The sequence below is a fragment of the Microbacterium yannicii PS01 genome (genome assembly GCF_000304335.1).
Taxonomy (GTDB): domain Bacteria; phylum Actinomycetota; class Actinomycetes; order Actinomycetales; family Microbacteriaceae; genus Microbacterium; species Microbacterium yannicii_A.
Genome location: NZ_CAJF01000020.1, coordinates 1 through 57,671, shown reverse-complemented (window position 1 = coordinate 57,671; position 57,671 = coordinate 1). Strand labels below are relative to the sequence as shown.

At 67.7% G+C, this 57,671-nt stretch carries 48 protein-coding genes and 1 pseudogene; 15 read left to right on the top strand and 34 right to left on the bottom strand.

All coding sequences use genetic code 11. The features are described from left to right. Window positions 1–122: 122 nt before the first annotated feature. The 5 genes from WYM_RS12225 to WYM_RS12205 are packed head-to-tail and all read left to right on the top strand — an operon-like array spanning window position 123 to window position 5,530. The gene (locus WYM_RS12225; RefSeq protein ID WP_019181131.1) at window positions 123–1,088 is read left to right on the top strand and encodes a phosphodiester glycosidase family protein; all 966 of its coding nucleotides are present in this window, start codon (window positions 123–125) and stop codon (window positions 1,086–1,088) included. Continuing rightward, on the top strand, window positions 1,088–2,245 hold the full coding sequence (locus WYM_RS12220; RefSeq protein ID WP_019181130.1) for a glycosyltransferase: 1,158 nt from the start codon (window positions 1,088–1,090) through the stop codon (window positions 2,243–2,245). Before WYM_RS12225 ends, WYM_RS12220 begins: the two co-directional genes overlap by 1 nt. Further along, window positions 2,242–2,931: a DUF4956 domain-containing protein gene (locus WYM_RS20145; protein ID WP_019181129.1), complete on the top strand. Its 690-nt coding sequence runs from the start codon at window positions 2,242–2,244 to the stop codon at window positions 2,929–2,931. Before WYM_RS12220 ends, WYM_RS20145 begins: the two co-directional genes overlap by 4 nt. After that, complete coding sequence (locus WYM_RS12210) at window positions 2,928–3,809, top strand: polyphosphate polymerase domain-containing protein (RefSeq protein WP_019181128.1); 882 nt, start codon at window positions 2,928–2,930, stop codon at window positions 3,807–3,809. Before WYM_RS20145 ends, WYM_RS12210 begins: the two co-directional genes overlap by 4 nt. Beyond that, complete coding sequence (locus WYM_RS12205; protein WP_019181127.1) at window positions 3,791–5,530, top strand: carbohydrate-binding domain-containing protein; 1,740 nt, start codon at window positions 3,791–3,793, stop codon at window positions 5,528–5,530. Before WYM_RS12210 ends, WYM_RS12205 begins: the two co-directional genes overlap by 19 nt. A 423-nt stretch (window positions 5,531–5,953) precedes the next feature. Here WYM_RS12205 and WYM_RS12200 read toward each other — a convergent pair whose 3' ends face one another. From WYM_RS12200 to WYM_RS21135, 18 genes are all read right to left on the bottom strand, one after another. Next, entirely contained in the window at window positions 5,954–10,012 is a 4,059-nt protein-coding gene (locus tag WYM_RS12200; RefSeq protein WP_237739408.1) for a carbohydrate-binding protein, read from the bottom strand. A gap of 108 nt (window positions 10,013–10,120) precedes the next feature. Then, window positions 10,121–11,713: a family 43 glycosylhydrolase gene (locus tag WYM_RS12195; protein ID WP_019181125.1), complete on the bottom strand. Its 1,593-nt coding sequence runs from the start codon at window positions 11,711–11,713 to the stop codon at window positions 10,121–10,123. 25 nt (window positions 11,714–11,738) lie between these two features. Beyond that, entirely contained in the window at window positions 11,739–12,707 is a 969-nt protein-coding gene (locus WYM_RS12190; RefSeq protein WP_019181124.1) for a hydroxyacid dehydrogenase, read from the bottom strand. Next, a complete protein-coding gene (locus tag WYM_RS12185) occupies window positions 12,704–13,600 on the bottom strand; it encodes a family 43 glycosylhydrolase (protein ID WP_019181123.1) in 897 nt (298 codons plus the stop codon). The genes WYM_RS12190 and WYM_RS12185 overlap by 4 nt, the downstream gene beginning before the upstream one ends. Beyond that, entirely contained in the window at window positions 13,593–15,713 is a 2,121-nt protein-coding gene (locus WYM_RS12180; protein WP_019181122.1) for an alpha-galactosidase, read from the bottom strand. The genes WYM_RS12185 and WYM_RS12180 overlap by 8 nt, the downstream gene beginning before the upstream one ends. Then, entirely contained in the window at window positions 15,710–16,447 is a 738-nt protein-coding gene (locus WYM_RS12175; protein WP_019181121.1) for a hypothetical protein, read from the bottom strand. Before WYM_RS12175 ends, WYM_RS12180 begins: the two co-directional genes overlap by 4 nt. Next, the gene (locus WYM_RS12170) at window positions 16,444–17,337 is read right to left on the bottom strand and encodes a carbohydrate ABC transporter permease (protein WP_019181120.1); all 894 of its coding nucleotides are present in this window, start codon (window positions 17,335–17,337) and stop codon (window positions 16,444–16,446) included. The genes WYM_RS12175 and WYM_RS12170 overlap by 4 nt, the downstream gene beginning before the upstream one ends. Further along, entirely contained in the window at window positions 17,334–18,368 is a 1,035-nt protein-coding gene (locus WYM_RS12165; protein ID WP_026059773.1) for a carbohydrate ABC transporter permease, read from the bottom strand. Before WYM_RS12165 ends, WYM_RS12170 begins: the two co-directional genes overlap by 4 nt. Before the next feature lie 62 nt (window positions 18,369–18,430). Continuing rightward, window positions 18,431–19,798, bottom strand: coding sequence for an ABC transporter substrate-binding protein (locus WYM_RS12160; protein ID WP_019181118.1), 1,368 nt, complete (start codon window positions 19,796–19,798; stop codon window positions 18,431–18,433). Window positions 19,799–19,915: 117 nt separating this feature from the next. Further along, entirely contained in the window at window positions 19,916–20,956 is a 1,041-nt protein-coding gene (locus WYM_RS12155) for a LacI family DNA-binding transcriptional regulator (RefSeq protein WP_019181117.1), read from the bottom strand. A 169-nt stretch (window positions 20,957–21,125) separates the two neighbouring features. After that, complete coding sequence (locus WYM_RS12150) at window positions 21,126–21,416, bottom strand: hypothetical protein (RefSeq protein WP_019181116.1); 291 nt, start codon at window positions 21,414–21,416, stop codon at window positions 21,126–21,128. Beyond that, the gene (locus tag WYM_RS22075; protein ID WP_019181115.1) at window positions 21,413–22,147 is read right to left on the bottom strand and encodes an ABC transporter ATP-binding protein; all 735 of its coding nucleotides are present in this window, start codon (window positions 22,145–22,147) and stop codon (window positions 21,413–21,415) included. The genes WYM_RS12150 and WYM_RS22075 overlap by 4 nt, the downstream gene beginning before the upstream one ends. Beyond that, complete coding sequence (locus WYM_RS22070; protein ID WP_019181114.1) at window positions 22,144–22,902, bottom strand: ABC transporter ATP-binding protein; 759 nt, start codon at window positions 22,900–22,902, stop codon at window positions 22,144–22,146. The genes WYM_RS22075 and WYM_RS22070 overlap by 4 nt, the downstream gene beginning before the upstream one ends. Then, the gene (locus tag WYM_RS12135; protein ID WP_019181113.1) at window positions 22,899–24,896 is read right to left on the bottom strand and encodes an ABC transporter permease; all 1,998 of its coding nucleotides are present in this window, start codon (window positions 24,894–24,896) and stop codon (window positions 22,899–22,901) included. The genes WYM_RS22070 and WYM_RS12135 overlap by 4 nt, the downstream gene beginning before the upstream one ends. A 52-nt stretch (window positions 24,897–24,948) precedes the next feature. Continuing rightward, complete coding sequence (locus WYM_RS12130) at window positions 24,949–26,232, bottom strand: ABC transporter substrate-binding protein (protein ID WP_019181112.1); 1,284 nt, start codon at window positions 26,230–26,232, stop codon at window positions 24,949–24,951. A 216-nt stretch (window positions 26,233–26,448) separates the two neighbouring features. Beyond that, the gene (locus WYM_RS12125; protein ID WP_019181111.1) at window positions 26,449–27,456 is read right to left on the bottom strand and encodes an amidohydrolase family protein; all 1,008 of its coding nucleotides are present in this window, start codon (window positions 27,454–27,456) and stop codon (window positions 26,449–26,451) included. Window positions 27,457–27,544: 88 nt separating this feature from the next. Next, window positions 27,545–28,852: an MFS transporter gene (locus WYM_RS20135; protein ID WP_019181110.1), complete on the bottom strand. Its 1,308-nt coding sequence runs from the start codon at window positions 28,850–28,852 to the stop codon at window positions 27,545–27,547. A 144-nt stretch (window positions 28,853–28,996) separates the two neighbouring features. After that, window positions 28,997–29,578: a TetR/AcrR family transcriptional regulator gene (locus WYM_RS21135; protein WP_019181109.1), complete on the bottom strand. Its 582-nt coding sequence runs from the start codon at window positions 29,576–29,578 to the stop codon at window positions 28,997–28,999. 137 nt (window positions 29,579–29,715) lie between these two features. Between WYM_RS21135 and WYM_RS12110 the strand changes: the two genes are divergently transcribed. The 4 genes from WYM_RS12110 to WYM_RS12095 are packed head-to-tail and all read left to right on the top strand — an operon-like array spanning window position 29,716 to window position 33,546. Beyond that, entirely contained in the window at window positions 29,716–30,876 is a 1,161-nt protein-coding gene (locus WYM_RS12110; protein ID WP_192813748.1) for an LLM class flavin-dependent oxidoreductase, read from the top strand. An 8-nt stretch (window positions 30,877–30,884) separates the two neighbouring features. Beyond that, complete coding sequence (locus WYM_RS12105) at window positions 30,885–32,057, top strand: LLM class flavin-dependent oxidoreductase (protein WP_019181107.1); 1,173 nt, start codon at window positions 30,885–30,887, stop codon at window positions 32,055–32,057. Continuing rightward, window positions 32,054–32,629, top strand: coding sequence for a flavin reductase family protein (locus tag WYM_RS20125; protein WP_019181106.1), 576 nt, complete (start codon window positions 32,054–32,056; stop codon window positions 32,627–32,629). Before WYM_RS12105 ends, WYM_RS20125 begins: the two co-directional genes overlap by 4 nt. Further along, on the top strand, window positions 32,626–33,546 hold the full coding sequence (locus WYM_RS12095; RefSeq protein ID WP_019181105.1) for an amidohydrolase family protein: 921 nt from the start codon (window positions 32,626–32,628) through the stop codon (window positions 33,544–33,546). Before WYM_RS20125 ends, WYM_RS12095 begins: the two co-directional genes overlap by 4 nt. A 169-nt stretch (window positions 33,547–33,715) precedes the next feature. Here the strand turns inward: WYM_RS12095 and WYM_RS20120 are convergent, their stop codons facing one another. Next, window positions 33,716–34,303: a TetR/AcrR family transcriptional regulator gene (locus WYM_RS20120; protein WP_019181104.1), complete on the bottom strand. Its 588-nt coding sequence runs from the start codon at window positions 34,301–34,303 to the stop codon at window positions 33,716–33,718. 105 nt (window positions 34,304–34,408) lie between these two features. Here WYM_RS20120 and WYM_RS12085 point away from each other — a divergent pair, with 105 nt between their 5' ends. Continuing rightward, complete coding sequence (locus WYM_RS12085; RefSeq protein WP_019181103.1) at window positions 34,409–35,341, top strand: NADP-dependent oxidoreductase; 933 nt, start codon at window positions 34,409–34,411, stop codon at window positions 35,339–35,341. Window positions 35,342–35,834: 493 nt separating this feature from the next. On the opposite strand, the gene WYM_RS12080 is transcribed toward WYM_RS12085, so the two are convergent. From WYM_RS12080 to WYM_RS12070, 3 genes are all read right to left on the bottom strand, one after another. Further along, complete coding sequence (locus WYM_RS12080; RefSeq protein ID WP_019181102.1) at window positions 35,835–37,112, bottom strand: ATP-binding protein; 1,278 nt, start codon at window positions 37,110–37,112, stop codon at window positions 35,835–35,837. A 95-nt stretch (window positions 37,113–37,207) separates the two neighbouring features. Continuing rightward, entirely contained in the window at window positions 37,208–38,290 is a 1,083-nt protein-coding gene (locus WYM_RS12075; RefSeq protein WP_019181101.1) for a transaldolase family protein, read from the bottom strand. 11 nt (window positions 38,291–38,301) lie between these two features. After that, on the bottom strand, window positions 38,302–38,718 hold the full coding sequence (locus tag WYM_RS12070; RefSeq protein WP_019181100.1) for a tautomerase family protein: 417 nt from the start codon (window positions 38,716–38,718) through the stop codon (window positions 38,302–38,304). 165 nt (window positions 38,719–38,883) lie between these two features. Between WYM_RS12070 and WYM_RS12065 the strand changes: the two genes are divergently transcribed. Further along, complete coding sequence (locus WYM_RS12065) at window positions 38,884–40,323, top strand: sugar porter family MFS transporter (RefSeq protein WP_026059771.1); 1,440 nt, start codon at window positions 38,884–38,886, stop codon at window positions 40,321–40,323. 156 nt (window positions 40,324–40,479) lie between these two features. On the opposite strand, the gene WYM_RS20115 is transcribed toward WYM_RS12065, so the two are convergent. From WYM_RS20115 to WYM_RS21130, 5 genes are all read right to left on the bottom strand, one after another. Next, window positions 40,480–41,505, bottom strand: a complete 1,026-nt coding sequence (locus WYM_RS20115) for a sugar phosphate isomerase/epimerase family protein (protein WP_019181098.1) — start codon at window positions 41,503–41,505, stop codon at window positions 40,480–40,482. A 142-nt stretch (window positions 41,506–41,647) separates the two neighbouring features. Beyond that, window positions 41,648–42,388 carry a creatininase family protein gene (locus WYM_RS12055; protein ID WP_019181097.1) on the bottom strand — a complete coding sequence of 247 codons (741 nt, stop codon included), beginning with the start codon at window positions 42,386–42,388 and terminating at the stop codon, window positions 41,648–41,650. After that, entirely contained in the window at window positions 42,385–43,359 is a 975-nt protein-coding gene (locus tag WYM_RS12050; RefSeq protein WP_019181096.1) for an aldo/keto reductase, read from the bottom strand. The genes WYM_RS12055 and WYM_RS12050 overlap by 4 nt, the downstream gene beginning before the upstream one ends. A 24-nt stretch (window positions 43,360–43,383) precedes the next feature. Beyond that, complete coding sequence (locus tag WYM_RS12045; RefSeq protein WP_019181095.1) at window positions 43,384–43,824, bottom strand: HtaA domain-containing protein; 441 nt, start codon at window positions 43,822–43,824, stop codon at window positions 43,384–43,386. Beyond that, the gene (locus WYM_RS21130; RefSeq protein ID WP_192813747.1) at window positions 43,821–46,775 is read right to left on the bottom strand and encodes a cytochrome P450; all 2,955 of its coding nucleotides are present in this window, start codon (window positions 46,773–46,775) and stop codon (window positions 43,821–43,823) included. Before WYM_RS21130 ends, WYM_RS12045 begins: the two co-directional genes overlap by 4 nt. Window positions 46,776–46,984: 209 nt before the next feature. Here WYM_RS21130 and WYM_RS21125 point away from each other — a divergent pair, with 209 nt between their 5' ends. Beyond that, window positions 46,985–47,728: a GntR family transcriptional regulator gene (locus WYM_RS21125; RefSeq protein ID WP_019181093.1), complete on the top strand. Its 744-nt coding sequence runs from the start codon at window positions 46,985–46,987 to the stop codon at window positions 47,726–47,728. 28 nt (window positions 47,729–47,756) lie between these two features. On the opposite strand, the pseudogene WYM_RS21970 reads toward WYM_RS21125, so the two are convergent. The 5 genes and pseudogenes from WYM_RS21970 to WYM_RS12015 form a co-directional block, all read right to left on the bottom strand. Then, a pseudogene (locus WYM_RS21970) lies at window positions 47,757–47,954 on the bottom strand (SDR family oxidoreductase); the annotation flags it as partial. Between the two features lie 184 nt (window positions 47,955–48,138). Continuing rightward, complete coding sequence (locus tag WYM_RS12030) at window positions 48,139–49,005, bottom strand: sugar phosphate isomerase/epimerase family protein (protein WP_019181092.1); 867 nt, start codon at window positions 49,003–49,005, stop codon at window positions 48,139–48,141. A gap of 26 nt (window positions 49,006–49,031) precedes the next feature. Beyond that, window positions 49,032–50,048 (bottom strand): Gfo/Idh/MocA family protein, encoded by a 1,017-nt coding sequence (locus tag WYM_RS12025; protein WP_019181091.1) that lies wholly within the window; start codon window positions 50,046–50,048, stop codon window positions 49,032–49,034. Between the two features lie 38 nt (window positions 50,049–50,086). Next, entirely contained in the window at window positions 50,087–51,037 is a 951-nt protein-coding gene (locus WYM_RS12020; protein WP_019181090.1) for a sugar phosphate isomerase/epimerase family protein, read from the bottom strand. A gap of 360 nt (window positions 51,038–51,397) precedes the next feature. After that, on the bottom strand, window positions 51,398–51,889 hold the full coding sequence (locus WYM_RS12015; protein ID WP_083866220.1) for a heme-degrading domain-containing protein: 492 nt from the start codon (window positions 51,887–51,889) through the stop codon (window positions 51,398–51,400). Between the two features lie 94 nt (window positions 51,890–51,983). On the opposite strand from WYM_RS12015, the gene WYM_RS12010 reads away from it, so the two are divergent. After that, window positions 51,984–53,012: a Gfo/Idh/MocA family protein gene (locus WYM_RS12010; protein ID WP_019181088.1), complete on the top strand. Its 1,029-nt coding sequence runs from the start codon at window positions 51,984–51,986 to the stop codon at window positions 53,010–53,012. Here the strand turns inward: WYM_RS12010 and WYM_RS12005 are convergent. After that, window positions 53,009–54,019: a LacI family DNA-binding transcriptional regulator gene (locus WYM_RS12005; protein WP_019181087.1), complete on the bottom strand. Its 1,011-nt coding sequence runs from the start codon at window positions 54,017–54,019 to the stop codon at window positions 53,009–53,011. The genes WYM_RS12010 and WYM_RS12005 overlap by 4 nt on opposite strands. A 136-nt stretch (window positions 54,020–54,155) precedes the next feature. On the opposite strand from WYM_RS12005, the gene WYM_RS12000 reads away from it, so the two are divergent. Further along, window positions 54,156–55,346, top strand: a complete 1,191-nt coding sequence (locus WYM_RS12000; protein ID WP_272943144.1) for a Gfo/Idh/MocA family protein — start codon at window positions 54,156–54,158, stop codon at window positions 55,344–55,346. A 12-nt stretch (window positions 55,347–55,358) separates the two neighbouring features. Next, window positions 55,359–56,372 carry a sugar phosphate isomerase/epimerase family protein gene (locus WYM_RS11995; protein ID WP_019181085.1) on the top strand — a complete coding sequence of 338 codons (1,014 nt, stop codon included), beginning with the start codon at window positions 55,359–55,361 and terminating at the stop codon, window positions 56,370–56,372. Window positions 56,373–56,443: 71 nt separating this feature from the next. Here the strand turns inward: WYM_RS11995 and WYM_RS20100 are convergent, their stop codons facing one another. Next, window positions 56,444–57,493 (bottom strand): ABC transporter permease, encoded by a 1,050-nt coding sequence (locus tag WYM_RS20100; RefSeq protein ID WP_019181084.1) that lies wholly within the window; start codon window positions 57,491–57,493, stop codon window positions 56,444–56,446. Window positions 57,494–57,671: the final 178 nt, after the last annotated feature.

Here is a 57,671-nt window from a genome sequence, read left to right as displayed (position 1 = left end):
GTCAGCGCGCCCAACCCGACCATCCGACTCTGCATTCGTGCAAATGCCGGTGTTCCCGGGCTCAATGCCGGTTCATAGGTCTGGGCAATGGCCGCTTTAGGTCCGACCCGTATCCATAACGCATGGACATGAAGACACGAACCCGGAACACCTTGATTACGTCCGGTCTCGTCGTCGCCCTGACGGGCGGTGGCGCGGCCGCGTGGGCTGCCGACCGCTTCCTCGTCGAGCACGTCGAGATCGCCGATGTGTCGGAGTACGAAGCGCAGAACTCCACGACGGATGAGACGTCGAGCGCCACCACCGAGGCGACCGAGACGACGGAAACGACGGAGGCCACCGTCACCGACACCTCCTATACAGACGGCGAGACGTCGGTCACGGTCAGCACGGTCACCGAGGGTTCCGGGGATGACACCGTCACCTACTACGTCGCCGACGTGGTGCTGTCGGATGCCACGACGCTGCGGAGCGCCTTCGCGAAGGACCAGTTCGGTGAGAACATCACCGAGCTCACCAGTCAGATCGCTCACGACAACGGGGCGATCTTCGCGGTCAACGGCGACTACTACGGGTTCCGGGACACCGGGATCGTTATCCGCAACGGCGTCGTGTACCGCGACGAACCGGCGCGCGCGGGGCTCGTGTTCTACACGGACGGCACGGTCGAGGTGTACGACGAGACCGCGACGAGCGCCGAGGAGCTGCTCGCCGCCGGTGCGTGGAACACTCTGAGCTTCGGACCGGCCATCGTCGAGGACGGCGCCGTCGTGGACGGCATCGAGACGCAGGAGATCGACACCAACTTCGGGAACCACTCGATCCAGGGCGACCAGCCGCGCACCGCGGTCGGCGTGATTGACGAGAACCACCTCGTGTTCGTTGTCGTCGATGGCCGTCAAGAGGGGTACAGCGCCGGGGTCACCCTGACTGAGCTCGCGGACATCATGACCGGCCTCGGCGCGACCACCGCCTACAACCTCGACGGCGGCGGCTCCTCGACCATGTACTTCAACGGCAAGGTCGTGAACCAGCCTTCCAACGGTGGCGAACGCGGCACCAGCGACATCCTCTACGTCGCGGGGTGATGACCATGATTGTGCTGATCCCCGCCTACGAGCCCAGCGCGCGACTCGAGCCGGTCGTCGCGGGACTTCTCGACGCGGATTCAGATCTCGAAGTCGTCGTGGTCGATGACGGCAGCGGACCCGGTTTCGCAGAGACGTTCACCCGAGTCGAGGCACTCGGAGCGAGGGTGCTGCGCCACAACAGAAACCGGGGCAAGGGGGCCGCGTTGAAGACCGGCCTGGACTACGTGACGGCGATGCATGCCGGGGACGACGTCGTGACGGCGGACGCCGATGGTCAGCACACCGTGCACGACATCCTGCGCGTCGCCGACGCGCTCCGCGAGGACGCCGCCGTCGGCACTCCGACGCTGGTGCTGGGTTGTCGCTCGTTCACTGGCCGCGTCCCGGTGCGCAGTCGAGCGGGGAACGCGCTCGCGCGCGCCGTGTTCCGGCTTGCGGCCGGGTGGAGCCTGACTGACACGCAGACCGGGTTGCGCGGCATCCCGTCCGATCTTCTCGGGTGGGTGCGTGATCAGCCGGGCGAACGGTTCGAGTTCGAGCAGAACGTGCTGCTGCGCTGCCGCCGCGACGGCGTGACGACCCGTGAGATCCCGATCGAGACGGTGTATCTCGAAGGCAACGCGTCCAGTCACTTCCGCCCCGTCGTCGATTCGGCGCGCGTCGCTCTGCCGCTCGTGCTGTTCGCCGGCTCGTCGCTGCTGGCGTTCGCGGTCGACACGGTGGCCCTGCTCATCCTCAACGCGCTCACCGGCCTCCTCATCCCGTCGATCGTCGCGGCCCGCATGTTGAGCGCATCGGTCAATTTCGTCGTCAACCGTCGCATGGTCTTCCGCGGCTCGATGGCCTCACCAGCCGGACGGGGCGGGATGCCAGGTCAGGCACTGCGGTACGCGTTGTTGGCAGTCGCACTGCTGGCGTCCAACGTCGTGTGGCTGGAGGCGCTGACCGGATTCGGCATCCCCCTGATCGCCGCGAAAATCGCAACCGAAGCCGTGCTGTTCGTCACCAGCTACGGCGTGCAACGCAGCTTCGTGTTCCGTGGCGCGGAGGACCGCCGTCAGTTCAGACCCGCCCCAGATACCCGTCCAAGCAACCACCAAGGTGCCGCAACTGGGATGGAATCCGAACACTTCGCCATCAGGAGGAACCCATGACCACCAGCGCGCTGATCCTGTTCGGTGTCGACCTCGCCGCCGCAACCATCCTGAGCCTCGGGCTCTACTACCGCCGGCACCGCCGCCGCGACCTCGTCGTCGCATTCATGGGCGTGAACGTCGGCGTCATGGCCGTCGCCGCCGTGCTCGGCACCGCGGAGGTGGCGATGGGACTCGGACTAGGGCTCTTCGGGGTGCTGTCGATCATCCGACTGCGCTCGTCCGAGATCTCGCAGCGCGAGGTCTCGTACTACTTCGCAGCGCTCGCGATCGGACTCCTGTCCGGCCTACCGCAGACCGATCCCTGGCCCGTGGTCGGACTCATCGCGCTCATGCTCGCCGTGCTGTGGGCCGCGGACCACCCCGCGCTGCTGGCCCGGAGCCGACACCAGATCGTGCGGCTGGACCGTGCGGTCAGCGACGAAACTGTCCTGCGCGCGGAACTCGGGCAGCGTCTCGGCGGCACCGTCACGTCCGTCACCGTGCAAGAACTCGATCTGGTCAACGACACCACCCTCGTAGACGTCCGCTACCGAATCGACCGGGCCCGGACGCGCCGGATGTCGCGCACCGTGACCACGACGACGGACGCGGCCGCCACGCGCACACGTGCCGTCCCACCTGCCACCGCCGCGTCCGGCGCGGCCGTGGTCTCAGACTCGAACCTCGCGGAGGCACGGCGATGATCGCGCTCGACCGTTTCGACCCGGTGTCGCTCACGGAGATCGTGGCGGAGGCGTCCCTTCTCACGCGGGTGGACCGCAAGTACGTTGTCCCCCGCGAGGATCTCTCGGCCGTGCTCGCCGGACTCGATGAGGGCACCCGCGTGCTCGAGATGGACGGTGCGCGGGACTTCGCATACGAGTCGGTGTACTTCGACACTCCCGACTTGCTGAGCTTCCGGATGGCCGCGCAGCCCCGGCGACGCCGCTTCAAGCTCCGCACGCGCAGCTACCTCGACACCGGATCGTCCTACCTCGAGATCAAGACACGCGGGGCCCGAGGCACCACCGTGAAGGAGCGCGACGAATATGATCCGCGGCGACGCGGCGAACTCACTCCCGACGCCCGCGACGATGTCGCCGATGCACTCGCCACGATCGGAGTGGCATCACAAAGGGCCCAGGAGCTCGACGCGACGCTTATGACCCGCTACCGCCGCGCAACGCTCCTCGCCCCCTACGGTGCGGGGCGTGCGACCATCGACACCGCGCTGGAGTGGATCGAGGCGGACGGCCACGGCTTCACGCTCCCGCGACTCGCGATCGTCGAGACCAAGTCCGGGTCGAGCGCGTCCGCCGTTGATCGGCTGCTGTGGCGATCTGGGCACCGCCCCGCCACGGTCAGCAAGTACGCGACCGGACTCGCCGCAATGCACCCCGAACTGCCCCGCAACCGCTGGGCGCGCCTACTGCGCGGGCCGTTCGCCGACTTCCAAGACTCACATCGCCCCGTCCACGCCCGACTGACCACGCTCACTGCACCGACCGGCCCAATGGCCGCCGCACGAACCATTCCGATCCCGACCCGAATCGAGGACGCATCATGCTCCGACGCCGCCTGACACTAACCGCCATTCCCCTCTCCGTCGCCGCACTCGTGCTGGCCGGCTGCGCCACGCAGACCGCCGCGTCGTCGTCCACCTCAACCACGACCGAGGACACCACCACCGTCGAAACGACGGCCGTCGTAGACTCCGATCTGACCGCCGACGCCGTGCTCGCCGCAAACGCCGACGTCACCGTGGTGAGTGACGACGAATGGTCCGAATCCGACGCCATCGACATCACCCTCAGCGGCTCGTCCGCATCGTCCGACTCCGACGCCGTGACCGTCGACGGCACCACCGTCACGATCACCCAAGCCGGCGTGTTCCGCCTCTCCGGCTCGCTTGACGGCCAGGTCGTCGTCGCCGCACCCGAGGACGCGCAGGTCGTGCTGATCCTCGACGACGCCGACATCTCCGCATCCGACTCCCCCGCCATCACCGTCACCACGGCTGACGACGTCGTGATCGCCCTCGCCGACGGGACGACGAACACCGTCTCCGACACGTCGTCGTACGCCGACGACGCCGGGGCGAACGCGGCGATCTACAGCGACGCCGACCTCACCATCACCGGCTGGGGCACGCTCGAGGTATCGGGCAACGGCAACGACGGCATCGCAAGCACCGACGACCTCGTCATCCTGTCCGGCCAGATCACCGTCGACGCGGTCGATGACGCGCTGCGTGGCACGGACTCGCTCACCGTCGCCGGCGGGACGCTCGCACTCGATGCCGGCGGCGACGCCCTCAAGAGCGACCAGGACGAGGACGCCACGCAGGGCTTCATCGTCGTCTCGGGCGGCGACCTGACCTCGACCAGCGGCGACGACGGCCTGGCCGCGACGACGGATGTCGTCATCACGGGCGGCACCGTCGATCTGGTGGCGGGGTCGGACGCCTCCGCGGCCGATGCCGCTCCGAAGGGCGTGTCGGCGGGCGTGGTCGCGGTGATCGAGGGCGGCGACGTCACGATCGACTCGGCCGACGACGGCGTGCACTCCGATGGCTCGATCGGAATCGGCGGCGGCACCGTGACGGTCAGCGCCGGCGACGACGGCATCCACGCCGAGCAGTCGCTCGAGCTCCGCGACGGCGACGTCACCGTCACCGACTCCGTCGAGGGACTCGAAGCCGCAGCCGTCGCCGTCTCGGGTGGCACCGTGGATGTCACGGCGAGCGACGACGGTGTAAACGCCGCGAGCGGCACCACGACGACCAGTCAGGGCGGCATGGGCGGTGGCGGCGAGGCCGACACCGGCGAGACTCTCACCGTCTCGGGTGGGACCCTGCGGGTGGTCGCCGGTGGCGACGGCCTTGACTCCAATGGCTCGATCTCGTTCACCGGCGCTACCACCACCGTGGCCGGGCCGAGCTCAGCCGGCGGCGAGGGCGCAGTCGACGCCAACGGCGACATCGTCCTCGACGGCGGTGAAGTCTTCATCGCCGGCAGCGTGCTGGTCGCACCGACCGGCGCGCAGCAATGGGTCGCCGCAGCGGCCAGCGGGTCGGCGGGCGACACGGTCGAGGTGGCGGATGCTTCAGGCACCACCATCGCCTCGTTCCAAGCCGACCAGTCCTTCGCCGCCGTCTTCTACAGCGGCCCCGGCATCACGGACGGCGGCAGCTACACCGTCACCCTGAACGGCTCGGCGGCGGCCACCGTCACGGAAGGCACGAACGTGACCTCCGCGATGGGCGGGCCCGGAGGCGGTGGCGGTGGTGGCCGGCGACCCTGAACGCCCTTGAGCAAGCCTTCACGTTCCATGTCCCCTGCGGCGGAGAGACCCCACCCCATCAGGGCCTAGGGGGCGTGAACATCGCCTGGGGTGAGTGCGCCGGAAGCTCTCACCCCGGCGTCCACCCGGCGCTCGTCTCCGCCAAGGTGGATACCGAGGAAGCCGACTCACAGGCGCGCGGTCAGCCCGGAGCAGCTTTCACGCCGCATCGCGTTCGACACGGCGGGCAAGCCCGAGAGCCTGGGCAACAGCGGGCACGCGTCCCTTCTGAAGGGCCACCGACAGCGCACCTGGCGCGATGACGATGGAGCCGCGGCAGTTGTGACGACCGTGATCGCCTGCGAGTCACCGAACAACCATCGTGTGCTCCGGTAGTCAGCGGTCATACAAGGGGCCGGCCCTTGTCGTACCGGCCCCTGCTGCTCAGTACTCTCCGAGGTCCTGCCAAGGTCCTGACGGGTCACCGGGCTCCTGGTTGCGGGTCCACCACTTCGCTTTCCAGGTGCGACCGTCGTGGGCAATGGTCTCGTCCCCGGCGTAGACCCAGGAGAACGTCCAGGCTCGCACGTCTGTTCCGGCCGCCGGCACGGGAGCACCCTGCTCCATCCAACTGCCGTTCGGTGTCGAGCCAGGCTCCTGGTTTCGCGTCCACCACTGGGCGACGTAGATCGCGCCGTTGTGCGTGACCTCGTCGCCGGTGTCGTACACGGTGTTCGCCTCCCATGCGGGCGGCTGGGGCTCTACGAGCGTGAACGTCACGGTCGTGACGTTGCCCGCCACGTCGTAGACCTTGAGCTCGTTCGCCCCCATGACGGCACCGAAGACACCGGGCGCCAGGCCGTTCACATCCGACCACGCGTCGTCGACCAGGTCCTTCACGACACCGTTCACCTCGACGCGATCGATCAGTCCCTCGTCATGCAGCTTGAACGACACCTTCTCGTACGTGCCGTCGGTGCCGATGGTGAACTCGTCACCTGCTTTGACCGTGACGGTCGGCGCCGTGGTGTCGACCGCCGAAACGGTGCCGAACAGGCGCAGCTCGGCGACGTTCAGGATCTGGCCGTTGGCCAGCCGCACGTAGCGGTACGCGCCGTCATCGGCTACCACCCACTGCTGCCAGTCCAGCGTCTTCGCCGGCACGCGAGGCGTGAGGCGAGTCCATGTCTGGCCGTCGTCGGATCCCTCCAGCCGCATGTCGGCGATGCGCGAGATGCCGTACCCGTCCTGGCGCACGAGCAGCTCGGCACCCGACAGCGACACCTCGGTGCCGGCGCCGAAGTCCCAGACGTTGCCGTACAGGCCGCCGTTGAGGCGGGTATCCGACGCGGTGGCGGCATCCCCGTCGAACATCTTCGCGGTGTTCGCGGTCCACGCAGCGTCGGCCACCCCGTCCGGACGAAGCACCTGCGCCGCCCGGAACGCGTCGTCGACCACGCCCTCGTCCGTGGAGACGTAGAGCTTCGAGCCGTCGGATGTCGCGGAGATCGCATCCGCCTTTTCACCCTCGGGTGTGGTGAAGCCCACCTCGAAGGACACACCGCCCGCGGGGGCCGCCGGAGGCACCGAGACCGTGGCGAGCCACTCCCCCGGGTTGGGAGACGTCACCGATGCCGGCTGCCCGAGCAGTTCCACCGCGACGTCGGTGTTTCCGGCGTCGCCGGTCAGGCTCAGCTGGATGAGGTCACCGGGGACCACACGGCCGGCCACAGCATCGGGCGACGAGAGTGTGACGGTGTCCATCGCCCCCACCGCTTCGCTGCGTACGCCGTCGATCCTGATGTCGGCGATGCTCCAGATGCCCGGATAGGCGGGATCCGAGGGAACGCCCGGTTCGTCGACCTGGAGCTTCACGAAGCGGAAGCGCTCGGTGCGAACGCTCTCCCGCACGTCGATCCACTCCACAGAGGCGTCCTGCCCGGCATTGGGATGCTCGGTCAGCAGCGTCCATGTGGCGCCGTCGTTGGAGCCGTAGACGTTCGTTCCCTCCGCACGGTTGGTGAAGGAGTCGCGCGCCTGGATGCCGAACCTGTCGGCGCGCAGTCGGAACGCCGACCCGAAGTCGAAGACCACAGAGGCGACGCGCTGGTCTCCCCACGTGCTCTGGTTGTCGCCGTCGGTCAGGGCGCGCAGCTGCGGGCCGGTGAGCGACGGAGCAGTCACGAGCTTCGGGAAGTCGAGCGTGCCGTCCGCGAGTTGCGGGTTGAGCAGCTCCAGTGCCGCGACCGCGTCGCTGAGCTCCTCGAGCAGTGTCGCGAACTCGGAAGCGTCTGCAGTGGCGAGGGCGTCCTCTGCTCGCGTGCGCGACTCCGCCACGGCCCCCCAGCTCGCGGAGGTGTACATCGCCTCCTCTTCGAGGCCGTCGACAGCCTCGTCGATCGCCGCCTGCCGCGTGTCCGCGACGGTGACCGTGACCGGGAGCGCCGTGACGGTTGTGCCGTCGGACGCTGCGATGAGCATCTCGGCCGTTTGGGCCTCCTCCGGCGTCCAGCTCAGCCGTCCCCCGCTGAGCTCGGCACCCGCCGGCGCGTTCTGAAGCGACAGGCTGACGTCGCCGTCGTCCGTCACCTCGAACGATCGCGTCCAGGGTTCGCCGGCCACCGTGACGGCGTCGAACGCGGGGGCATCGGCGAACGCGGGCGGCGTGAGCACGCCGTTGGCCTGGGCAAGGACTCCTGCGACGTCGACGTGCGCGTCCGATCCGGTCGCCTGCAGGAACAGGATGTTCTCGCCGATCGCGCCGGTGGTCTTGTCCTGGTGCAGATCGAGCCAGACATGGCGCCACTCGCCCGCGGTGTCGGGCAGCACGATCTCGGCGAACGGGTCCTCGATCGACGTGCGCGACGCATGCAGCCGGGCGACGCCGTCGCTGCGCACCTTGATGCCGACGAGAGAGGTCTTGGTCCGGTCCGACCACACCGCGCGCCGGACCGCGAGCTCGGCGTCATCGGCAGCCGCGTCGAGTCGGATGAACTCCGTCCCGTCGTCGGTCTGCAGTCGCTGCGCCCCGTCGCCGAGCGTCGTTCCGAAGGTCTCGACAGAGAGCTCGGCACTGTCGGCCACCGGCGGGACCGAGGTCTCGACCTCGGCCAGCTCCTCCGGGAACGCCACCCAGTATTCCGCGGCGGTGTAGTCCGAGCCGCGGTCGTTCCAGAAGTTCGAGACACCCGATCCGTAGTAGTAGAGCGGTCCGTCGCGGTGCTCGTAGAGCTCGGCGACGTGCGGAGCCTCGGCTTCAACGTCGACGTCGGCGACGAAGCGGTACTGCAGGTACGTCTCCGACATCGGATCCTGCAGGCGACCCCGGTACGCCTGCGAGATCGTGCCGCCCTCGGTCGCCGGGACGAAGGGGATCTCCTCGCCCATCATGAAGGACGAGAACATCTCCGCGCCGGCGAGTATGCGGTTGTCGAGGAAGTGGTACGGCGAGACGGCGTTCGCGTCGGTCGACACCGTGCCGTCAACCGGATCGATCCTCGTGCCCTGGTTCTCGACGATGCGCGCGAGCGCCACCAGGATGTCGACGTCACCTTGACCGTGAGCCTGGTCTCGCAGCATCTCCATGTGCTGCACGAACGGCTCGCCGGTGGTGTTCCGGGGGTCGTCCGCCGGGATCTCGCGGAAGATCGCGGCGAGCGCTCCGTTCACGTCGCCACCGAAGAGGTCGTGCTCGCTCTCGTAGCCGGCGTTCACGGTGAACCACTCGACGCGCTCGGCGTAGAGGTCGGCGTCGTCCAGGAAGATCGCGGCGGCCACCATGCCGATGACGCCGTACAGGTGCTGGTTCCACAGCCGGTTGTTGGAGTACAGGAAGGTCTCGAGCACCGGACGGGCGAGATTGTCTTCGATGCGCTGCTGGTCGGTGTCGGTCCACCGCAGGTCGTACCCGTCGAGCGTCTCGTTCGCCGGTGTGGTGGCGCGCAGCACTTCGGCGGCGATCAGCATGTAGTAGAGCGGCACGCCGGTGTGGATGTGGGCGTCCGCGAAGTATGCGTACTTCGCCGGGTCGAGGCTGCTCCACGTGCGGAGAACGTGGAGCGCGTTCGCGCGGTACTGCTCGTCACCGGTGACGACGTACTCGAGGGTCTGCGCCATCGCGCCGAGGCTGTCGCGCAGCGCGCTGGACCGCATCCCCGCGTCGGAGTAGGCGTCGTTCTTCGGGGTGTCGGTGCCCGGCTGGGCGTTCTCGGCACGGAAGTCGCGTGCCGCGTAGCGGGTCTGCGTCATCGCGTCGTAGTAGCTCGCCCACGGGTCAACTCCGCTGAGCACCTGTGCCCGCATGTTCTCGAGGTGATCGGCCGTGAACCCCACTCCCGGGTGCGCGAAGCCCGCATCGCTGACACTGCGGACGATCTCCGGGGGTGACGGCGCTTCCTCCGCCGCGGCGGGCTGAGCGGCGATCAGGGCGCCGGCGGCCGCCAGGGCTCCTGCCGTCACCACGCCGATCATCCGGTGCATCCAACGTCGTTGTTCGATCTTCATCGATCTCTCTCTCGTCTCCGCAGCCCTCGTGGGCGGCGGTCTTCCTGACTTGGATAGCGTTTGCCAGTTAACGATGGCGTCATCGTCGCCTGACGTCAAGGCCTTATTTCAGCGCATGGACTGCGGCGTGAGGCGGACGCGCGCGCTGTCGACATCGACCACCCAGCCGCGGCCATCGAGGTCGTCCGCGCGGACGCCGAAAAACATCCCGGTGAACCGCAGGCGCGGCCCGTGGTCATCGGAGAGCGTCCACGCAGGGAAGGCATCCGGCACGTCGTGCCACTCCCCGTTCGCCGCGGCGAACGCGCACCGAAGCTCCGGTCCGTCGAGCGACATCCGCAGCCGAAGGGGGCCATCGGGCGCCGTGAGGGCCTCCGAGCGCGTCGTCGTCGCCCCATCCCTGCGAACGACGCGCAGATGGCGACGGTTCGCAGCGTCGAACGTCACCTGCAGCCAGATCCAGCCCGACCTGTCGTACCACGCGATCGGTCCCGCGGCCTCACGACTGGTGCGCGGCTCAGCGTCGAGCAGGATCTCGAACTCGGCGCGATGTTCTTCGACACGTGTCACGATCATCGACTGATCGAAGACGGATGCGGCGGAGTGACCTCCTCGCAGCCTCAGCCATCCCGGCCGCGCGCCGAGATCCGCGACCGCGGGTGACAGGGCCGCGCGCAGCGCCGACCAGCGCCGCGAGTCCAGCGTCGGGCCGTCGAAGTCGTCCACCCATTCGCGGGCGCCGGGCTCGGCATCCATCGTCGTCTCCGGCTCGCGGCCGACGGAGACGTCGACGCTCGCGTGGTGCCCCGGCTGGGCGAGACGCAGCCATCCCTCCTCGTCGAACACGACACGCTGGAGGCAGGTCTCGCGCCCCAGTGTGGAGTACCGCTCGCCGAGGTGCAGCGTCGGTCTGCTGGCCAGATGAACGAGCAGCCAGTCCCCGTCAGACGTCTGGACGAGTTCGCCATGACCCGCCTTCTGCAGCGGATGCCCCGGCGCGTCGCGCGTGGTCAGCACGGCCTCGCGCGCATCGCGCTCGTACGGGCCGAGCAGAGTGCGGGACCGCGCGACGGTGATGCCGTGGTTCCAGCCGGTGCCGCCGGCGGCGATGAGGAGGTGGTACCCGTCGCCGATGCGATAGAGGTTCGGGCCTTCGACCAGCGAGTCCTCGCGGTAGATCACGGTGGCCTCGCCGGTGGTCCGCCGCTCGTCAGGAAGATACTGCTCGACGACCAGCCCCGAGAAGGACGGGTGCTCGGGCCTCTGGTCCCACTGCACGCCCACGATCCAGTGGGTGTCGTCGGTGTCGTGGAAGAACGAGAAGTCGAACCCGCGCGAACCGAGGTACACCGGCTCGCTCCACGGGCCCGCGATCGACTCGGCCGTGACGAGGAAGTTGTCGATGTCCTTGTCGTCGCCATCCATCGTGCGCACGATCGAGTACGCGAGCCAGAAGAGGCCATCGGAGTGCGAAAGGCTCGGCGCCCACACCCCACCGGAGTCGGGGATGCCGCGCAGGTCGAACCCCTCGTCGAGGGCGTGCCCAATGGTCGTCCAGGTCACGAGGTCCGTCGAGTGATGCAGCCGCACCGCGGGGTGGTACTCGAACGTGCTCGTCGCGATGTAGTAGTCGGCACCGACCCGGAGGATCGACGGGTCGGGATTGAATCCGCGCAGGATGGGGTTTCGGATCGTCGGCACGGCTGCTTCCTCGTCGCGGATACGGTCAGGGGTTCATCGGGTGCGCGAACGGCTGCCCGGCGACCAGCAGCTCCACCTCGGCGAGCGCGGCGTGGCCGAGGCGGCGAAGCTCGTTGCCCATGGAGCCGGCGAGATGGGGCGTCAGGAACACGTTGGGCAGTGTGTACAGCGGATGCCCCGGCTCGAGCACATCGGGGTCCGTGACGTCGAGGACCGCGCGCAGTCGGCCGCTCTGGAGTTCGGCGACAAGCGCGTCCTGGTCCACGAGGGCGCCGCGCGCGGTGTTGACGAGCGTCGCGCCGTCCGGCAGTGCGGCCAGCACGTCACGCGAGATCATGCCGATCGTCGACGGCATCTCGGGCGCGTGGATCGAGAGGATGTCGCTGCGCGCGGCGAGCTCGGTGAGATCGGGAACGAGCTCGACGCCGAGCCGCGAAGCGGTCTCGGCGGTGGCGTACGGATCGTAGAGCAGCACGTGCACGTCCCCGCCGGCGAGGTTCTCCATCACGAGCGTGCCGATCGCCGAGGCGCCCACGATGCCCACGGTCGTGCCGTAGAGGCCGGTGCGGGGAAGCTCCTGCTCCCGGTCGACGAAGCGCTGCTCCGCGGAGTACAGCCGCGATGCCCAGAAGGCGTCCTTGGCCGCAAGCGTGATCATCGCGAGCGTGAACTCCGCGACCGGAACCGCGTTCGCCGCCCGCGCCGAAGAGACGAGGATGCCGCGTGCCGTCGCGTCGCGATCCAGGAAACCGATGCCGCCGCCCCAATGCACGATCGCCCGCAGCGCCGGGAACGCGTCCAACTCGTCGGTGCGAACGAAGGGGACGCCCCATCCGGTGACGAGGAGTTCGATCTCGGACGCCCTGGAGATCGCTGAGAGCGCGGTCGCGGCATCCGTCATATCGATCTCGAGCAGCTCTTCCAGCCGAGCCCGCTCGTCCGCGCCGAAGACGAACGGGACGAGCGCAGGGTCCATCAGCAGCGCGGCTCTCATGCGCCGTGCTCCTCGATGGTCCACGCGTCGCGCCATTCCAGGTGCACGCGTCCGTCCTCGATGCGCAGGGGCAGCCACACCGCGGGCGACTCGGCGAGGAGGGCAGGGTTCCACCGGTCGCCGATGTAGACGTAACCGTCGCCGACGGGGGCGACCACGCTCACCTGCGACTCGAAGGTGTTCGCGCCCGGGGGCGCGATGGGCTGCCAATCCTCCCAGGTCCCCTCGAGTGCGGGCGCGCTCGTCCACATGTTGTCGTTCATGTTCCAGCCGGTCAGGTCCGAGCCGAAGAGGTAATAGCGGCCATCGTGCGCGACGAGGGTGGGCGACTCGTAGCCGATCTCGGGGTGCGCCTGCTGACGAAGGGTCGCCACCACCGCCTCGACAGCGAGGTAGTCGTCGCGCAGCCGGTAGATGTGCAGTCCGTTGTCGCGGTCTTCCGAGAGGAGGTAGCCGACGCCGCCCTCCTGGAAGACTCCGATGTCGCGGCTGAGATTGCCGAGCGGCCGCTCGCTGGCCACGTACTCGAAGGGCCCCTCGGGGCGATCCGAGACCGCATAGCCGACGCGCGCGAACCCGTAGTCGCCGGAATCGATATGGAGGAACATCACCCAGCGTCCATCGGCACGCTGCAGCACCTTCGGTCGCTCGACGATGCGGTCTGGGCCGATGTCGCCGTCCGCCGCGGTCAGCGCGTCGCCCTCGTAGCGCCAGTTCGCGAGGTCGGCGGACGAGTAGCAGGCAACGGCGGTGAAACGGTCGCCGGCGGTCTTGTCCTCGCCCCAGGCCAGCCAGCGGTCCCCCACTCGCTGCAGGCCGATGCCGTGCAACTGCGCGGTGAGGCCGCGGTCGTCGGTGAAGACGCGGCCGGGCGTGATCGTCCGGTCAGCCACGGTTCACCCGCAGCACACGCGCGCCGATGCCTGCCGGCGTCGTCACCGACAGTCCGCCCGTCGTCGGGAGGAGACCCCACGGCGCCCCGTCGGCGGGGAAGAGCACCTCCGCTTCACCGACGCCCGGCAGCAGGAACGACGCGGGCGCATCCGTCCGATCCCACACGAACACGAGGTCCTCGGTGGCCGACCGCAGGCCCAGGCTCACGGTCTCCGCGCTCCACTCCGGAAGACCCCGCGGCCAGAACGGCACGGTCTCCGTCAGATCATCGCGCAGGGACTTGTGCAGCGAGACGGCCTCGGCGATCCGCGCGCGCTGGTCGGCACGCAGGTCGTCGAGGAACCCCGACAGGTACAGTCGGCCACTCAGGCCCGTCACCAGCGAGAACACCGTCTCTTCGTCGTCCATCTCACGGGCAGGATATGCCCAGTTGCCGCACTGCTCGGGAAGGATGGACGCCGGCGCCGAGGCCGCGATGGGCGGATACAGCCGGAAGTCCTGCTGATCGCTCGTCGACTGCAGGTGCGTCACCGCCAGGAGCGAGTAGTCGGCCCGCATCGCGCCCGAGCTGCAGTTCTCGATGCGCAGGGACGGATGCCGCTGCTGCACGCGCACGAGCCAGTCGCGGAACGCGCGGGTGTGCGCGAGCAGCCCGTCGCCTGCGCCGGCCGCGTTGTGCTCGGTGCCGGCGCCGGGGTTGATGTTGTAGTCCAGCTTCAGGTAGCTGATGCCGAACTCCTCGACGAGGTGGTCGACGGTCGCGTCCAGATGAGCACGGGCGGCAGGATGCCGGAAGTCGAGGTGATACCGGCTGTGCTCCTGCACGCGCCGGCCGTGGCGCTGGAAGAACGCCTCGTCGGGAAGCGTCGCCGCGGCCGGACTGTCGACGCCGACGACCTCGGGCTCGAGCCACAGCCCCGGCGCCATGCCCAGCCGGTGGATCTCGTCGATCACTCGCTTCATCCCGCCGCCTGGGAACCGGGATGCCGCCTCGCGCCATTCCCCGACCGTCGACCACCAGTCGCCGACGGCCGGGTCGGCGAACCACCCGGCGTCGATGCAGAACACCTCTGCGCCCGCCTCGGCGGCTCGGCGCACGAGCGGCATCAGCTTCTCGGTGCTCGGCTGGCCCATGAGGGTGTTCATGAAGTCGTTGTAGACGACCGGCAACTCCTGCTGCTGAGCCTCCCCTCGCAGCCAGCGTCGGTAGTGGGTCAACTCCGCCACAGCGCCCTCGACCGCGTCGGCAGATACCGCGACCGCCACGGGGACCGCCGCAAAGATCTCCCCCGGCAGCAGCTCGTGCGCGAACTGATGCTCGAGATCCGTGGGACCCAGCAGCGACAGCACGCCGCCGCCGAGGGTTTGGCACAGGTCGACATGCCAGCCGGCGCTCGCCTCGATCTGCCACATCAGCGCCTCGCCGTCGCTGCGTGCGAGGTAACCGCACGGCACGTGCTCACCGCTCGACCACGCGCCATGACTCGTCAGGCTCGCGTGACCACGGCCGTCCTGCCCGTGCAGGTCGAGCGAGAGCTCGGGCAGCACGTCGCGCACCGGGATCTCCCGCCACCGGTTCTCGGCCAGCCACTCGCCGGCCGCGGTCCCCCACTGGATCTCGTCGAGGTCCCGGGAGTCCGCGCCGAAGCCGATCGTGGCCGACGCGATGGCCGTGACGACGACCGGCTCGCGTCCGGCGTTGCGGACCTCATGCTCGATCCGGACCGCGCGGGCAGCGGTCGGCGCGGTGACCGTCGTGCGCACCTCCAGCCCGCTGACGGAGTCCTGCTGTACCACGATCGCTTTGCTGGCGCCGGCTTCCGTCACCACGTGGGATCCCTGCACCCGCAGCCGCTCCCCGACCGCCGACCGCCAGTAGGCCTGGCTCGTCCGGGCGCGCTGTTCGGAGGCGCTGAACACCTCGACGAGACCGATGGCATCGCGTCCGGCGAGGGTCGACGTCGGCACCACCAGCGACAGCGGCGCGTCGAGGCTCCAGCGCAGTTCGAATGCGCCCACCGGCGCACGGTGCGTGACGGCGGAGTCCTCGAGGATGGTCGTGCCGGCGGGGTCGGCCGCCGTGGTCGTGGTGTGAGGGAAGGTGTCGGTCACGAAGTCGGTCTCGTCTCGTCGGTCACGGGAAGACGCAGGGCGTCGTTGCAGATATGGACGGCAGCACCCAGCAGTGCGGGCAGGAAGAGGGCTACCGGTGCACCGATGAGCGGCAGCGTGGCGATACCCACCCCGAGGACGATCAGCAGCAGCCAGCTCAGGGCGATGTGCGGGCGTCGTGCGACCGCACGCGCGGCGAGCGTGAGCGTCTCGATGGGCCGAAGCGACGTCGTCGCCCCCGCCGACACCACGCACACCGAGATGAGCAGCACGACCAGAACGGCCGCGGCGCCCGCGGCGAACAGGAGCATCGCGTCGGAACCCCCGAAGAGGGCGAGGTCGTAGCCGAGCAGCAGCACGATCGCACTGGAACCCACCGCGGCCCACGCCAGGGTGCGGCATCCACTCCTCAGCGATACCCAGAACAGGCGCCCGGCTTGCGCGTCCGCGCCTTCATCGATGAGGCGGCGAGTGCTCCGCAGCAGCGCGAAGATCGCCGGTGCGAGCGTGAGCAGCGAGGCCGCGCCGAGCCATAGCGCGAGATGGGTCGGCTGCCAGCCGATCACCAGCTGGAAGAGCACCGCCGGGACGAGGCACACGAGGAACGACACCGACACGATGAAGTACCCGAAGACAGTCAGCGTCGTGGTCGCGACGCGGCCGTCGAGCGCGAGGAGCGCACGGACGCGAGAGCCGACGCCGGTCGGACGCCCCGGGGCGGGCGCGGCGGTCATCCCTTCACCGCCCCGATGGACATGCCCTTGATGAAGTACCGCTGGAACGCCGCGAAGATCGCCACCGACGGGATGATCGCCAGGATGGCGCCGGTGTAGATCAGCTGCCACTGCGAGGTGAGCAGACCCACCATGCGGTTGATCGCGACGTTGATCGTGCCCGCCGACGACGAGTCGAGGAACACGAGCGGAATGAAGAAGTCGTTCCACAGCCCGAGCGCCTGGATGATGACGAAGGCCGAGGTGACCGGGAGGAGCATGGGGAACACGATCGACCAGAACGTGCGCAGTCTGCCGGCGCCGTCGATCGAGGCCGCCTCCTCCACCTCGATCGGGATGCCCTTGATGAAGCTGCAGTACAGCAGGATGCCGAAGCTCGCGGCCCCGCCCAGATGCACGAGGATGACACTGGTGAGGGTGCTGTAGAGCCCAACGTCGTCGAAGCCCTTCACGAGGGGGATCATCCGCACCTGGAACGGGATCATCAGACCCGCGATGAACAGGATGTAGACGAGTCGCGACGTGCGTCCGCCCACGCGCTCGATTCCATACGCCGCCATGGGCACGATCGCCACGAGGAGCACGACGGTGACGACGGTGATGATGAGGGTGTTGACCAGGGCCTCGCCGTAATCGGTCTGCTGGAACAGCTGGATGTAGTTGTCGAGCGTGAACTGCGTCGGCAGCCCCATCGGATCGACGGTGATCTCGGCGTACGACCGGAACGAGTTCAGGAGCGCGTACACCACGGGGCTCGCGACGATGATCACGAGCGCGGCGAGCACGACCATCACGACGATCTCGCCGGGCGTCCACCGCTTCCGGTCGCGTGCGGGGCGACGCGTCGCGCGCCACTTCGGAGCGGTCAGCAGCTCAGTCTGGGTGCTCATGCCTGGATCTCCCTCTTGCGCATGTACGCGTTCGCCGCGACGGTGCTCACGATGACCACGAGGAACAGGACGATGGCGGCGGCGCTGCCGAAGCCAGCGCGGTACTCCCCGAAGCCGACCTTGTAGATGAAGAACGCCATGGTCTCGCTGACGAAACCCGGCCCGCCCGAGGTGAGGACCATGACCTGGTCGAAGATGGTCCAGCCCGCGATCATGGCGAGCGTCATGTTGACGGTCACGGCACCGGCGAGCATCGGCCAGGTGACGTGACGGAAGACCTGACGGCTGTTCGCGCCGTCGATGCGCGCCGCCTCGACCAGATCCTGCGGCACGGACTGCAGGTTGGCCAAGTAGATGAGCGTCGTGTTGCCGCCGAGGGTGAAGCACGTGATGAAGAGGATGACCCAGACCACGATCTCGCTGTTGCCGAGCCAGTCCTGCGCCCACTCGGGCAGGCCGATGTCGCGCAGGAAGACGTTCACGGCGCCGAAGTTGAAGTTGAGGAGGTACTTCCAGATCGTCGCGAGAATGAACCCGCTCACGAGCGCGGGAAGGTAGACCGCCGTACGGAAGAAGCCCTGCCAGTGCCCTAGCTTGTCGAGCATGAGGGCGACCGCGAGCGAGATCACGTTGATGATCACCGCCGACCCCAGACCGAGGATGAGGGTGTTCTTGACGGCGTTCCAGAATCGGCCGCTGGTGAGGATCTCCTCGTAGTTGCGGGTGCCGACGTAGTCGTAGTCGGGGCTGATGCCGTCCCAGTCGGTGAAGCTCAGCTGCAACGACTGCAGGGAGGGGATGATCACCATCAGCAGGTAGATCACCATCGCCGGGGCGATGAATGCGAGCATCGCCCAGCGGGCCTTGCGGAACCGGCGGGTGCGCCGCACCTGGGCCTCTGGTCCGGTGGGAACGAACGAGACGTCGTCGCGCACTCCCTCCGGCGCTCCTTCGAGCGGCCCTTCCCCGGTCAGCCCTACCGCGGTGCTGACCACCTGCGTCTGTCCTTGCGACGCGCTTTGATCCGTCATGAAGAGCTCCTCGGCTCCGTGATGGTGGTGCCCGAGCGACGCCCGGGCACCACCGGCGTCGGTCAGCCTGCGGCGACCGTCTTGTCGAATTCGGCCTGCACCTTGGCGATCGTGTCGTCGATCGACGACTGACCGTCCTGCAGCTCGATGCGTGCCTGACGGAAGAAGGTGTTGAAGGCGCTGAAGGTGCTCAGGTTCGACACGTTCTCGTACCACGCGAGGTTCGGGTTCTCGAGCAGTGCGAAGTAGTCCGCGGCGCCGGGGATCGACGTGTTGCGCTCGATCTCGTCGGCGGCGACGATGTTCGGCGCGAGCCAGCCGTTCTCCTCCATGAGGTTCGCCGTGTCGACCTGGTAGAAGAACTCGAGGAACTCCACCGCCGAGTCGAACTCGGCCTCGTCCTCGGCCGCCTGGGCCGAGATCGCGAGCCCACCGGCGGTGTCGCCGTTGACGGCGTTCTTCAGCACGTTGATCGAGCCGTCGTCTGCCGGGACGATGAACAGGCCCGCGTTGAAGTCGTCGTCGACCTTGTTGATGTCGTTCAGGCGTCCGATGCCGGCAGAAGAGGTGGCCATCACGGCCATGTCGTTGACGAGCAGCGTCGTGGTCTGCGCGTCGGCGGTCGACTGCCAGCCCTCGAGCACGTACTGGTCGGTGATGTCGACCAGCTTCTGCAGCGGCTCGCGCAGGTCCTCGATGGTGGCCTCGCCGTTCTCAGCCGCGGTCCAGAAACCGCCGGCGTCGCCGTACTCGGCGAAGTACGGAGACGCGAGCTGCTTCCAGAGCTGATCGCTCGGCCACACCTCGGCCGCCGCTGTCGCGAGGGGCACCTGTCCGTTCGCCTGGATCTCGTCCATCAGGTCGATGAAGTCGTCGTACGTCTCGGGCACGTCGAGGTCGTTCTCCTCGAAGTAGTCCTTGTTGAAGACGATGTTCAGGCCGATCTCGCCGTTCAGGGCGCTGTACGGCACCGTGTAGACCTGGCCGTCCGACGCGCTGCCGACCGCCTCGGGCTCGATGAGCTCCGTCACCGACTCGGGGATCGGCGCCAGCTTGCCGGCGTTGATGTACGTGAGGGTGTCGCGCATGTCGACGACCGCAGGCCAGTTGCCCGTGGCATCCATCGTCTTGAGGGCCGTGGCGTAGTCGCTGCCTGCCGGAAGCGGGTCGAGCTCGACGGTCGTGGTCTCGCTCTGCTCGTTGAAGGACTCGACGACAGCGTCGACGACCGAGTTCCAGGTCTCGTCGCCGGTCGCGTACAGGAACCGGATGGTGGTCTTCTCCGCGGCTCCGCCGCCGCCCTCTTCGGAACCGGCGCTGCAGCCGGCGAGCACGAGGCTCGCAGCGACGGTGCCGACGACCCCGGCGGCCACGAACGAAGCGCGGCGGGTGCGGCGATGGACGGTCGCGCGCGTCATTGCGTTGTGCATGTGATCTCCCTTGATGTGTGCCGGATTGCATCCGTCCACGCGAGCGTACAACAAAGTGGACAACGTTTGCCACTCTATCTTGATGAGAATTTCTTGAGACTCGACTTCCAGGCTTCGCTAGACCAGACTCGCTGCTTCACCGTGCACGATGGGTGTCGCTCGCAGGGAGATCCGCGTGTCGGCGGTGGCGCCGTCGTCGAGGGCGAGGGCGAGGGCTTCCGGCCCGAACCGCTCCAGGGGCACCTCGACGGTGCTGAAGTCCTGGAGGACGTCGCCGAGCATCGGAACATGGTCGAAGCCGGTGACCTCGAGGTCGCGCGGAACCGCGATGCCGATTTCACGCAGGCGAGCGATCGCCCCGACCGCCATCGCGTCGCTCATCGCCGCGATCGCGTCGAAGTCGCCGATGCGGTCCGCGATTCGTCCGACTGCGGCGTAACCCCCTTCGCGTGAGAATTCGGTATGCACGATGTCGCGCTGGTCGATTGCGATGCCATGCTCGGCAAGGCCCTCGATGAAGCCCTCGACGCGGTCGCGTGCCGTGATCTCAGCCGAGGGTGCCGACAGGATGGCGAACCGCCGCCGTCCGGCGCGCGCGAGGCCGTCCGCGAGGAGCCGAGCGGCTTGGTGATTGTCGACCGTGACCGTCGCGAACCCGAGGTCGTTGTCGCCGATGACGACCACACGGGCACCATGCTCGGCCAGGATGCGCAGCTGCTCGCCGACGGCGGCCTCACGCGCGGCATCCGTCGTGCGGCTCGTCGCCATGACGATGGCCCGATGCCGTTCGCCGCGCAGCTGGGTGAGGATGTCGAGCTCGCGCTGCGGGTCGTCCCGCGTCGTGCGCACGGCGACCGACACCCCTCGCTCCTCAGCCGCATGCATGACGCCCGAGATCATCGTGGCCGAGCCGAAGTCGTCGATATCGGCGACGATGAACGCGACGGTACGGGCGCGGCCGCCTTTGATCGCCTGGGCCGCAGGGCTGACGGAATAGCCCAGCGCTCGGGCCGCCTCCTCCACACGACTGCGCAGCTCCGGCGAACCGCTCTGCTTGCCGCGCACACCGCCGTTGAGCGCCCGCGACGCCGCGGGAACCGAGACTCCCGCCAGACGAGCGACGTCGGTGAGGGTGGGCGGCTTGGCGGTTTCGGTCATCGTCGTCCTCCGTCACTGATAACGCTATCCAGTATGGCTGACAGCATCAGCAGGAAGCCTCGGGCGGGTGGACACGCGGCCACGGCGGCCCGAACCGGCGTCACTCGCGGTCGGCGGGAGGATGGTGTGCAATCGACTCGGCGCGGCCCATATCAGCTCATGCGACGGACTAACGGTTGCGGTGAACCCGCACCTCCCCGTCAGCGCTCACCCAGCCTTGTCTTGCCGCGTAGCCGATCATCTCCTCGAACTGCTCGTTCCAGCGGTGGGAGGCGTCATCCACCGATTCGCGGATCCAGCTGCGCCGGATCCATCCGTGATCACCATCCCATCGCCCCGCATCCGCTCCGCGCAGCATGCGATCGAGCTCGTCGTTGTCGAGGTCCGTCGCAAGATCGAACCGCGCGAAGTCGTGGTGGTTCTCGATCCACGCGCCGAGGTCGTCGACTCTGACTCTCACGCTTCGACTCCCTCCCCCGAATCTCCCATGTAGCTCGCCACGATCAGGTCGTGGTCCGCGATCAGCTGCTCCGCGTCGGCTGTCATGCGCACGCGCCCGCGCGCCATGACGTAGCCCCGGTCGGCGATCCTGAGCGCGGCGTTCACCTGCTGCTCCACCAGCAGCACACCTGCACCGGTCACATCCGCGTACTCCCTGACCCGTGGCATCAGTCTTTCCACGATGATGGGCGCGAGTCCGAGGCTGAGCTCGTCGATCATGAGCAGGCGCGGTCCGCGTGCCATCGCGCGGGCGAGCGCGAGCATCTGCTGCTCGCCGCCGGAGAGCTGCCCCGCCCGCCGGGTGCGGAGGCGCTCCAGCTCCGGGAAGAATGTCAAGGCCTCGGCGAAGGAAATCCGCCGTTCACCGGGGTGCGAGAGCGCGAAGTGCTCCTCGACGGTCAGCCCGAAGAAGAGGCCACGGCCCTCGGGAAGATGGCCGAGCCCGCGGCGCGCAAGCGCGAATGCGGGCTCGCGCTTGTCGCTGCGGCCGAGGAAGCGCACCTCCCCGGCTGATGCGGGAATGACCTTCGAGATCGCGCGGAGGGTTGTGGTCTTGCCGGCGCCATTGGGTCCGAGCAGGACCACGACTTCACCGGCGCCGACGTGCAGCGAGATGTCGCGGACGACTCCGGCTCGACCATAGCCGGCGGCCAGTGCGTCGACTTCGAGGAGTGCGTGGGACGTGGTCACGAGATCGTCCCTTCCTGTGGTGCACCGAGGTACGCGGTGATGACGTCGGGGTTCGCCTGGACTTCGGCGGGGGTGCCTTGCGCGATGACACGGCCGAAGTCGAGGACGACGAGGTGGTCGCAGATTCCCATCACCAGCCCCATGTCGTGATCGACCAGGAGCATCGTTGTGCCACGGTCGACGACATCGCGCAGCACGTGTCCGAGCTCGGCGCTCTCGCTCGTGTCCAGACCCGCCGCGGGCTCGTCGAGCAGCAGCAGCTCGGGAGCTGGTGCGAGTGCGCGGCCAACCCCGACGAGCTTGCGCTGGCCTTCCGAGAGCTCGCTGGCGGGGGTGTCCGCCAGCTCTTCGAGTCCCAGGATGCGGAGCGTGTCCGCAACGGAGGCCACCGGGCCGGAGCGCCCGCGGACGATGTCCGACAGAGTCCGCCAGGCACGCGGCAGATCGGCGGCCACGGAAAGGTTCTCCCGTACGCTGAGGTCGTCGAACAGCTCGCCGTGCTGCCATGTGCGTCTGAGCCCCCGGCGAGCACGACTGTGGGGTGGGAGTCCGGCGAGCGATGCATCCGCCATGATCACGTTGCCCCGCGAGCGGGTGAAGCCGGTGACGGCGTCGATCAGCGTCGTCTTGCCGGCGCCGTTGGGTCCGATGAGACCGACGAGCGAGCCCCGCGGCACTTCGAACGAGACGTGATCCAACGCGACGACACCGCCGTACGTGACGGTGAGCTCTCGCAGTTCGAGCGCTGCGCTCACGACGCCACCTCCACGGTCGGTCGGCGCGAAGTCAGCTTCTGGCGCAGTGTGGGCTGCCCTGTCTGGCTCTTCAGCGGCCCACCGGCGATGCCCTCCGGCTTGAACACGATCGTCAGGACGAGCGCGATCCCGCCGACCAGCTGCAGCAGTTCATACGGGAGCTCGATGCGCTCCAGGACGAGGAAGCCGCCCACTGCACCGACCATCATGGTGCCGGAGAGCACCGCCCCACGGACCGTGGTGATCCCCGCGATGTAGGCGAAGGCGATGGCGCTCATCGCGATCGGAACGCTGAACCTGCCCGCCGTCACCGAGCCGAAGTTGTACGCGTACAGGACGCCGGCGGTTCCCGCGATCGCCGACGAGAGTGCAAAGGCGGTCAGCTTCGTGTTGCGCACGTTGATGCCGGCGGCTGCCGCGGCGCGCTCGTTGGAGCGCACCGCGAGGAAGCGATGGCCGAGATTGACCCGCCGCACGCTCGAGACGAGCAGGCACGCGGCGATGGCGACGGCGGCGATCAGGACACCGAAGAGCGGGCTGGGGATGCCCCCGATGCCCAGGAACGAGGCATCCGGACCGATCCCGATCCCGAAGATCTCGGGAGGGGACACCTTGGCGCCGGTAGCACCCCCGCCCCACGTCGGATTGCGGAAGACGAACTGCTCCAATGCGACGGCGGCGGCGAGCGTGACGATGAACAGATTCACCCCACGGACGCGCAATGCGGAGAACGCGACGATCGTGCCGACCGCCACCGCTACCAGCACTCCGAGGATCGGCCCGACAGGAAAGCCGATCCCCCATTGCTCTGCGAGCTTCGACACCGTGAAGCCGGCGACGCCCGCCAGGGCCACCTGGAGAACGGAGGACTGCCCGACGTACCCGATGATCACGACGAACGACAGCGCGAGGACGACGCCGATGAAAGTGTTGATGCCCGCCTGCCGGAAGTCGTAGGGGGTGAGGAGGAAATACGCCACGCTCAGGACGGCCACGGCGATCGCGGGACGCAGGAGCCGCACCGGCACCGGCACCGGCGGCAGGCGCTTCTCGAGGAGGCTCTCGCGCAGGGGCAGGCTGGAACCCCTGAGGAACAGCGCGACGACGATCACGACGAAGAAGAGGAGGTCGTCGACGCCGGTCAGCGCCGTTCCGCCGGGGGCGGGAAACCAGGACTGCGCCTGAGCGAGGATGAGGAGGGAGGATGCCACACCCATTGCGAGTCCCGCGGCCACCGCGATCGAGAACGAGGTGAACGACGCAAGCAGCGCGGCTCCCAGGGCAGGGACGATCACATTGGGGATCGTTCCCGGGTCGAGCCCGGTGATCGGTGACACCAGGATCCCGAAGAGACCGGCGAGGGTGGCCGACAGCGTGACGTTCACCAGGGACAGCGCGTTCACATTGAGCCCGGCCAGCGTCGCGTTGGTGTCGTTCTCCGCCGCTGCCCGCGTGGCGAGCCCAAATCGCGTGAAGCGGTACACGGCGGCGAGGGCGACTGCGACGAGCACGACCAGAGCCGCCAGTATCAGCCCTTCGACGCGGATCGGGATCTCGAAGACGCGGATGGTCAGGCCCGGACCGAGCACCGAGGCAGGAGACTGCCCGTCGGAGCCGAAGCTGAGGAAGATGAAGGACCCGAAGGTGAGATACACACCAAGCGTCGCCAGCAGCTTCGTCAGCGGCGCAGCCTGCCGGAGCGGACGGACGACGACGAATTCCAACGCCACGCCCAGGCCGGCGCTGACGGCGAGCGCTGCGACGAGAGCGGCCCACGGTGGCCACGGCCCCGGCCCGAGCATGAGCCACGTGCCGTAGAGGTATCCGCCGTCGGTGAGCCCGTAGTAGGCGTAGGCGCCCATCATCGCAAGCGAGCCGGTGGCGATGTTGACGATGTTCGCACCGCGATACGTCAGCACGAGTCCGACGGCGACCGCGGCGATCAGTGCGCCCGGAACGAGACCGATGACGATGAAAAGGAGTATCGATTGCATGGGAGCTCCCGTGGGGTGGAGGCGCGGGGGGTGACCGCCACCCCACGCGCGATCACTGAGACAGGCCGAGCCAGGCGCCGTCGGTCACGTCCGTCCAGCCGCCGTCGCCGTCGTAGGCGTAGGCCCGCGTCGCGAGCGACGGCAGTGCGGGCAGTGGGATGGGTGTCATGACCGAGCCGTAGGCCACGATCGGTGAGCCGAGGAACACGGGACCGGTCCACTCCGCCGCGGCGGCGCCGACGGCCTCTCGGCTGGGTTCGGTCGCCTCGTTGAGGTGGCGCTGGAGTGTCAACGCACCTTGCAACGGGATGACGCCGTCCATCTCAGCCGCCGGAAGTGTCGCATACCACTCCTTGTATGCCTCCAGCTGGGCCTGCACCTCTGCGTCCGCCGATTCGACGTCCGGGTTCGGGTAGGCGGCCAAGTAGGTCCATGCCGGGTAGTCGCCGAGCGCTTCCTTCACCGCGATGGACTGGCACGCCGCGAGCGCCAGGACGGTGGCGTCGGTGGCGAGCGCCTGGAGTGCGGCGTCCACCGCGATGCACTGGGGCGGGAGGATGACGAGGGGAATGATCAGGTCGGCGTCCTGCACGCCCGCAGCCACCAGAGGTGCGGTCACGTCCGTCGCGGAGAGCTCGATGGCCGCCTGCTTCACGTCCCTGCCCATCCCACGCAGAGCGGCGGCTACTGCCGTGCCGATCTGGGTCGAGACCACTTCTCCCTCGACGGTGATCACCGCGACGGACTTCGGCTGCAGGTAGCGGCCGACCAGCTCCAAGACCGCCGGGACAGTGCTGAAGGAGCCGGGTGCGGTGTAGTACCCGTTCGGGGCCATTCCGTCCTCGCCCGTGAGGGGGAGCGCTCCGATGATGGGGATTCCGGATGCATCCATCACCGAGTGGAACGATGCGGATCCCGTGGCGATGTTGCCCTGCAGGACCGCGATGATCTCATCGTCGTTCGCGAACTTCTGTCCGCACTCCAGGCCCGACTCCTCGCTGGTCACTTCACACTTGTCCAGCACGATGGTGCTGCCGCCCGCCCCGCCGAGCTGCGTGTTGATCAGCTCAATCGCGGCATCCGTCTGTGCCGTGATCTCGGGCGTGCTCCCGGGACCGGTGTCCGCATTGACCCAGCCGATCTTGATTTCCTCGGCGCCTGCGGCACCTGTCGTCCCGCCGCCAGCGGCGATGAGGGTTTCGAGGCCGGCATCGGAGATCGCCTGTGCGCTCTCGGTCGGCGCCGGATCTGTCTCCTCGGCCGTGCCGGCGCAGCCGGTGACGGCGAGGAGAGCAACGCTGAGCGTTGCCAGTGCTGTGTGCGTGCGCTTCATCATCGAAGTGCCCCTTCGGTCTCAGGCGTCGCTCGACTCCGAGCTCCGTTGAAACAAGACTGTATCGGTCTATTTCGCTGGCCGCTGTCAGCGATGCTGAAGCGCGGTATCAATGCCGGTTATACCGTGCGTCAAGGACGACTGGAGTTCGCAACGTTCGACAGGTAGTCACGGCGGAATGGATCACAAGGGTCCAGTAACCCGTAAGTTCGCAGCCTGTCAATGCGTCGCGCGACGACCCGAAGTCGGCAACCCCAGCAGCGCCTGAGCGTTGACGTCGAGAATGCGGTGCTTGTCGTCTGTGGTTAGATCCGGATCGTTCTGGATCGTCTGGACGGCCTCCGTCAGGCTCGCGAAGATCGCGTCGGAACCGAGCATCAACCGGTCCACCCCGATTGTCTCTTTGGCCAGCCTCAACGCAGCGGGGATGTCCTGAACGGACGTGTCGAAGTGCACGTTCTGCCGGAACAGCTCCATCGGCTCGTCCTCATCGAAAGGCAGGTCGTCCATCCACGCGAACATGCCCTTGCCGACCGCGGCGACCGCGCTCATCTCGATCCCCCGACGGAGGTTGCGCTCGTACCGCTGCCACAGATAGGGCAGAGTCCCACCACACAGGGCGAAGATGAACTGGATGTTCGCATACCGCTGGGTGATGCCGGAGAGGGCGACTCGCAGCGGCGCCATCGCGATCTGCATCGTGGAGCCGAGCAGCATGTTGAGTCCGAACTGCGCGAGACCTGGGTGGCAATTCGAGTCGGCACCGACCGGGTGCACGTACACGACGACTTGACGTCCGCGAGAGCCGAGGTACTCCCAGTACTCCGGATACTCGTCGAGGCCCTTCCCACCTATGACGCAGGGAAGCGCGATGCCGACCAGGTCGAGTTCGTCGAGGGCGCGGTCCGTCTCCGCGATGGCCTCTGCGACGTGCGGCAGCGGCACCGACGCGAACCCGCGGAATCGCCCTTCGTACTCATCGGCGATGTCGACGTAGAGGTCGTTGATCACCCGGCACGCGACGGCCGCGGCATCCGGATCCTCCACCTCGGTGTTCAGGCCGATCGCCGAGAACAGCTGCACATCGACCCCGACGCGATCCATTTCGGCCAACCGCGAAGCGAGATCGTCACGCTGTCCGGCGAAGGCGAGGTCGCGCCGGCCGGCGGCGATCAGGGCGTCGATGTACTTCTGCGCCCAGTAGTGGGCGTGCACGTCGATCCTCATAGGTCTGCTCCTCCACGCTGGACCCCACTCTGTGGGAACTGTCGATATATGCCTGCCCCGGACGCTTCGCGAGGGCGTGGGCGGTCGTCTATCGGACGCCGCGCACTTTCCAGATGGAGAGTCCTGCGACAACGGCGAAGATCGCGCCCCCGATGAACAGAGCCGTGTAGTTCTGTCCCGGCTTGCCCGTGATCGACAGCACTGGAATCAACAGGAACAGAGGCGCGACGGCAGGAGCGACGGTCTGCGGGATGACGTTGGCGAGATTGAACACCCCCATGTTCTTCGCCGCATCCTGCGCCCTGTTCGGCAAGATGTCGGTGACCAGCGCGAGGTCGACCGCGAAGTACACGCCCTGACCGAGGCCGACGAGCACCATGGCCACGAGAAAGGTCGGGATGGAGGTGGAGAACGCGGCGAGGCCGAGGCCGACCGCCGCAACGATCGCAGAGACGAGGACGAACATCTTCCGTCGTCGCAGCCGGTCGGAGAGGGGGCCGAAGATCAGGCTCACGATGACGACCGTGATAGTCTGCGCGGCTGTAGCCGCCGGGATGACGGCGATCGCCTCCTCCTGACTCAGTCCGATCTGCGACACGAGGAAGTAGAGCTGGTAGTTGAGCACCATCGAGATCGCCATGAAGATCGCGAACCTGCTCCACCATGCCCAAGCGAAGTCGGGATGCTTGCGCGGGTTCACCCAGAAGCTGCCGACGAACGCGGCCAGATTGAAGGGCGGGCGGTCCGCCTTGTCGAGGTGACGATCCTTCAGCACGACGCACGCGAGGATCATGAAGACGGCGGCGATCACGGCCGGGACGATGAGCGCGAGCGCGATCGACTGCTGGCTGAGACCGAACGCAAGACCCGCCCCGATCATTGCGGCCAGCGCCTGCCCGACTCCCAGCAGTCCCGATACCAGTCCACGCCGTTCATGCGGCACGTGGTCGGGAAGCAGGGCGATGAGCACCGCCATCATGGTGTTCGTGCCGACCATGGCCAGCACCCAGCCGAGGATGAGCGGGCCGACGGAGGTCGCCGACGCGACGAAGATCATGCCGATCAGAGTCAGCGCGGCGCCGATGAGAAGCCATGGCCGCCGCATCCCCATTCGCGACGTCGTGCGGTCGGAGAGTCGCCCTGCGACCGGATTCGAGATGATCCCCACCACCGAACCGACGATGAGGACGAGCGAGAGCGTGAGCGCCTGCGTCGCCGGATCAGGGTCGACCTCGGTGACCTTCAGTGGAAGCGTGACGATCACCGGCGTGAGAGTGGCGATCCACAGGCCCATGTTCGCGAGGAAGAACGTGATGATGAACCCGGGACGCAGCTTCCGGACATCTGGATCCGGGCGGTGCCCGGCCTCGGGCGTGGTCGGGGCTTCGGTCGCCATCGTCGGGTTCCTCTCACTGGCTCTTCGCTGAACCGTTGAAAGTAGACTGTATTCGTCCAATTTCAATTGTCAAGTTCGGGTGCCGCAGTGCGGGACAACCGGCAGGCCGATGGGCCGGCCGCCCGCCGGGGCGGTGGGCGCGGGTCAGTCGCGCAGTCGACGAACCTGCTCCGTCAGATATGCACCGACGGAGTCGGACAGGTGCGCCACGAACTCCTCTCGCGTGAGTGCGCGATGATCCTGGAAAGTGCGCACAGGGCGATGCCGCGCCACCAGCGCGGCGAAACACAGCTCGATCGAGAACTCGATGGCTCCGCGCATCTGCGGATCATCCCCGACGCCGCGCCGCAGCACCGTCGCGACGTCACGATCGAGATCGGCGACAGCCACCATGTCGCGCGGCGGAGGGTCGGCACGCACCGTTCGCGCCATCACCCTGCCGGTCTTCTCGAACACATCGACCATGCCGCGCACTGCCAGCGCCGCGGCGTGCTCGACGGAGATCTCGCCGCCGGCCATGAGGGGGGTGAAAATCATCGCCTGATGCTCGAGAAGTTCGGCCATCATGCGCTCCCCGACGTAGTCGACAAGCGCGTCACGCGTGGGAAAGCGCAAGTAGAAGGTGCCCCTGCTGACTCCTGAACGCCGTTCGATCTCGCCGACCGTCACGGCCTCCCAACCGCCCTCCGTGAGCAACTCGATGGCTGCTTCGTAGATCGCCTCCATGCTTCGGCGACTGCGAGCCTGCTGTGGTTGCCGCACAACCTGGTCAGAAGTCATCTTCCGACAATACTCGCCGCTTGACAAAATAAACTGGACTTGTACAGTCTATTTCGTACTCAACTCGACGAAGGAGTCTGTCGGTGCATTTTTCACTTTTCCTCGGCCAGATGGTTTCGCGCGCAGAGCACGACACCCAGGCGATCGATCTCGGCATCGAGCAGGCGCACTACGCGGACGCGCACGGTTTCAGCGCTGTGTACGCCGGCGAGCAGCACTTCAACAATTACGAGCCGTACGCCGACGGATTCATGATGGCCGCGTACCTCGCGGGCCAGCTGGAGCACGCCTATCTCGGCTTGTCGGTCGTGCCGCTGATCATCCACCATCCGCTTTTCATCGCTGAGCGGGCGAACCTGCTCGACCAGCTCACTAAAGGTCGAAGCATCCTCGGAATGTCCGCCGGCCGCCCGCACGAGGGAGGCGCGTGGCACAAGGCCGGGATCGCATCCGACCTGCGCCAAAGCCTCTTCGACGCCAAACTCGACGTCCTGGAGCGGGCATGGGCTCACGAGCCGGGGGATCCGCCGCTCGAGTTCGACACGGGCGACGAACACGGTGCGATGGTCGGCCGTCTCATGCCGCGCTCCTACCGCACCGGCCACCCGCTGTACGCCATCGGCACGAACACTCCGTCCAAGGTTGCAGACGCCGGCCGGCACGGGCGCTTCGTGCATTTCGGTCCGTTCGCCCTCGAGCCGCTCACTGCGATCGCCGACGTCTACCGCAACAGCCTCGCAGAGGGCGGCGCGACGCCGGCGCAGATCGACGCTGCGATGCAGTGGGCGATCTACACCAAGCTCGTGCTCGTCGGCGAGACCGACGAGGAGGCGTGGCGGCTCATGGAAGACGCGCTCGCCGGGCCGCTGCAGGCACCGCCGTGGGTGCAGCTGCGCCCGGGCGAGGAGGGAATGTCGGTGCGCGAGCTCGCTGCGCAAGACCCAGGCACCTTCGCCCCGGCGATGGGGATGCCCGAGTCGATGTCCGCGTTCCTGCAGCGCATCGCGATCGTCGGCTCTCCCGAGACCGTCGCGCGGGAGGTCGCCCGCTACGGTGACGCAGGCCTGCCCCACATGCACATCAGGTTCGCATTCGGTTCGGAAGCCGATCCCGACATCTACCGGCGTTCGCTCGAGCTTTTCGCGACCGAGGTCATGCCCCGCGTCGGTTCGACGCGCATCGACGGACCCGCAGCCGACGAGATCCGGCCGGAATTCCGCCCCACCGAGCTCGCGACACGATAGGACCCCTCATGTACGTTTCCTGCTTCCTCGGGCCCACCGGGCGCGGCCCGGTCGACGACCTGCCGCTGATCGACTTCTGCATCGAGATGGGCATCGAGGCCGACAAGGCCGGCTTCGCGCTCGTCAACGTCGGCGAACAGCACTTCACCAACTACGAGCCCTACAGCGACCCCTTCGTCATCGGCGGCATCCTCGCCCGCGAACTGAAGCAGGCCTGGTTCGGCACCACGGTGATCAACCTCGCCTACCACAACCCCATTCACCTCGCGGAGCACCTCAACCTCCTCGATCTGCTCACGCGCGGCAAGTGCTTCCTCGGCGTCTCGACCGGGCACATTCCGTTCTTGTCGTCCCAGTTCGGCGTCCCCTCCACGTACACGAAGGAGATCGCATTCCAGCGACTGGACGTCGCCCTCGACGCGATCGCCAAGGAGTCGTCCGACCCGCCGTTGCAGTGGGAGACGGACCTCGAAGCGGGCACCCTGAACATGCGCATCATGCCGATCGGATACCGCAAGGGGCACCCGATCGTGGGCTTCGCAACCAATACCGACTCCACCATCGCGAAGGCAGGCACGCAGGGCTGGCCGGTGGCCCTCGGCCGGTACAACTTCGTCGAAGCGGTGCGCAAGATGAAGGTCTACCGCGAGGCGCTGGAGGCCGCAGGTCATCCGCGCGAACTGATCGACGAGTGCCTCGCGCTCTCGAGCATCACCAAGGCGATCGTTGTGGCTGCCACCGACGAGGAGGCGTGGGTGATCGCCGAGAAGCAGCTGCGCGGTTTCATGAACTTCACATATTTCGTCGCAACTCGTCGGCAGCTCGATGACACCCGTTCGATGCGCGAACTCTGGGATGCCACCGTCGACGGTCCGGTCGACATCGCGAACGACAGCTTCACCGCACCGGAATGGGTCCAGGCGTCCGCGATCGTCGGCAGCCCCGAATCGGTCGCCCGGCAGCTGCGGGAGTACGACGAAGCGGGCGTCAGTCACATCAACGCCCGATTCGTGTACGGCGACTTCGACGCGGACGAGGCGTGGCGCGGGTTCCGGCTCTTCGCCGACGGGGTGATGCCGCTGATTGACGCCCAGACGATTCCCGGCCCGTCTGCCGACCGCATCCGGCCTGAGCACCTCGCCGCCGCCGACGCCGATGCCCTCGCGGAGATGTTCCGATGAGCCTGGTCGAGATGAGCGGCATCGTCGACCCGTGGCTGGTCGCCGAGCCCCGACCGACGATCGATGCGTCGGCGTTCCGGGCGACCCTCTCGCACTTCCCTTCCGGCGTCGTCGTCATCACGGGGTTCAATGAGCACGGCACGCCCGCCGGTCTCACCTGCCAGTCCTTCACCTCCCTCTCGCTCGATCCGCCCCTGGTGCTGATCGCTCCCGCGAAGTCGTCGCGCAGTTGGCCGCGGATCGCGGGCGGCAACCGGTTCGCGATCAACGTCCTCGGCGCTGACCACCGTGACATCAGCGGGGCGTTCGCGCGCAGCGGGGGTGACAAGTTCGCCGGGGTCGCGTGGCATGTCAGTCCCGAGAATCTGCCTGTGCTCGACGACGCGATCGCGGTCATCGAATGCGAGATCGACGCGGTCCACCACGGCGGCGATCACTGGATCGTGGTCGGGGCGGTGCGCGCCATCGGCACCCGCACCGGTTCCGGCGATCCCGAGCCGCTCGTCTTCTACCGCAGCGGCTATCGCACGCTGCAGGCGGAGTCGGCCGTATCGGACGGGGCTGCACGATGAGCATCGTCGACGTCCACGCTCATCACCTGCCCGAGGCCCTGGGTGAGGCGTTCACCCGGCTCTCCGGCAGGCCGTATCCGCTCCGCCACAAGGATGACCACGCCCGCCGTCTTGCGGACCTCGACGACGCCGGCATCGACGAACAGATCCTCGGGCTCGGGGCGGTGCAGCCGTACTGGGCCGACGAAGCGGCATCCCGAGACGCCGCGTCCATCGCCAACGACCTCTACGCGCAGATGTGCGCCGACGTCTCCCGGTTCCATGCGTTCGGGGCCGTTCCGCTGCCCCACACTGCGGCCGCCGCAGCGGAGGCGGTGCGATGCCTTGACGATCTCGGATTCGCCGGGGTCGGACTCGGATGCTCCGCCAACGGTGTAGCGCTCGACGACCCGTCGCTCGGTGACTTCTGGGCAGCGCTCGACGAGCGATCGGCGGTGGTCTACCTGCACCCCGGCGTCCACAACGACCTCGCTGTCGGCGTCACGGAATACCCGATGCTCCTCGGCCCCGTCTTCGGATCCCCCACCGAAGAGGCCGTCGCACTCACACGACTGGCACTGAAGGGCACCATCCGCTCCTACCCCCGCATCCGGTGGATCGCCGGCGCCATGGGCGGCTCGCTGCTGCTCGCCTACAGCAAGCTGTTCCACAGCCTCCGCATGGCCGGAAAGACCGGCCAGGCCATCGATCCGAATGCCATCGACGAAGACCTCCGCTCCATCTGGTACGACACCTCGTCGCTCGATCCCGTGCTCGCCCTCGCCGCACAGGACGCGGGGTATGTGGAACGTCTGCTGTTTGGCTCCGACGCACCTTGGGGCAGCGCTGGAGCCGCGTGGCAGGCCCTGCGCGACAACCTGCCCGATGCCACCGGAGCGGTGCTGGCGCGGGCCGAGGGGGTCGTGTTCCAGCGCTGATCCGACGGGTGTCATCGAGCGATCCGGCCGCTGCGCATGTCGACTCGGGATGTCGGTCGTCAGAACGGTTCGATCACATCCGTCGACTACTTGGCGACGTCGTGGAGTTCGGCGCGGTCGTGCGAGGCAGGTCGTCAATTGGTGGAAGCCATCCGCTTATTGAACGCTGTCAGCTGCGTGAAGCGCGAAAGCCGTCGAGGATGAGCGCACAGAACCGCCTGGAGGCCTCCGCGCGTCCGGCGCCTGCGGATTGCACGATGCCCCTGTTGGCCAGCGTCATGACGAACAAGTCCGAGTGGTCGAAGTCTGCACGCACGACTCCCGCCTCTCGGACGCGTTCGGCCAGAAGGACGGTGGAGACGAACGCGCGCCGTTGCAGGGTGGCGAACACGGGCGACCCGGAGTCCGGGGCGATCAGGACCTCAGCGAACGCCGGATCCCGGGCCTGCTGGGTCAGGATGTATGTGACATAGCTCGCGAGGGCATCCCACGGTTCGGTCAGCGAGCGGTCTGCTGCGAGCCGGGCCTGGTGCGCGTAGGCCGCCATCTTCTCGTCGAACACCGCCTCCACGAGCGAAGCCCGGGTTGGGAAGCGGCGATACAAGGTCGCGATGCCCACGCGCGCCTCACGGGCGACCTCCTCGAGCGGAGCATCCAAGCCTCGTTCGGAGAATACGGCCGCTGCGGCACAGATGACGGCTAGGCGGTTGCGCTCGGCATCCGCCCGCAGCGTGGTGCTCGACGGGGAGGAGACCATGCGTCATTCTAGCGTCGATATGGAGGTTGCCCTCCATTAAGCCAGTAGGGTGTAAGTGGAGGTACGTCTCCACAACGTCGCTTTCCGAAAGATGGAGCAAAGAACATGCGCGCTGCAGCCCTGAGCGAATTCGGATCCGCACCCGAGGTGCAGGATGTCGAGATCCCCACCCCTGCCGCCGGTGAGGTCCTGGTCCGCGTGCGCGCGGCATCCGTCAACGGCTTCGATCTCGCCGTGGCCAACGGTTATTTGAACGGGATGATGGAGCACCGGTTCCCGGTCGTCCTGGGCAAAGACTTCGCGGGAACGGTCGAAGCCGTCGGCGCCGACGTCGGCGGGTACGCCGTCGGTGATCGAGTGTTCGGCGTGGTGACCAAGTCCTTCCTCGGCGACGGTTCGTTCGGCGAGTATGTGACGGTACCTTCTGCCATCGGGCTCGCCAGGATCCCCGACGGGCTCGACTTCACGGCCGCTGCCGGCCTGGGGCTTGCCGGCACGGCGGCTGTCGACACGATCGACTCCGCCGCCATCAAGAGCGGTGAGCTCGTCTTGGTGGCCGGTGCGACCGGCGGGGTGGGCAGCTATGTCGTGCAACTCGCGGCGAACGCGGGAGCCCGCGTGATCGCGACCGCTCATACGGCTGACGAGCATGAGCACGTCACCGCACTGGGCGCGGCCGAGATCGTCGACTACACCGAAGACGTCGCCGCGCAGGTGCGCGAGGCCCACCCCACTGGCGTCGATGTCGTGATCCACCTCGCCGGCGATGCGGGAGCACTGCTCCCAGCGGCCGCGGATGGAGGTCGATTCCTCTCGACCCTGATCGGGTCGCCGGACCAGCTGCCGACGGAGACGCTGACGGTCCTCCCGGTGATGGCGAACCCCACACCCCACACGCTGGAGCGACTTGCGGCGAACCAGCTGACCGGTGACAGCGTCGTGAGCGTCCAACGGGTCTATTCGCTCGATGATTTCAGTGACGCCTTCGCGGATTTCGCGAGCGGCACTCTAGGCAAGATCGTCATCTCCATCGACTGATCCACCGAATCGGAGGAGGGACGGGCATGGAGTTCGGGATCTACAGTTTCGGCGATACCTCCGTCGATCTCTCCACCGGAAGGCAGCGGAGGTGCGCACGCGTCTTCGGCAGACAATCGAGCAGATCGTGGTCGTCGATCAGGCGGGGCTGTCATTCTTCGGCGTCGCGAGGTGCCTCTTCGTTTGCGCCACCACCCCGCGCCACAGCCCCCTCGCCGTTGCCGGCTTCACCGTTGATGCGGCGGTAGCGATTTCGGAGGAAGCGGCGGAAGAACTCGTCCGATGGGCCGAAAAGTGCTCGGTACCTCGTCCTCACTTGACTCGCCGGCCGCCTCATCGAGCGGAAAGGTGAAGTCGTCGGTCACGCTGCCACTCCCGGTTCGTGAGCGGCGATTGACGCCTTGATACCTGCGGCACGACGGCCCGGTGTACTAAGGGGATGGTCTTCGAGGATCCGGTGTACGAGGGGATGGTCTGAAGCTCCTCGCCGCTCCTAGAGTCGTCCGACCGTCTCGATGTCGTCGAGGAAGTCGGCCGCGACCTGAGCCGACACCGTGGCACGCGTGGCGGCGATCGCGTCCGTGTAGTCGTGCATGAACGGCCCCTCGGGCTCACCGGCGCCGGAATCGACCGCATTCTCGAGGGCGGACTGCGAGGCCTTGCGCGCGGCGAATTCGATGTCGGCCGGCGTGAAACCCTCGGTCATCGCGACCAGCTCCGTCACGTCCACGCCCACAGCGGCCTCCGGGACATACCGACGCCAGATCGCGTCGCGCGCCTGCTGGTCGGGCAGGCCGATCGGGATGACGTAGTCGAAGCGGCCGTGGCGAAGGAACGCGGCATCCAGTGCTCTGATGAAATTGGTGGCGCAGATCAGCAGCCGACCCGGCTGCTCTCGGAAGGCCGGGATGATCTTGAGCAGCTCGTTCGTGACGCCCTGGGTCGGCGACGGCGGCTCTCCCTGCCTGTGCGAGGCGATCTCTTCCACCTCGTCGATGAAGACGACGGCGTGCTCGAGCTCAGCGATCGTCGCAAACGTCGCCCGGAGCGCGCCCGCGAGACCGCCTGGATGCGACGCGAGACGGGAGGGGAACACTTCGACGAACGACCACTCGAGTCGAGACGCGATCGCTTTGGCGAACGTGGTCTTGCCGGTTCCGGGCGGACCGAAGAGCACGATGGCTCGCGGCGGAACGACGCCGAACCGCTCTGCGAGCTCTGATTGCGCGAGAGGCAGTACGACGCGCCGCTCGAGAAGCTCCTTCTCGGCGTTCATCCCGCCGACCGCCTCCCACAGTCCGCGCGGCATCACCCGGCCGCCGAGCTGGGCGAGACGCTTGAGCTCCTCGCGCTGCACGGGGATGTGCCGTTCGAAATAGTGGAGATCCTGCTTCAGCTCGAACCCCTGGTGCAGGAACGCTCCCATCCGGGTCTCAGCGGCCGGCATGAGCGCGGACAGCTTCGAAATGCCTTGTGGGGCCATTCGTGCCTCGAGCGCGGCGAGGAGGGAAGATCCGATGCCGATGCCTCGAACGTGGGAAGCGGTAGCGAGGAACACGACCCAGCCCTGGGCGTGCGCCGCCCGGCCGATTGCGGCGCCGACGATCTGCTCTCCTAGGACCGCAACCACGGCGTGATCCTTCGCGCAGGAAGCGAGCACCTCGGACAGACTGTAGACCGGTTCGGACCCCTCTGCCGTTACCTGCTCCCACAGTCGAAGGATCCCGTCCACGTCGTCTGCGTGATAATCGCGGATGCGCCAGCCTGCCATGGCTCGGGTTCCTCTCAGTGCGGGGTCGGCGGATCGCCTCAGGCTATCGAGGCGAGAGGGACCGACATCCGCATGTCGGCGCCCCGGACCAACTGTCAGGCGGCGGGGACGAGGATGTCGCGGACCAGGGCGTCGAGCTGTGCGTCAGCGTCGAGGAACTGGCGCAGCGTGTTCCTCGCGGCTCCGAAGTCGGCGAACTCGTCGGGGCGCATGCCGTCAGCGAAGTATGCGCGACGAAACTCGCTGAGCGAGACGAGCTCATCGAGGATCAGGGGGGCGACGGGCTGACCGATGCGGTCCTCGGCGGGGATGTCATTTGCGTCGATCCGGTGCTGCCAGTCGAACGGCGGTGATACGACCAGATCGCCGCCGACGAGCTCAGACCACTGCAGATGATTCCGGAACGCCGCCGACAGGATGCGACTGCGATAGCCCCGCTCTACGAATACGGCGTGCGCTTTCTTCAGCGCCGCGACACCGGCCCAGTCCAATGCGCCGGGGGTCGTGAGGATGCGATTCTTCGAGGTCCACATCTTGAGCCAGTCGTCGAGGCGGCCGCCCATGATCGTGACCACATGCCCGAACTCCTTCTCCGGGAGACCGGCATCCCTGCGGCGGTTCAGAGCGCGTTCGAGCGCCTCACCGACGGCTACGGCCTGCGACACCGTGAAGCTCAGTGTCGCGTTGATGCTCACACCGCGGAATGCGGCCTCCTCCATGGCCGCGATGCCTTCGGCGGTCGCGGGGATCTTCACGATCATGTTCTCCGAGAGCTGCGAGAACTCAACGGCCTGAGCGACGAGCGCGTCGACGTTTCGGTGCAAGCGGGGGTCGGTCTGAATGGAGAGTCGGCCGTCACGGCCGCCGCTCGCGAGGAAAGCGGGCTCGAGCAGACGCGCGGCCTCGATCGACAGCTCCCTCACTGCCTGCCATCCGATCTCGGACTCTCCCCAGGTCGGGTGCTCGTCGGCGATGCCGCGCAGGCGCGGTGTCCATACGTCAGGGTGGTTGCGGATCGCGGTGAGCGCGATCACCGGGTTGCACGTGGCGCCCACCGCACCGAGCGCGATCGAGCGGCGCAGCTCATCGGGGTCGGCCGAGTCGTTCCACAGCACGGTCGGGTATTGCTCTGCGGCCTGCGCGAACGGGCGGGCCGGGGCATCCGGCACGATAATCATGTCGTGCCCCCTTACGCGCTCGCCGCGACCGACTTGACGGCCGGGACGGCGAGCTCGCCCGTCATGTACTGTGCGCGGCCGAAGCCGAACGACCAGTCCTGTGGACCGTTCTCGACGTAGCCGATGAAGACGTCCTCTCCCCCCACGCCGACCTCGGCCAGGCGGGTGGCGATCTCCGCGTAGAGCGCCTGCTTGGTCTCGTCGGTTCGGCCCCGCTGCGTGAAGATCTGGACGATGACGGGGTCGGTGCGGTCGAAGCCGAGACCCGCGTCCTCGGCGACGATCACGGTCCCAGGACAGGAGTTGATCACCTGGAAACGGTCCCGATCGGGAATTCCGTAGATCGCGACGATCGCGTTGTGGATGGCATTGGCGATCTCCGCCGAGTTGGTGCGAGCCTCGCTGAGGTCGATGCGAACGAGCGGCATAGTGTCTCCCAATTGCTTACTTTGTTCGGACATCTTTACATAGATGCATCGGATTACCAACAGGCTTCTCGACTTGCAATGGTCAGGCGGCCATGACAGTATGTTCTAACAATTGTCATCCAGTTTTCGCCGACCTAGGATCAACTCACGCAAAGGAGCGTCCCTGTGTCGCATACCAGCAGTTCCTCCACCGCCTCTCTTGGCGGGACCGCCCGCAAGGGCTTTTTGGTCAGATTGACCGTGATCTCCACGCTCGGAGGGCTCCTCTTCGGCTACGACACCGGAGTGATCTCCGGTGCCCTTCTCTACATGCGCGATGACCTCGCGATGACCACCACACAGGAGGCGTGGGTTGTCAGCTCCCTGCTGTTCCCAGGCGCCGCTTTCGGCGCGTTGCTGGGAGGCCGCATCGCCGACTGGCTCGGCCGAAAGAACAGCCTCCTCGTATGCGCCGTGATCTTCCTTGTCGGTGCTCTCAGCTGCGCCCTGGCCCCCAACGTCGAGCTCATGGTGGCTGCCCGCATCCTGCTGGGCTTCGGCGTCGGCGCCGCCGCGGTCGCGTGCCCGCTGTACCTCGCCGAGATGGCGCCGGCCGAGAAACGCGGTCGTATGGTGACGATCAACGAGCTCATGATCGTTACGGGCCAGATGCTTGCGTTCGCGATCAACGCACTCCTGGCGGTGACCATCGAGGACACGCACGTCTGGCGCATCATGCTCGGAGTCGCCGCGATTCCCGCCGTCGTGCTGCTCGTCGGAATGTTCCTGCTTCCGGAGTCGCCGCGTTGGTTCGGTGCCAGGGGCCGCGTCGAAGACGCACGCCAGGTACTCACCCTCAGCCGCTCACGGGAGCAGGTCGAGGTGGAGGTCGCCGACATTGTGGCGACCGCCAAGGCGGAGGGCGACAGTCGCAGGCATGCCTGGCACGCGCTTCGCGACAACCGATGGATGCGCCGGCTCCTGTACATCGGCTTCGGCCTGGCCTCGATCCAGCAGGCGACCGGCATCAACACGGTGAACTACTACGCTCCCAGCATCCTCACCCAGTCGGGCCTCGGCGACCAGGCTGCCCTGATCGCCACCATCGGCGTCGGCGTGACGAGCGTGGTCATGACGATCGTCGGCATCTGGCTGCTCGGGTTCGTCCCTCGCCGCGTCATGCTGATGATCGGATTCGGTGGCGTCGTCGGCTCTCAGCTGCTGCTGGCGTTCCTGTTCACACTTCCACAGTCCGACGCCACGAGCTACCTCATCCTCGCAGGAATGATGCTGTTCGTCGCCTTCGTCCAGGCCTTCATCGGCACGGGCGTCTGGCTCATGCTGAGCGAGATCTTCCCTCTGGCCATCCGCGGCCTCGCCATGGGCCTCGCCGTTTTCGTGCTGTGGACTGTCAACGCGTTCATCTCGTTCGTGTTCCCTCAGATCGTCGAAGGGATCGGGTCGACCTGGACCTTCCTGGTTTTCGCGGCCATCAACGCCGTGTCGCTCTTCTTCGTGTGGCGCGCCATCCCGGAGACGAAGGGACGCTCGCTCGAGAAGCTCGAGGACGACTTCCGCACCCAGGCCATCCGCACCGTCCCGCGTCGCGAGCGGCTCGGCGCCTGAAGCCCGTCGTTCCCTGCCGACGCCCGCCTCGCGCGGGCGTCGGCAGGGCATTCTGCGCTCTGCGGCCGGGCCTTTGAAGCAACGGCTACCGGTACAGAACGGGGATCGGCTGCTCGGGCACGCCGATCCGCATCCCCAGCAGCTGCGATTCTCCTGTCAGTACATATTGATATCGGATGGCGCACGGTCAACTCGATCCGCGCCTGCGCCCGCGGCGTGCAGCGTGCGCACCGCGTAGGGAATGGCCTCATCGACCTTCATCTGGACGTCCTCGTGCTCGATGGAGATGGCGTCGCCGTACCCCGCGTCCGCCAGCGCGCCGAGGAAGCTTCGCCACCAGCTCGCGTCGTGTCCGCGCCCCACGGCCGCGAAGCGCCAGGGTGCGTCCTCGGGAGGCAGGGTGACGGTGTACCCGCCGCCGAGTGGATACGGGTCGACGGCCGCGCGAGAGAATCGATCGTCGAGCACGCCGTGCAGGGCGACTGCCTCGGGGTCGATCAGTGTGTCCTTTGCCGCCGCGGCCCAGATGCGGCCACGCAGCCGCCCGATCGCGCGAAGGGGGTCGATTCCCTGCCAGAAGAAGTGGCTGGGGTCCAGATTCACGCCGAGGGCGGCCGAGCCGACGCGCTCGAGCAGCCGGAGCATGGTGTCGACGTTGTAGACGACGGTATGCGGGTGAGCCTCGACACAGATGCGGACACCTCGCTCCGCGGCACGCTCGGCCATCCGCCTCCAGAACGCGACAGCGACGTCCCACTGGTAGTCCCTGGCATCGAGAAGGCCGGTCTCCCAAGGCGCGACGTACCACCCGGTCCGAACCGCGCCCGGTCCAGAGCCCGGTGCGCCGGGCATGACGATGATGCGATCGACGCCCACCAGCGGCGCCAGCTCGATCGCTTCTTCGATGTCTCTCGAGTGCGCGTCGGCCACGGCGCGGTCAGGATGGAGCGGGTTGCCATTCACGTTCAGGGCCGACAGGAAGATTCCGCGTGCCCCGAACTCCTCGAGCCATGCCGCTCGGCGGCCGGCATCCGCGAGAAGCTCGCCCCTCGGGCAATGCGGCGTCGGGACGAAGCCGCCGGCGGCGACCTCAGCACGAGTGATCCCCCACCGCACCATGTCATCGAGCGCTCGCTCGAGAGGGCGATCGTGTAACGCGACCATGTACAGACCGACGTCCATAGAGACTCCTTTGACCCAATGTCCGGTCAATCTATCATCGGCTGTGGCAATCCGAGGCTTCGCGGCCACACGAATTCACAGAACTCGGTCCGCGGGCCGAGCGCAGACCTCGGCCCGCGGCCGACCCCGATCCGCCCGCACCTCACGCCTCGGGGAGCGCCACTCCCGCCTCGCCGGCCAACCACTCGCCGAAATGCGCAAGCAAGGCCGGTCCCGCGCCCAGGTCGGCCGCTCGCGGATCGGGTCCGAAGACGCCCCACAGCGGGTGGGTCCGTTCATGTCGGTGCAGGCCGTACGGGTCGTCGTTCGGATCATTGGCGGGTTGCGCTTCCACGTCGGGCAGCCTGTCCAGATGGATCAGCTCCGGAGCGCTGCCCGCAAGCAACGTCGTCTCGAACTCCCCCGCATGGTCGGGGGGCAGCGGCGCCGTGGGGCATCGGTTGACCGCCGTCGCCACGACGCGGATGCCGTCCTCGGAGCGGTTCCAGTCCGACTGGAGCGCGTCGATCAGGTCGAGCTGCTCGGGTGCGAAGTGCCCGCTGAATACCACCGCGGTGGCGACTCCGAAGTCCCGGAGCCTGCCGAGGCTGGCGCGCAGGTGCGTCGCGATGCCTGCGCCGTCGGCCATCATGATCGTCCACGGGTATTCCCCGTGTCCGCCACCGAAGCCTTGGTACACCGGCGGGAGGACGATGCCTCCGCCACGCTCGGCGGCCGCGATGCAGACGGTGTGGGCGGTGAGCGCATCCAGGCCGACCGGAAGATGCGGGCCGTGGAACTCCAGCGTGCCGAGCGGAATGTAGACAACGGATGCCTCGGCGAGACGTGCGTCAAGTTCCTCGGGACTGAGGAGTTCGGCACGCACCTGATCGACGACGCTCACTTGTAGTAGTTCCTGATCCAGCCGTGCTCCGCGAGCTGCGCGCGCAGCTCCTCGGGAAACGGCTCGCCGTTGGAGTAGCCCACGTTGCGAGTGATGTTGCGATCGCTGCTCATGCCGGCGATCACCGTCGACACCTCGCGCGAGGCCAGCACGTACTTGATCGCGGCCTCGGCCAGCGTCGGGTAGAACGGCGCGATGACTTTCTTGAGCGCCTCGACGCGGTCCAGCGTCTCCTGGAAGCGCTCGTCGCGGAACATCTCCTTCTGCTGCGAGCCCTCCTCCCAGCTGTCGTAGGTGTCCTTCGTCCACAGGCCCGAGAGCGACCCCGAGTCGAAGGCGACGCGGTCGATGATCGCGGTGTCGGTCTTCGCTACGGCGGGGAAGAGCTTCTCGACCGGGCGCTGCTCGAACAGGTTGAAGATCACCTGGATCGAGTCCACCAGGCCGAGCTCGGCGAGCTCCACGCCCTCGTCGGGGCGGTAATCGCGGATCGAGACGCCGATCTTGTCGATCTTGCCCTCGACGCGCAGCTCGTTCAGGGTTTCCATCCAGTCCAGCTCGTTGATGCCCGAGCGCAGCCAGCAGTGCAGCTGGAGCAGGTCGAGGCGCTCGACGCCAAGGCGCTTGAGCGACGCCTCGACGTTCTCGCGCAGGTACCACGCGGGGTAGCGGCCGCGCATCTGCGGCTCGTCATGGTTCGGGTCGGGCCACTGGATCGGGCGGGTCTTTGTCGCGACGTAGATCTTGTCGCCGTCCCAGCGGCGCAGCGACTCGCCGATGACCTCTTCGCTGTGCCCGAAGCCGTAGAACTCCGCGGTGTCGACGAAGTTGATGCCGTGCTCATAGGCGGTGAGCAGGGCATCCACCGAGGCCTCGTCATCGACGGCGCCCCATTGGCCGCCCAGCTGCCAGGCGCCGAACGAGATCTCGCTGACCTTCCATCCGGTGCGTCCGAAGTCGCGGTATTGCATGATGTGCCTTTCTCTGGTGTGCGCTCAGTGCGCAAGTCGGATGGTCAAGGGCGCCGCAGGGGTTCCCGCGGGATAGACCCCGCCGAGGGTGGCGGCGCCGTCGTCGGTCAGGGCGATCGTGCTGGCACGCAGCGCGTCGCCGTCGGTGGGCTCGAAATCCGACAGCTCGGCGAGCGTGAGGCGCCAGCCCGCGACGTCGGCGGAAAGGACTCCGAGCCCGCCGTTCCGCCTCACCTCGAGGTCTCGCAGCGTGACATCGAGCACCCCGGAATATCCGGAGAAACGTACAGCTCCGCTGAAGCGGTAGACGACCTCATCCGCACGGACGCCGGAGAACCGGAACACCCGGTCGTCGCGGACCGCACCGTCGAGGGTCTCGACCCGCCCGTCGGCCAGGCCTTCGACGTAGCTCAGGAAGCTGGAGCGCACGCCCCACTCCAGCTCAGCTGCGACTTCGGCGCTCATGCGGCGAACCTCACCGGGAGCTTCGCGAAACCGCGGATGAGCTGCTTCGAGAACCGCTCGGGCAGCCCAACGATGCGCACGGGCTGCCCCTGCACGAGCTCCTCCACGAGCACCCGCGCACAGAGGCGGAGGAACGGTGCCCCCATGCAGGCGTGCGGTCCCTCGCCGAAAGACATGATCCGGTTGGCCGGGGTGATCTCCCGCGCGAGGTCGAACACGTCGGGGTTGTCGTAGACCCGTTCGTCGCGGTTGGCCGATCCCTGCAGGAACGTAACGCGGGAGTTCGCCGGGATCACCGTGCCGGCGACCTCGACATCCTCCGTCGTCTGGCGTGACACGTTTTGGCCGGGGGTGTCATACCGCAAGCACTCTTCGATGAATGCCGGGATGAGCGCGGGGTTCTCGCGCAGAAACGGCTGCAGCGTCGGGAATCGGTCGAGGATCATGATGATCTGGCCCATGAACGACGCCGGCGCGTCGCTGGCGGCGGCCAGCACGAGGTGGGCGAGACCGACCTGCTCGGTCGAGCTGACCTTGCCGGCGTGCACGGCGAGCGTGATCTGGGTCATCGCATCGCTCGCGGAGGTGTTGACGCCCGCCTCGATCTCGGCTTTGCGGGCCGCGAAACGGTCGGCAATCATCGCCTCCGTCTCGACGACCGCGTCGACCGCGTCGTCGGGAACACCCGGCGCGCCCACGACGCGCACGAGCTCGCGCTCGATGTGATCGACGAAATCGGGCACGTCGCTCATCGGGCGGCCGAGCAGCATCACCGCCATCCCGACGCCGATCGGGAAGCCGACCTCAGCGGTGAAGTCCCCGCCACCCTTGTCCCAGAATGCAGCGAGGAGGTGGCGGATGTACTCGCGCATGCCGTCCTCCTTGGCGAGGATCTCGCGCACGGAGAACGTGCGGCGGATCGCGGCGCGCAGCGCGGTGTGCCGCGGCGCGTCCATCGTGACGAGGAAGCCCTCGCCGAAGGAATCATGCGTACCGTCGATGTCGTTACCGCGGGCGCTGGAGAAGCGCTTGGTGTCGGCGAGGCACGCACGGACGTCCGCGTAGCGGGAGACGAAGTAGACGCCGCGCTCCTCGTTGTAGTACACCGGGGCTTCGTCGCGCAGACGCTTGAAGAGGTCGTAAGGGTAGTCGTAGTCGGCGTACGAGAATGGGTCGTAGTGCAGGGTCAGGTCCCTCGGGACCAGACTGCTGTCGGCCTGGACCGCGGTGGTGATCCCCGCGATCCTCGTGGTGTCGACATCGGAGGCCGTGACCGAGGGCTCGTGCAGGGCGTTGGCGCTGGCATCCGTCGTCGCCTGCGCAGCCGCCCTGCCCACGACGTCCGATGCCAGGACCTCGTCGGCGACCACCACTCGCGCCCACTCGAGCACGCGGTCGTTGGGAAGTGTGCCGTCGACGGCGTCGTGGCGCCCGTAGTCGGCCACCCGCGTGGCGCCCAGCGCGGCCAGGCGCGCGTCGATGTGCTCACTCCCGCGGCTGTAGAACTCGTACGAGCTGTCGCCGAGACCGAACATCGCGTAGCGGATGTCAGTGAGGTCGGGCTGCTCCGCGTCGAGGAGTGCGGCGAAGGGCTTGGCGCTCGAGGGCATCGCGCCCTCGCCGTGCGTCGAGCAGATGACCAACGTCAGGTTCCCGGGCCGGAGGTCCGCCGCGGTCGCGTCGGTCATGTCGATCGCACGGATCTTCAGGTCGTCTGAGAACTCCTCGACGAGGACGTCGGCGATGGTCTCGGCGTTTCCCGACTCGGTGCCGTAGAGCACCACGATCTCGCCCGGGCCGGCGGCATCCTCCTCCTCGACCGGCGATGCCCCGGCGGCGGCCTCGGGGTCGAGGTCGGCGATGATGCGAGCGGCGACCGCGCGCGCATCCGCACGATTGGCGGGGATCGTCCCGACAGGGCCGCGACGGACCCATCCGACGCAGTACAGGTTCTCGCCGAGCACACCCGCGTCGATGTCGGTCGTGTCGGACTCGAGCGTGCTGCGCAGGAGCACGTCGGTCGGGATCTCACGGAAACCGACGGCGGTGCACACGGAGTCGGCCTCGATCGCGAGGAGCTTCCCCGTGCCTGCGGAGTCGCGGAAGACCGCGAGCTCGACGTCGGCGTCCCCTTCAAGGTGATCGGGTGTCCAGCCGAAGCTGAAGTGCACCTCGCGGCGTGCCTCAGCCGGTGAGGCGTCGACGATCTCGAGGACCGCAGCGGCCGGCGGCGAGTCGGCGGCGGTCGAGCGATCGGCGTCGGTGGTGAAGCGTACATCGGCGAGGCGACCCAGCTCGCGGACCATCGCGACGTCGAACTTCGCCTGGTCCGCCCCGGAACGGCCGACGACATCGATCCGCTCGACCGTGCCGACGGCCTTGATCGCGTCGTCGGGCACGCCGACCTCGCGCAGCCGCTCGGGGCTGCTGAGGAAGAGGCGGACGAGATCCGCCGCAACGTTGCCGTTGCCGACGATGACGGTACGCCGGCCGATCCGGATGACGTCGGAGCGACGGCCCGGGTGCGCGTTGATCATGCGGGTGACTTCGCCTGAGCCGTAGACGCGGCCCCGGGTGGCGGCCCCGTTCGCGTCGTGGAAGCCATCGATGGTGCGATCGGCCCAGAGCCCCGTTGCGAGGACCACGGCGTCGTACTCCGCCCGGAGCGCTTCGATCGAGATGTCGGTCCCGACCTCGACGCCTCCCAGGAAGCGGACGCCGTCCTGCTCGAAGAGCCTGTCGAACTGCTTCGCGATGCCCTTGGTGCCGAGGTGGTCGGGCGCGACGCCGTAGCGGATGAGACCGAACGGGGTGTCGAGCCGGTCGTAGATCGCGATATCCGAGTCGGCCCACGTCCTGCGCAGGAACTGCGCCATGTAACAGCCGGACGGGCCGCTCCCGACGATGGCGATCCGCGGCTGCGCTGCCTGCGACGACCGTGTGTTGTCCACGCGTACCACGCTCCCTTGCTCTGATGCGTCGACGGCAAATGTAATGTCATTCCGATGCATCGGTGAGGGGTGCCGAGCAAACGGGTTCGACCTCACTTCCAACCGAGACAGGTCACCTCTCAACTTGTCTGGTCCGAGCTACAGGTGCGGGTCGTCATCGACCGGCAGGCGGTGGAGGCGTGGGCGCATGAAGAAGGGACAATGGAGCCATGCAGCCGTTCGCCGTGGAACACGACTCACCGCTGACCGCGTGGGGACAGGTGCATCGCGACATTCGTCACCGCATCGACATCGGCGAGTTCGAGCCCGGCGCCCGCATCCCCTCCGAGGCTGAGCTGGTCGCTCGTTACGGAGTCAGCCGAGTCACGGTGCGCCGCGCCATCGAGGCTCTCGGATCCGACGGCTACGTCCACAGCCGCCGCGGCTCGGGCACGTTCGTGAACTCCCGCGAGGACCTCATCCGCTGCGAGGTCGACCTGCTGCGTCCGTGGCGCGAGCAGCTGCTCGCGAGCGGCAATGTCGCGCGGTCGCGACTGCTGGAGTACGAGCGGCACACCACCGTGCCCGAGGACCTGCGCCGGCTGGTCGAGAACGACCGTCCCATCGGAATGAGCTTCGGCCTGCACCTGCAGGAGGTGAACGGCATCGCGATCGCCATCACGGAGTCGTGGGTTTCGGCGGGCATGGGATCAGTGGCCTCGGAGATGCCGCGCGGCGCCATCGTGACGGCGTCCAGCAGCGTGAGCGTGATCTTCGCGCACGCACGGCAGGCGCAGCAGCTCGGCGCGTACCACGACGTGCCGCTCCTCGAGATCGTGACGGCGAGCCGCCTCCGCGAGACGGGCGAGCTCGTCGAGCTCGCCCGCACAGCGTGGGTGGCCAGCCGCGTGCGCTTCACCTACCGGCGCAGCCTCACGGTCGGCCAGATCGACATGTCCGAGCTTCTCTCCTAGCGGGGCACACCACGACGAACCGTGAGGATCAGGAGAGTGGGCGAGGCGTGCCGCTGGACGCTGTCGTGCCGCCGTCGACGGGCAGCACGACACCGGTGATGTAGCCGGCATCCGGACTCGCGAGGAACAGCGCCGCGCGAGCGATGTCGTTCGGGTCGGCCGGTCGGTCGAGGGCGATGCGGTCGAGGAGCGCAGCGCGGAACGCCGGGTCTCGAGGCGCTCCTGCGTCTGCCGCGTGGCGGTGAAGGCCGGTGCGATCGCGTTGACGCGCACCCCGTCGCGGCCAAGATCGAGCGCCATCGACCGGTCACCAGGACGACGGTGCCCTCGTATGGATAGCGTGCCCACGCGACCATTCGTGCTTCTCTTCGTTGCCCGCGCCGATCACGGTCGTGGCGGCGCCAGGGCGCTCAGCCGATGAGCTCGCGCAGCTTCTGCAGCTGGAAGCGCGACACCTCGTCGGCGACCTCGTCCTCGGCGAAGACGTTCGAGACGATGAGCGCGTCGGGACGGTCGAGGTAGCCCGTCTCGCGTAGCGTGGTGAACAGCTCGGCCCAGTCCACGTCGCCATCGCCGATCCTGAGGTGCTGGTGCACGCGTGCCGCGTTGCCCGGCGGGTTCGAGATGTAGCGCAGCCCGTGAGACCGGTGGTGGTCGAAGGTGTCGGCGGTGTAGACCGCCCCGAGTCGGTCGCCGAGCTCGGGGATGAGCGTTGTGGCGCGGTCGCCGTAGTGGAACGTGTGCGACGCGACGTAGACGAATCCGACTGCCTTCGAGTTGAGGCCGCGCAGCACGCGCCAGGCTTCGAGCCCGTCCTCGACGAAGTCATCGGGGTGCGGGTCGATGTTGATGCGCAGCCCCTCCGCCTCGATGATCGGCAGCAGCTCCGCCATCGAACGGTAGAGCGCGTCCTCGGAATCCTCGGAAAGCTCGGGACGGCCCGAGAACTCCGTGTTGATCATGGGGATCTCGAGCTCTACCGCGAGCTCGATGACGCGCCGGAAGTTGCGGACGGCGGCAACCCGCTGAGGCTCGTCGGGCGACGAGATCCGCTGCACCGGCAGGATCGCCGGGATGCCGACCCCGGCATCGGCGGCGGCTTTCTTGAAGCGCGCAACGACCTCATCGTCGGCCTTCGGATACCGGAAAAACGGCGAGAAGTCGAGGTGCGGCGTCAGCTGGAGATGCTCGTAACCGAGGCGAGCGGCGACCTCGGGGAACTGGAACAGCGAGAAGTCGTGGTGGTACGGGGTGGGGTCGAGCGCGATGCGGACCATAGTGTCTCCTGGGACGTGGCGAAGGGTCAGGCGTAGAAGTCGGGGCGCGCGGGGGCTTCGACCGGGACGACGCCGCCCTGGTTCAGCGCCTTGACGCCGGCCTCGCACGCCAGCGCGACACGATAGCCGTCCCACGAGTTGGGGCCGTCGACGAGGGCGCCCGAGCGGACTGCGTTCACCCAGCGCTGGATCTGCTCATCGTAGGCGCGGGCGAATCGCGTGACGAAGCTGGTGTGGTCCGCGATCGAGAACCGACCGTCGCCCCAGGTCTGCAGGCCCGACGGCTGGCCGATACGGGCGAGGCCACTCTCGAACACGGCCTCGGTGGCGACCTGGTACCCGAACTGCACGCTTACGTTCATCTCGACGTCGACGAGCACGCCGTTCTCAAGCTTCATGAGCACGAGGATCGGCTCCTGCAGCTGCGCCGGCGACAGCGAGTTGCGGCGCGGGAACTTCACCTCGACCGAAGCGACCGGCGAACCCGCCAACCACGGCACGACGTCGAACTCATGCACGACGGAGTCGTTGATGAGCATCTCCTGCGTGTACGTGTCGGGCACCGAAGGGTTGCGGTGCGCGCAGCGCAGCAGCATCAGCTCGCCGGCGTCCTTCGAGGCGACCAACTCGCGCAGCTGCTGGTACTCCGCGTCGAAGCGGCGCATGAATCCCACCTGGATGTGGGGGCGGTCGAGCTGCTGCTCGAGCTCGAGGATCTCCCACGACGACGCCGAGTCCGGCGTGAGCGGCTTCTCGCAGAGGATGGGGAGCTTCGCTTCAAGTGCGGGCACGAGCACCGGCTCGTGGAACCGGCCGGGGGTCGCGATCAGCACGGCGTCCACGACGCCCGCCTCGATCGCGGCCTCGATCCGCCCAAAGGTCTGGGCGCCCGGGGCGTCTTCGGCCGCCGCCGCGGCACGGCCCGCGTCGGGCTCGACGATCGCGGAGACGACGGCTCCCGCGATGCGGTTCGTGATGCGGGTGATGTGGTCGGCGCCCATGAGGCCGGCGCCGACAACACCGACGCGAAGGTCGTTGCTCATGTTCTGTGTCTCCAGTGGACGTGTTGTGAGGCGAGGGTTCAGTGAATGCGCGCGAAGTGCGTGCAGCTGAAGATGTGCTCACGCGTGCGCTGGGCGATGGGCAACGGTGCGTCGACGGCGCAGCCGTACATGTCCTGCTCCACGATCGCGAAGATGTCGTGGTCGATAGCAGCGACCGCCTCGATGATGGGGGCCAGATCGGGCACGCCGCCGGGCGGCTCGATCATGATGCCCTGGCTGACGGCATCCGCGAACGGCACGTCGTTCTTCAGCACGTCGAAGAGCAGAGACGTGTCTACCTGCTTGAGGTGCAGGTAGCCGATCCGCTCCGGACGGTCCTCCACGAGCTTCACGTTGTCACCGCCGTAGTACGCGAAGTGGCCGGTATCGAGGCAGAGATTGGTGTAGCGGGGGTCGGTCTCGTCGAGGAAGCGAAGCACCTCGCGCGTGGTGCCGACGTGGCTGTCCGCGTGCGAGTGAAACTGCTGTTTGACGCCGAATTCCTCGAGGAGCGCCTCGCCGAGGCGATCATGCCCGGCCGCGAGCTTCGTCCACTGCTCGTCGGTCAGTGTGCGAGACTCGAGCACCTCACTGGTGGCGTCGCTGCGCCACAGATCCGGGATCACGACAAGGTGTTCGGCTCCCAGCTTCGAGGCGAGACCCGCGACCGCGAGAGCCTGGTCCCACGCGCGTTGCCACTGGTCGTCACCTTTGTGAAAGCCGGTGAAGACCGTGCCGGCCGAGAGCTTCAGACCGCGTGAGCCGAGCTCGTCCTCCAGCTGATGCGGGTCTGTGGGCAGGTAGCCGTACGGGCCGAGTTCGATCCACGAGTAACCGGCGGTGGCCGCCTCGTCGAGGAACCGCTGCCACGGGACCTGCTTCGGATCGTTGGGGAACCACACTCCCCACGAATCGGGTGCGGTGCCGATGCGCAGACCTGCGCCCTTGTTCACCACGATGTCAGCGTCGACCGGAATGCTGTCGGTCATCTTCGTCCTTTAATCTTCCGTTCGTGGAAGCGGCGTTCGTGCCGCTGTGAAGGCTGGCGTGCGTCGGTCGCGGAGCTCACGGCGGGGTCGGCACCCGTACGCCTGGGCGGGCAGGAGATCGGTGCCGATGTAGAGACCGGCGGTCAGCGCGAGACGGGGGCTCCGTCTCGTTCTTCGAGTTCATTGTGGAGCTTCGTCGCTGGCACCGGCCCGCCGAGAGCGACGTGACGGCTTCGAGTTTAGGTGGACGTTTCCTTCATGTCAATATGTTCTTACAACCACGCGCCGCCGAACCCGCCGGAGTCATGCGAGCAATCCCCTGCTCCAGTCGGTCGCCCACCGCAGGGCCACCCGCCAGGATCACGTGTTCGCGGCGTGGGCGCGCAGCGCCTCGACGACGAGGTCGTGGTCCTTGTGCATCTCCAGTCCGCTGACGCCGATTCCGCCGACCAACGTGCCTTGCACGCGCAGCGGAAATGCCCCGCCCGCGGCGACGTGGGTACGCCGGTCCAAGAGCGAATCCCGCGCGAAGTCCTCGCCACGCTCAAGAAACTCGTAGCGCACCCGGAGCGTGGACGCGGCGTAGTGTTCCACCACCCGGAGCTTGCGCTCGAGCCACGCGTCGTTGACGGCGGCTACTCCCGACGTCGCGGCATGGAAGACCCGCTGTGTGCCGAGGATGATGGAGATCGTCACCGCGTGCCCGTCGTCGACTGCCGTCTGGCGCAGGCGACTGCCCACCGACCAAGCGTCGTCCACGCTGAAGCGGGCGAAGTCCAGCTCCGCCTCTTCCGACAGCAGTGTCGCGACACGTCGATTGATGTCCGGATGTTCGGATGTAATGCTCATCATGCCTGGATGGTACACACCGCCCTCACCCAACCGATATGGTGAGGCTGTTGTCTTTACATGCGAACATCACCGGATGACCGCCCAGAGGAGGGCCATGACCGTTCGACTGGGTCTCATCGGATATGGCGTCGGAGGCCGCCTTTTCCACTCCCCCTACCTCGCAGCGTCCGAGCGCATCGAACTCGTGGGAATCGTCGCCCGGGCACCCGAACGCATCGAAGCAGCGCGCGCCGATCACCCTGATGTCGCGATCCACGCTTCTCTCACCGAGCTCATAGACGCGGGCGTCGACGCGGTGGTCATCTCGACTCCGCCGCACACCCGGCGCGAGCTCGTCCTTGAGGCGGTGGCGCGCGGCGTCCATGTGCTCGCCGACAAACCCTTCGCGCCGTCTGCAGCCGCCGCTCAAGATCTCGTGGACGCGGCCGCCGAAGCGGGCGTCGTGCTCAACGTGTTCCACAATCGCCGATTCGACACCGACATCGTCACGGCTCGCGGCGTCATTGCGTCGGGCGAGCTCGGCACCATCACCCGTCTCGACCTGCGCTGCGATCAGGACGATGTGGCGACGCTCGAAGCCGGCCCCGAGGGCGGCCTGCTCCGCGATCTCGGCAGTCACGTCGTCGATCAGGCGCTCTCCCTGCTCGGCCCCGCCATCCTCGTCTCCGCCCAGATGGACTGGCGTGAGCTGCCTGAAGGCATAACCGACACCGGATACGTGATCACCGTCGAGCACGAGAGCGGGGCGCATTCCCACATCTCCTCGAGCAAGATCAACCGTCTGGTCTCCCGCGAACTCCGCCTCCACGGCGAGCGCGGGTCCTACGTGTCGGACTACTCCGACGTGCAGTTCGAAGCGGTCCTGTCAGGCGCAAGGCCTGCCGCTGACCGCGCCGCGTGGGGTTACGAGTCAGAGGACCGCTGGGGGACACTGGCGACGGATGCCGGGATCCGGCGCGTCCCGTCGCTCCAGGGTGACTACACCGCGCTCTACGAGGGATTCGCCGACGCGATCGAGAACGGCGGCGAGGGACCGGTGCCCGCTCGGCAGGGCGTCGCGGTGCTCGCCGTGCTCGACGCGGCGCGCATCAGCGCCCAGGAGCACCGCGCCGTCACCGTCTAGTCGCGCGGGACGACCGCACTCGGTGCGAGAGCGGTCGTCCCGCGCCGAATGAGGGTGGGCTCCAGCATCACCCGCGCTCCCACGAGCGCGGTGCCGGCGATTCGGGCGGCGAGCCTGCGGCCGGCTTCGCGACCCACCGCGAAGCTGTTGCCGTCGATCGTAGTGAGATCGATGAGGCGGGTCTGCGCGAGGTACGTGTTGTCGTATCCGATGATCGACAGCTGTGCGGGCACGTCGAGCGCGAGTCGGCGCGCGGCGCCGAGCGCCCCGATACCCATCAGGTCGTTGGCTGCGAACAGCGCCGTGGTCTTCCGGTCGGATTCGAGCACGCGCAGCGCTCCGTCGAAGCCGGCATCCTCCGTCGCCGGGCCGCCATAGTCGGTCACTGTCACCGCAGCGCCGGCCGCACGCGCCGCGGCGACGAAGCCCTCCGCGCGGGCGACCGCTGCCCCGCCACCGGCCGACAGCACGGCGATGCGTCGATGGCCGAGCGACAGCACGTGCTCGGCCGCCAGTCGCGCACCCGAACGATCATCGTTGGCCACCGCATCCACGCCGGGAGGGATGTTCGCACGGGTGCCGGCGACCACGATGGGCGGAGCCGCAGCGCCGACGAGGACCGGGGTGAGGTCCCGGGCGACGACGATCCCGTCGGCACGCATCGACAGAAGCGCCTCGACCGGATCCTCGAGCATCGACCCGGAGGCGCTGTCGACGACCGTGACACGGAAACCATCGGGGCCGAGAACATGGTTCAGCCCACGCAGCAGCTCGACGAACCAGGGGTTGGCATAGTCGTCGACGAGCACTCCGACCAGTCGCGTGCGGCCTGCGGCGAGCTCGGCTGCTGCGCGGCTCGGTCGATAGCCGAGGTCGGCGATGGCCTGCTCGATCGCGGCGCGCGACTCCGCCCCCACTCGGTCGGAGCCCTGCAGCACGAGCGAGACGAGCGACTTGGACACGCCGGCCGCAGTCGCGACGTCGTAGATCGTCGGGCGCTTGCTCATCGAAGGCAACTTCCTCTTGCGAAGCGATTGACAGGACATACTTACACGATCTATCGTTCTCGTTGGAGCGCTCCACCGCGCTCTCACCGCACCGACGCTGTGAGACGCGTCGGACGTTCCTTTCCCAGGAGGATTGTTGTCCCAGTCAAGCATCGGCGTGGCCGTGATCGGCGCCGGCATGGCCGGCAAAGCCCACGCCGCCGCCTATCGCAACGCGCCGTCCCTTTACGAAAGCATCCTTCCCGAGGTGCGCCTCGTGTCCATCGCGGACGCATATGCGCCGGCCGGCGAAGCTGCCGCGGCACGGTTCGGCTACACGCGCTCCGACACGTCGTGGCAGGCGATCGCCGCAGCAGACGATATCGACGTTGTGAGCGTCGTCGTCGCGAACCACCTGCACCGCGAGATCGTGGAAGGCCTCCTGGATGCCGGCAAGCACGTCCTGTGCGAGAAGCCGCTCTCGGACACCCTCGAGGACGCCCGCGCGATGGCGGCGGCCGCCGAGCGCGCGTCTACCATCGCCCGTATCGGGCTCACCTTCCGCCGCGCTCCCGGGATCGCCTACATCCGCGAACTCGTCGACTCCGGCCGTCTCGGAAAGGTGCTGCACGTCAGCATCCGCTACTGGACGGACTACGCGGCCGACCCCGGCACCGCCATCAGCTGGCGATTCAAGGGGGCATCGGGTTCCGGGGCACTCGCCGACGTCGGCAGCCACGCGAGCTATCTCGCGGAGTTCCTCGCCGGCGACGCCGTCGAGGTCGGCGGCGGCCGCTTCAGCACCGCGATCTCGCAGCGGCCCAAGCCGCTGGGCGCGGTCAGCGGACACGGCCACAGCGCCGTCTCCGACGAGTACGACACGGTCGAGAACGACGACTACGCCGCGTTCTCGCTGCGGTTCGCCGGCGGCGCCGCCGGCACGATCGAGGTCTCGCGCGTCGCGGCCGGCCACCCCAACGATCTGCAGATCGAGGTCTTCGGCGAGCTGGGCGGAGCGAAGTTCGACCAGTCGCGGCCTTCGGAGATCGAGCTGTACCTCGCCGAGGACTCGGCCGCGGAGCGCGGCTACCGGCGCGTGCTGCTCGGCAGCCCCCACCCGTACATCGCCGGCGGGATGCCGATCGATGTCTCGGGGGTTGGCTTCGGCCAGAACGAGGGCTTCCTCTTCCAGGCTCGCGCCTTCCTCGAAGAAGTCGCCGGGCTCGACGAATCCGTCTCCCTCCCCCGCAACGCCGACTTCGGCGAAGGCGTCCACAACATGGAACTCCTGGCAGCCGTCGCCGAGTCCGAGCGACTCAGCGGTGCGACAGTCCGCCTCGACAAGTAAGGAACACAGGAAATGCGACTCGGACTCTACAACGCGATCCTCCACGACCGCCCGCTCCCCGAGGCCATCAAGGTCGTCGCTGACCTGGGGCTCACGGGGTTGGAGATCAACACCGGCGGGTTCCTGCCGGCTGTGCACGTCCCCACCTTCGACGACATCCTCGTCAGCGACACCGCCCGCGACGATTTCCTCGGCCTGTTCGAGGGTACCGGGGTGGGCATCGCAGGGCTCAACTGCAACGGCAACCCGCTGCACCCGAACCCCGTCATCGGCGACAAGCACGCGGAGGACGTCCGCCGCGCGATCCGCCTGGCTGAGCGCCTCGGCCAGCACCGCGTCGTGACCATGTCCGGATTGCCCGGCGGCGAGCCCGGCGCGACACGCACCAACTGGGTCGTCAACGCATGGAACTCGGCCGCGCTCGACGTGCTCGACTACCAGTGGGGCATCGCGGCAGACTTCTGGCGCGAGACCGACCGCCTGGCTCGTGACCACGACGTGAAGGTCGCCCTCGAGCTGCACCCTCAGAACATCGTGTTCAACTCGGCGGACGTGCATAAGCTCATCGAGCTCACCGGCGCGACGAACGTGGGTGTAGAGCTCGACGCGTCGCACCTGTTCTGGCAGCAGATGGATCCGGTGACCGTGATCCGCCACCTGGGCCCACTCGTCTTCCACGCGGCGGCGAAGGATGTCCGCGTCAACCCGGAGGTGGCTGCCCTCAACGGCGTGCTGGACAACAGCTTCCGCCGGCTGTCGCCGGACGAGGCCCGGACCAACCTCGGCGGGGACGAGTGGGCCAACGAGTGGCCGAAGCAGTCATCGTGGGACTTCGTCGCGCTCGGCAAGGGCCACGACGTGGCGTACTGGACCGAGTTCCTGCGCGCGCTCCACGAGGTGGACCCGGAGATGATGGTCAACATCGAGCACGAGGACGTCGAGCTCGGCCGCCTGGAGGGCATCGCGGTGGCCGCCGAGGTCCTCAAGGCGGCCGACGCCGCACTCGAAGAGTCGCTCGTCGCCTGACATCTGCCCGCAACAGAACTGCCGGTGCCGATCCTGACGGATCGGCACCGGCAGTTCTTTCGTGTCGTGGGCTAGGTCGTGCGGGAGCGGGATCTGCGGGGCAGCCCGGCGAAGAGTCCGCGCACCTGCGTGCTGCCGATCAACAGCGCACCCAGGATGATCGCACCGTACGTCGCGTCGATCCAGAACGACGGCACCGCCGACAGGACGAGAATGTTCTGGATCATGCCCAGCAGCAACACGCCCGTCGCAGCGCCGATGATCGTCCCCTTGCCGCCGTCGAGGCTGATGCCTCCGATGACGGCCGCGGCGAACACCGTGAAGATGATGTTGTTGCCCTGGCTGGACGTCACGGCCGCGATGCGGGCCGAGAGCATGAGGCCCGCGAAGGCCGCCGCCACGCCGCTGAACACGAACAGCCCGATCGTCAGCCGCAGCGTGTCGATGCCGGCCGCCCGCGCGGCCTCCTTGTTGCCGCCCATGGCGTAGATGCGACGGCCGGTGGGCGCGAACTTCATGAAGACGGCGGCCAGCGCCACGACCAGCACGAGGATGATCACGTCGACGGGAATCCCGAGGACCTTCGCGAACCCGAGCTCGGCCACCGGGCCCGGCAGATCGGTGAATGTCTGTCCTCCGGAGATTCCGAGCGTGAAGCCCTGCAGCAGGATCAGCATCGCCAGAGTGACTATGAACGCGTTCATCCCGAGGCGGCCCACGAGGAGGCCGTTGACAAGGCCGACCACCGCGCCGAGGATCAGCGCGCTGAGAATGGCGAGCCACGGGTTCGTCACGATCCCCACGCCGCCGTCCGTGGTGTACAACCACACCATGAACATCGGCGCCAGACCGATCGTCGACTGGGCAGACAGGTCGAAGTACCCCCCGATCAGCACGATGCTCTGCGCCACGACGGCCACCCCGAGGACCGCGGAGACGCTGAGGATGTTGGAGATGATGTTGTTCGCGGTCGCGAAGTTTGGCACGAAGATGGCGCCGAAGATGAAGACGAGCACGATGACGGGGATGAGCGCGAGATCGCGCAGGATGCTGCGGACACGACCGACCGGCGGGGCCGGCCGGGTCACCGCGACGTTCTTGGTGAGGGCGGAACGGGACATCAGGACTCCTGTGAGAATGAGGACGCGGGATCCCCGGACGGCGGGACGAGTTCGCCCTGCACGGCGGCGGCGAGCTGGTGCTCGGTCCAGGGCGCGGCCAGTTCGCCGATGAGCCGCCCCTTGTAGAGGACGAGGACGCGGCTGCAGGGTTGGAACTCGGACTCGTCCGTGGACACGA

Bases quoted from the DNA above. Each gene is read 5' to 3' on its own strand.
- WYM_RS12225 (WP_019181131.1), top strand. From the start codon at position 123: ATGGACATGAAGACACGAACCCGGAACACCTTGATTACGTCCGGTCTC.
- WYM_RS12220 (WP_019181130.1), top strand. From the start codon at position 1,088: ATGACCATGATTGTGCTGATCCCCGCCTACGAGCCCAGCGCGCGACTC.
- WYM_RS20145 (WP_019181129.1), top strand. From the start codon at position 2,242: ATGACCACCAGCGCGCTGATCCTGTTCGGTGTCGACCTCGCCGCCGCA.
- WYM_RS12210 (WP_019181128.1), top strand. From the start codon at position 2,928: ATGATCGCGCTCGACCGTTTCGACCCGGTGTCGCTCACGGAGATCGTG.
- WYM_RS12205 (WP_019181127.1), top strand. From the start codon at position 3,791: ATGCTCCGACGCCGCCTGACACTAACCGCCATTCCCCTCTCCGTCGCC.
- WYM_RS12200 (WP_237739408.1), bottom strand. From the start codon at position 10,012: ATGAAGATCGAACAACGACGTTGGATGCACCGGATGATCGGCGTGGTG.
- WYM_RS12190 (WP_019181124.1), bottom strand. From the start codon at position 12,707: ATGAGAGCCGCGCTGCTGATGGACCCTGCGCTCGTCCCGTTCGTCTTC.
- WYM_RS12175 (WP_019181121.1), bottom strand. From the start codon at position 16,447: ATGACCGCCGCGCCCGCCCCGGGGCGTCCGACCGGCGTCGGCTCTCGC.
- WYM_RS12170 (WP_019181120.1), bottom strand. From the start codon at position 17,337: ATGAGCACCCAGACTGAGCTGCTGACCGCTCCGAAGTGGCGCGCGACG.
- WYM_RS12165 (WP_026059773.1), bottom strand. From the start codon at position 18,368: ATGACGGATCAAAGCGCGTCGCAAGGACAGACGCAGGTGGTCAGCACC.
- WYM_RS12160 (WP_019181118.1), bottom strand. From the start codon at position 19,798: ATGCACAACGCAATGACGCGCGCGACCGTCCATCGCCGCACCCGCCGC.
- WYM_RS12155 (WP_019181117.1), bottom strand. From the start codon at position 20,956: ATGACCGAAACCGCCAAGCCGCCCACCCTCACCGACGTCGCTCGTCTG.
- WYM_RS12135 (WP_019181113.1), bottom strand. From the start codon at position 24,896: ATGCAATCGATACTCCTTTTCATCGTCATCGGTCTCGTTCCGGGCGCA.
- WYM_RS12130 (WP_019181112.1), bottom strand. From the start codon at position 26,232: ATGATGAAGCGCACGCACACAGCACTGGCAACGCTCAGCGTTGCTCTC.
- WYM_RS12125 (WP_019181111.1), bottom strand. From the start codon at position 27,456: ATGAGGATCGACGTGCACGCCCACTACTGGGCGCAGAAGTACATCGAC.
- WYM_RS20135 (WP_019181110.1), bottom strand. From the start codon at position 28,852: ATGGCGACCGAAGCCCCGACCACGCCCGAGGCCGGGCACCGCCCGGAT.
- WYM_RS21135 (WP_019181109.1), bottom strand. From the start codon at position 29,578: ATGGAGGCGATCTACGAAGCAGCCATCGAGTTGCTCACGGAGGGCGGT.
- WYM_RS12105 (WP_019181107.1), top strand. From the start codon at position 30,885: ATGTACGTTTCCTGCTTCCTCGGGCCCACCGGGCGCGGCCCGGTCGAC.
- WYM_RS20125 (WP_019181106.1), top strand. From the start codon at position 32,054: ATGAGCCTGGTCGAGATGAGCGGCATCGTCGACCCGTGGCTGGTCGCC.
- WYM_RS12095 (WP_019181105.1), top strand. From the start codon at position 32,626: ATGAGCATCGTCGACGTCCACGCTCATCACCTGCCCGAGGCCCTGGGT.
- WYM_RS20120 (WP_019181104.1), bottom strand. From the start codon at position 34,303: ATGGTCTCCTCCCCGTCGAGCACCACGCTGCGGGCGGATGCCGAGCGC.
- WYM_RS12085 (WP_019181103.1), top strand. From the start codon at position 34,409: ATGCGCGCTGCAGCCCTGAGCGAATTCGGATCCGCACCCGAGGTGCAG.
- WYM_RS12080 (WP_019181102.1), bottom strand. From the start codon at position 37,112: ATGGCAGGCTGGCGCATCCGCGATTATCACGCAGACGACGTGGACGGG.
- WYM_RS12075 (WP_019181101.1), bottom strand. From the start codon at position 38,290: ATGATTATCGTGCCGGATGCCCCGGCCCGCCCGTTCGCGCAGGCCGCA.
- WYM_RS12070 (WP_019181100.1), bottom strand. From the start codon at position 38,718: ATGCCGCTCGTTCGCATCGACCTCAGCGAGGCTCGCACCAACTCGGCG.
- WYM_RS20115 (WP_019181098.1), bottom strand. From the start codon at position 41,505: ATGGACGTCGGTCTGTACATGGTCGCGTTACACGATCGCCCTCTCGAG.
- WYM_RS12050 (WP_019181096.1), bottom strand. From the start codon at position 43,359: ATGCAATACCGCGACTTCGGACGCACCGGATGGAAGGTCAGCGAGATC.
- WYM_RS12045 (WP_019181095.1), bottom strand. From the start codon at position 43,824: ATGAGCGCCGAAGTCGCAGCTGAGCTGGAGTGGGGCGTGCGCTCCAGC.
- WYM_RS21125 (WP_019181093.1), top strand. From the start codon at position 46,985: ATGCAGCCGTTCGCCGTGGAACACGACTCACCGCTGACCGCGTGGGGA.
- WYM_RS12030 (WP_019181092.1), bottom strand. From the start codon at position 49,005: ATGGTCCGCATCGCGCTCGACCCCACCCCGTACCACCACGACTTCTCG.
- WYM_RS12025 (WP_019181091.1), bottom strand. From the start codon at position 50,048: ATGAGCAACGACCTTCGCGTCGGTGTTGTCGGCGCCGGCCTCATGGGC.
- WYM_RS12020 (WP_019181090.1), bottom strand. From the start codon at position 51,037: ATGACCGACAGCATTCCGGTCGACGCTGACATCGTGGTGAACAAGGGC.
- WYM_RS12015 (WP_083866220.1), bottom strand. From the start codon at position 51,889: ATGATGAGCATTACATCCGAACATCCGGACATCAATCGACGTGTCGCG.
- WYM_RS12010 (WP_019181088.1), top strand. From the start codon at position 51,984: ATGACCGTTCGACTGGGTCTCATCGGATATGGCGTCGGAGGCCGCCTT.
- WYM_RS12005 (WP_019181087.1), bottom strand. From the start codon at position 54,019: ATGAGCAAGCGCCCGACGATCTACGACGTCGCGACTGCGGCCGGCGTG.
- WYM_RS11995 (WP_019181085.1), top strand. From the start codon at position 55,359: ATGCGACTCGGACTCTACAACGCGATCCTCCACGACCGCCCGCTCCCC.
- WYM_RS20100 (WP_019181084.1), bottom strand. From the start codon at position 57,493: ATGTCCCGTTCCGCCCTCACCAAGAACGTCGCGGTGACCCGGCCGGCC.